A 57,671-nucleotide genomic window follows, 5' to 3' on the forward strand; every position below is an offset into this window, starting at 1 on the left:
GGGTTGAGACTGGCACCACACGCCAGTTCGGGAGAGACGTGAAATACCTAGCATGTTTTATGCCGAGACTGATAGCTTGTAAACACTGGAAATAAACTGGATGGAGGGACGGAGGTCAAGTGAGGAAGATTCTAGGGCGTTCAAAGGAGGGGAAAGCCTCGGTAAAATGACCAAAAAGCCCCTTCCGCCGGGGCGGCAATTCTAGCCCCCTTTTTGACCTCCTGATGGCCTCCCCACGTGACATTCATACCAAAAGCCATCACCTCCCAGCCTTGATTCCCCATCCCGAACCCGCTCCAATGCCTGCATGAAACCTTTCGATCTCCAGGTCAATGGCTACGCCGGCACCGACTTCAACGGCGACAACCTCACCGCCGAATCCCTCCACCACGCCTGTGAAGCCCTCGCCGAGGACGGATGCGATGCCATCCTGGCCACCTTCATCACGGATGAAATCCCCACCCTGGAGCGCCGCATCGGCAAACTGGTCGAATTGCGCGAAAAGGACGCGCTCGCCCGCCGCATCATCACCGGCATCCATATTGAGGGGCCGTTCATCAATCCGATCAAAGGCTACGTGGGCGCCCACCCACCCCAGGCAGTGAAGCCTGCCAATGTGGACGACGCCAAGCGCCTCCTGGGCGCTGCCTGTGGACTGGCCAAGCTCGTGACCCTTGCCCCGGAGCACGACGAAGGCAGCAAGACCACCGCCTTCCTGGCCTCCCAAGGCGTCACTATTTCTGCCGGTCATTGTGATCCCTCACTCGATCAGCTCAACGCCGCCTGCGATGCCGGTCTGACGATGTTCACCCACCTCGGCAACGGCTGCCCCATCCAGATGCACCGCCATGACAACATCATTCAGCGCGCCCTCAGCCTGCATGACCGCCTCTGGCTGTGCTTCATCCCAGACGGCGTGCACGTGCCCTTCTTTGTGCTGAAAAACTGGCTCGCTGGCATCGGCCTGGAGCGCACCATTTTCGTCACCGATGCCATCTCCGCCGCCCGTCTCGGCCCCGGCCGCTACACCCTTGCCGGATGGGACATCCTCATCGGCGAAGACCTCGTCGCCCGCTCACCGGATGGCACTCACTTTGTCGGCAGCACGGTCACGGTGCCGAGGATCAAAGCCAATGCGTTCGCAGAACTGGGGATGAGTGATGCGGATTTGAAGCAGGTGCTGGATGTGAATCCGAGATTGGCGGTCAAGGGATAGCCATCAATCCGTTTCATGGGCAAACGCGTGATTGCCAGTTTGGATTTCGTGACCAGTATCCACGCATGTTCGCCCGCAAGTTCGCCATCAAACGAGTCACCTTCGTGCTACTGGGAGTCTTGCCAATCATTGCCGTCTTCTACTTTCTTTTCGGTGATGCCATAACCAACGATGCGCGTCTCCGGCAGATCACGAGTCAGTTGGGCACGCTGACACAACCACCCAACACAGTCCAAATCTCATCTAGATCAGCCGTGGGCTTGCTGAGTGGCAACGGCAACCATTGTGACTTTTTCGCCGGAGCCGTTTATCGCAGCCAAAGCACTGCGGAGGCAATCCAGCAACACTACAAGGGCTGTCAGTTTCAAAACCCAGTCACAGGCAGGAATGAAGACTGGAACCTCATCATTCTGACGGATGACCACTCTTTCGACTCAGTCTGGCTGCCCGATTACTTCGATCATCCAGAAGCGTGGCAGCTGACACCCGAGTCCTATGCCACTGGAACACATTTCCTCGTCTATGCCATGCGCTCATACGACGCAAACAGTGACTCCAGGTGTAACTGAGGCTCGCAACGACTTTTGCCATTGTAGTGCTTCTTGTGAATCCCCTCCCCTGGCTCGACTCCCATCGCGGACGCTACACGGTCGTCCGCTGGGTGTTTCCCCGCCTGCTCGCAGGCATTTACCTCATTGCCTTCATCTCCTGGGGAGTGCAGTATGACGGACTCGTCGGTGAGAACGGCATCCTGCCGGTGAAGAACCTGCTAGAAAACGTCCACGCTTTTGAAGCGCGCGAGCAGCAGACGCTGTTCTGGCAGCTTCCGAGTGTGTTTCATTGGCACTACAGCGATGCCTTTGCGCAGGGCTGCCTGATCACCTGCTGCGTGCTGGCCGTGCTCGTAATGTCCGGAGTGGCTCAGGGGCCGCTGCTGGCGCTGCTGTGGTTTGGGTATCTCTCCTTCGCCACCACGGGAGACATCTTCATGGGCTACCAGTGGGATGCACTGCTGCTGGAGGCAGGCTTTCTCGCGCTGTTCCTCGCGCCATGGCGTTTGTGGGCGTGGCGCGGGCCGACCGAACCGCCACGCGGCTCTATCTTCCTCCTTCACTGGCTGCTCTTCCGCCTGATGTTTCTCTCCGGTTATGTGAAGATCGGCGGTGGCGATCTGCCTTGGCAGGACATGACGGCGCTGCTCTACCATTACGAGACGCAGCCACTGCCGAATGGTTTGTCCTGGTTCGCGCACCATGCCCCGCGCTGGGTCCACGTGGCGAGCTGTTGGATCATGTATGGCATCGAGCTCGGGCTGCCCTTCGCGATTTTCCTTGGCCGCTGGGGTCGTCTCGCTGCCGCACTGGGTTTTCTCATCCTCATGGCCATGATCTCCGCCACGGGGAACTACAATTTCTTTGATCTGCTAACCGCTGCACTCGCCATCGCACTGCTGGATGACCGCTGGTTCCCCAAGCGCCTGCGCCACTGGCTGCGCATCGATCCCGAAGCCCCGCGCCCGTCCTTTACCCGCTGGACGCAATGGCCTGCGCTGGCGGCGGTTCTTCCTGTGATGTTTGTCACCCTGCTGGCAGCGGATTCCTTTCTGGCCGGGCGTATTCCCCACTTCAAGCCGATGCTCCCCACCGTGCTGCATGAGAAACTCGACGCTCCCGTCGCCCACACGCGCTCATTCAATGCCTATGGTCTGTTTCAGGACATGACCGAGGAGCGGCCCGAGATCATCCTCGAAGCCAGCGATGACGGCGCGCTTTTCCTGCCACTGGAATTTAAATACAAGCCCGGAGATCCCAAGCGCAGCCCGCCTTTCATCGCCCCGCATCAGCCGCGGCTGGACTGGCAGATGTGGTTCGCTGCGCTGTATCCCGGCTACGACCCGCAGCGGGATGCGAACCCAAACTCCCCCATGCACTGGTTTGGCCAGTTCTGCACCGCCCTGCTACAGCACAAGCAGCCGGTGTGGGACCTGCTGGAGCAACCACCCTTCCCCATCGAAAAAATCACCCACATCCGTGCCAAACTCTATCGCTACCATTTCACCAGCCCGGAGGTTCGGGAAGCATCCGGGGAGTGGTGGGAGCGCGAATTCCGCGGCAATTTTAGCGGAACGATGTCCCTAAAAGCCTCTGGAAGATGATTCATTCGACATTCCTCTTGCGTCTGTTCCATCCTGCGGCACTATCGCGACCCCTCGTTCGGTTTCGAATAAGGGAAACAACCTTCGGGGCGTAGCTCAGCCTGGTAGAGCGCTTGCTTTGGGAGCAAGAAGTCGTCAGTTCGAATCTGGCCGCCCCGACCATCTAAGATTTAAAATCTCAGATCTCACTCCCGCCGCATGTCCGCCCTTTACGCCACCGCCCTGAACACCTTCAAGGAAATGGGCTGGCTCTACCGAGAAGTGCCAGAGCATTCCGTCATCGAGGCTGATTTTGAAGCGCACCACACCAAGATCCCTCTGCATGTGCAGGTTTTTGGCGAGACGCACATCATCACCGTCGTCTCAAACTCCACTCAGCAGGTTCCATCCTCCCACCGCCTGCCGGTGTGCGAGCTGCTCATGCGCACGAACAAGGATCTGAACCTCGGCAATTTCGAGCTCGAATGGGAGAGCGGCCAGGTGATGTTCCGTGTCACGAATGTCTTTCCGCCGAACCGTCATGATGCGCGCATCATTGCCAGCCTTGTGCATTCCGCCGTGGCGGAGATGGACCGCCTCACACCGTTTCTTGGCGAAATCATCCAGACGCCCAAAGGTGAACTGCTGCTGCTCAAGGTCGCGGACCTGATGAAACGCGAAGATTTGCTCCCGCCCGTGCCCGAGGCCGAGTGATTGGACGTGACACGGGCAGTCCGCCTGTGCTTTTGTGGCCGCGAACAGGCTTTCCCAATGTCCGCCCGCTACACACTCCCGCAGCACCCGGCTTTCAGCGACCCGCTGTCCAAGGAGGATCTGTACACGCTCGTGGCCCGCGGCTCCCTGGCCCGGGGTGAGATGTGCATGGATGAGGACACCGGCCATATGCACACCGTAGGGGAGCTGGTCAGCGGCATGCGCCGTCCCAGCGCCAGCAGCGGCCAGGCGCGGATCGCGCGCCCCATGTATCGCGAGATCAGTCCTGACACGGAACTTCCGGATGAACCGGAGGCCGAGATGGAAGAAGAAGAGGAGGAGGCAGCCGACGAAGCAGCCCCCGAGGAAGACAAGGATGACGATTTCGACTATTCCCCCAGCGGTGAAATCATCCTGCACCATGCGCATCCATCCTGGCTGGGCTACACCAAGGCGCTGATCCTCTGCCTGCTGCTCACCGTTGCCGGCGGACTGCTGTGCGTGATCCAGCTCGAATATGGCATCATCGCCCTGCTGTGCGCGTCATCCACGCTCATCGCGGTCGGCATCGCGCGTTACTCGCACGACTACATTGTCACACGCGAACGTGTGGAGCTGATCTGGGGCATCATTGGCCGCAGTTCCAAAGAAGCGCGCATCTGCGACATCCGCAGCATCGACGTTTATGAAGCCGGCCTCAAAGGCTTGCTCGGTCTGGGCACCATCGACTTCTCCACCGCCGCCAATGCCGGCATCGAAGTACAGTTCAAGGACATGCGCAGCGCCCACGTCGTGAAGGATCTCGTGCGCAAACTGCAGCGAGGTGTGGACCCTACGGATGACTGAAATGAGGAATGACGCATGCAAAATGAAGAATGACGGACCTCACGGCCCCGCATCTCTCATTTGGCGAGTCGTGCTGTTTTCCGCATTCGTCATCTCACTTTCGTCATTCGCCGCAGGCGCGCCTCTCTCCCGCGCCATCGACATCCGCATGCTGCCGTATGAGCGCAGTTTGGAAAAACTGCCGGTCGATCTCACCGCCACGATCGGTTTCGTGGAAAGCGGTGGCACCGCTTTTGTACAGGACGACACCGCAGGCACACATCTGCACTTCAAACCCACGCGCAATGATCTGCGTGTGGGTGACCACGTGCGCATTCAGGGCACCACCACCGCCGGCCTTTATTTTCCAGGAGTCGATGTGGCTCAGTTGCAAATCCTCGGTCATGGCGCACCGCCCGCTGCGGCCCCCGCCAGCTATGATGACCTGGCCACAGGACGTTTCCATTACCAGCGTGTGATCGTTGAAGGGCTTGGCCGCACCCTGACGCCGCTAGACGAAAAACGCTCACTGCTGCGCCTTGCCATTGGCAGTCGCGTCCTGGAGGTGCGCGTGGATGCGCCGCTGGAAACGGCTCCGTCGCTTATCGATGCCCGCCTCCGCATCACTGCCCTCGCAGCCGGCGGCATCAATGACCGCCGCCAGCTCGTCTTTCCCTACATCCGCGTCACGGATTGGAATGATGTGGTGATTACCAAAGCCGCGCTGCCTCTCGATGCCTTGCCCATCACCTCCGTGGTCACTTTGCTGCAGTTCGGTGCTGCCGACGAGCCCCACCACCGCGCCCGCATTCGCGGCACCGTGCTGGCGGCCTTTTCCGATGGCCGTGTCTTTTTGCGCGATGCCACTCCTCCGCCCCCACCGCGTGAAACGCCCAAGGATGCACAACCCAAGCCGCCGCAATCGCCCTCAATCGCGATTCGCCTCATGTCCGCAGTCAATCTCACGCCCGGGCATCGTGCTGAGATCACCGGCTTTCCCATCATGGCCGGATTCAGTGCCTCGCTCGCCGATGCACTCGTGCTTGCCACGGAGCCGGATGCTTCACCTGCCCCAGCAGTTGTTTCGCTCAAAGAATTCCAAGATGGCTCGCATGACGCCGATCTCGTTCACCTGACCACGCCAGCAGTGCTCAATGATTTCTTCCGCAGCGCAGACGGCTTCGAGCTCCGCCTAACCTCCAACGGCACGCCGCTGCGCGCCTTTCTGCTGCAATCCAGCGCACCCGAGCTCGAAATCGGCACGTCCGTTGAACTTACCGGCATCTGCCTCGTCGAGTCATCGACGGACAAAGGGTTTCGCTCTCAGGCCGAGCGCGCTTCACTCCTGCTGCGTTCGGCAGATGACATTCAAGTGGTTCATTCAGCCCCATTTTGGACGGCGGGTCGCCTTGTCATCGCCAGCAGCATTCTGGCAGGCCTTGTCCTGCTGGCCTTCATTTGGATCGCCGCGCAACGGCGGCAGATCGGAGTCCTGAGCAGCCGCATTGTACAGCAGGCCACGCTGGATGAACGCCAGCGCATCGCACGAGAGTTTCATGACACGCTGGAGCAGGAGCTTACGGGGCTCTCCCTGCGACTGGATGCCGCCACGACGCGACCACTTGAGGACAAAGCTCGCACGCTCGTCGAAACCTCCCGCAGTCTTGTCTCCCGCATTCAAAGCGAGGCGCGCAACCTCGTGGCCGATCTGCGGGACACCGCCCAGCTGCATGATCTCTTCAGTGCGCTGCGGGAAATCCAAACGCGCATGCCGCCGAATGCACCGGCATTAAGACTCGACCTGCATCCCATTCCGCCCATCACCGGCCCCGTGTCCCATCACCTGCGCATGATCGCCCAGGAGGCCATCACCAATGCGCTCAAGCACGCGCAGGCCACGGAGATCACGCTGCATCTTTCCTCCACCGCTGACATGCTCACGCTGAGCATCGCTGACAATGGCCAGGGCCTTACCGCCAGCGCAGTGACCACCGGCCAGCCCGGCCACTTCGGCTGCATGGGCATCCGCGAGCGCTGCCGCAAAATAAACGCCAACGTTGATTGGCAAAGCCAGCCCAAACAAGGCACCATCGTCACCGTTCGCCTCCCGCTTGACGCCTTGACCACTTGACCCACACCGCCGTGTCCGCCGCCCCTATCTCACTCTTGCTTGTCGACGACCACTTCGTCGTCCGCAGCGGCCTCGTGGCCTCGCTGGAGCTTGAGGACGACTTCAAGGTCGTGGGTGAAACCGATCGCGGTGAAGAGGCCTCGGCGCTGTTTGCTAAAAAGAGGCCGGACGTCGTTCTCATGGATCTGCAACTGCCGGGCATCAGCGGCATCGAGGCCACAGCAGCGCTGCTGCGCGATCACGCGAACGCCCGCGTCCTCATCTTCTCCACCTTTGCCCGCGACGATGAAATCCAGGCGGCGCTCAAGGCGGGAGCCCTCGGTTACTTGCAAAAATCTTCCTCTCGGGACAATCTCCTCGCCGCCATCCGCACCGTGGCCAAAGGCGAACGCAGCCTGCCTGAGGATATCGCCCAGCGGCTCAAGGACCGCCTCGCGGAGCCGGAGATAACACCACGTGAACGCGAGATCCTAACCCTCGTGACCCGGGGCAACGCCAACAAAGAAATCGCCGCCACCCTTGGCATTGGCGAAGACACCGTGAAGCAGCACGTCAGCCGCATTCTCATGAAACTCAAAGTCAACGACCGTGCCCAGGCCACCGCCGAAGCGATCCGCCGTGGACTGGTGCAGGTGTGAAATATCCCCAATAAGTGGCCGGGGCGATCCGCCCCCTCACGAAAGTGGGGTGCCCGAAATGCTGAAAGCGGCCGCAATCCGGCGTTGGTAGGTGCATGACGCGTTCAGTCTCTATTTTTGCTACACTTCTGCTTACCTCCCTCGCTTCCGCTCAAAATGACAGCGGCGGCAATGACACCACGGACAAACCGCTGGCGAAGCCGGTCATGCAGTGGCGGTTTGATGCCGCGAAAGATCCCGGCCCGCGTGCACCGACTTTCCCTGGCTTTGCGAAGGATAACACCGCACAACGCTTCACTGGCGACGGGAAAAAATCCGCCCTCACCATCAAGGACAGCGAAGAACTGCGCTTTGGTCTGAACGAAACCATCACGCTGGAGGCCTGGGTCAAAGCGGCGGATCTCAGCGGCAGTCCCTACATCCTGGGCAAAGGCCGCCTTGGCACCAAGGAATTTGGCACGGAGAATCAAAACTACGCGCTGCGTCTGCAAACGGCGAAAGGCGGCGCGCAGATCGGTTTCCTGTTTCACAGCGCCGATGTCCCCGGCAAGAAGGGCGCATGGCACCGCTGGTGGTCCAAAGATATGCTGCCGACCTCCGGCTGGCACCACGTCGCGGTCACTTATACTTTTGGCAAACTCAAGAGCATCAAAGGCTACATCGACGGACGCGAAACCGACGGCGTGTGGGACATGGGTGGCGAGACGGATCGTGCACCCGTCACTGACGGAGACTCGCTCATGGTCGGCAGTGGCTCCACGCTGGCAGCCTCCCACTCGCTGAATGGTTGGCTGGATGAGGTGGCGATCTATCGTGGTCCTGTGGATGTCGCTGCACTCAAGGCGAAGTATCTGTTTGTTCCACCGCCACCGCCCGTGGCGAAGAAGCAAGTTCCTGCCGGGCGCGTGCTGGTGCAACTGGCCGAGGAAGGCATGCCCGAAGCCAATGCATGGCCGAGTGAGCACCCCAAAGTGGGCGAAACCTACACGGAGGATGTGTTCGGCTTCTTCGATGTGCCGCAAAAGTATGTGGACACCGGAGTGCGTGGCGAGCGCCACGTCCCCTTTCTGCTGCGCGCTGCCGCCAGTGTGACTTTCCCCAAAGGCAAACACCGCCTGCTGCTGCGCGCACGTGGTGCCACGAATCTCTACATTGAGAACAAGACCATTCTCACCACACCCTTTCCTCCCAATGACAGCGATGGTCACCACCTGGTGACCGATCAACAAGGCTATCTCGACCTGGGTCCCGACTTCCGCTTTGTGCCGCCGGGCAATCGTGAATCATGGTGCGAGTTTGAAGGCACGGGCAAGCCGCAGTTCATCGTGCTGGAGACCCTGGTGGGCAGCTATGCCGGCAAGGCTGCGCGCCGTCCAGAACTCGGCGAAACCGTCGTCGCATGGTCTCAGCAAGGCACTGAAACCTGGAAACTGATCACCCCCGGCAAACGCGAAGTCGCTTACAACGATGCTGGCTGGACCGCTTACGAACAGGAGCGCAACGCCCACTACGCTGATATCAACGCCAAGAAACGCGCCGAGCTGCGCGCACAGTCCGCGTCCTACTGGGCCACGCGCCGTAAAGCAGCAGAAGCATGGCTGGCCAAGAACCCAGCGGGTGAAGGCAGCATTGATTCCTTCATCGCAGCGAAGATCGACAGCGTGAAATCACAGGACGCCCACAAAGGCAGCATCGATTATTTCAAGCACATCCAGCCCATCCTCGAAGCCAAATGCACCGAGTGCCATCGCGGCGCGAAGGCCAAAGGCGGATTGCATCTCGACTCGCTCGCAGATGCGATGAAAGGCGGCAAGTCTGACGGTGCCGCAGTCGATCCCGGCAAGCCGGATCACAGTTCCATCATCGCCCGCATCACTTCTTCTGATGAAGACGAGATCATGCCGCCCAAGGGCAAGCCCTTGACCAAGGATGAGATCGCGCTGCTGACCACTTGGATCAAGGAAGGCGCGCACTGGCCGGAGATTCGTGCCGATCATCTCACGCTCACACCACTGACGGATGACCTCACTTTCCTGCGCCGCGTCTACATCGACACTGTGGGTGTGCCGCCATCGCTGGAGGAGATTGCCGCATTTGAGAAGAACCCCGACCGCAAGGCGGCCATCGACAAACTCCTCGCTGACCCACGCTGGGCAGACAACTGGATGGGCTACTGGCAGGATGTGCTGGCGGAGAACCCAAACATCCTCAACCCCACGCTAAACAACACCGGTCCCTTCCGCTGGTGGTTGTATGAGTCTTTGCAGGACAACAAGCCGATGGATTTCTTTGTCACCGAACTCCTGCGCATGCGCGGCAGCGAGCGTCTCGGCGGCCCCGCCGGATTTGGTACGGCCTCGCAGAATGATGTGCCGATGGCTGCCAAGGGCACCATCGTCAGCACCGCTTTCCTCGGGGTGGAAATGAAGTGCGCACGCTGCCATGATTCACCCACGGGCAAGTCATTGCAGCAGGATCTCTTCGAACTCGCCGCCATGCTGGGCACCAAGGAAATCGAAGTGCCGAAGACGAGCAGTGTGCCGATGGACAAGATCCACGCCGGTGGCCGCAAGCCGCTGATTCAAGTGACGCTGCAGCCCGGCACCAAAGTGCAGCCCAAGTGGCCGTTTGCCGAGTTCTGCGATGAAGCCGCAGCGAAACTCGCCGAAGATCCCAAAGACAGCCGCGATGTGCTGGCCGCCATGATCACCGCCCCGCAGAACGAGCGCTTTGCCCAGGTCATCGCCAATCGTGTGTGGGCACGCTTCATGGGCCGCGGCATCGTGGAACCCATCGAAGACTGGGAGAAGGGCAAGCCCACGCATCCCGAGCTGCTCAAGTGGCTGGGTCGTGAATTCGTCAGCGGCGGCTACGACATGAAACACTTGGCGCGTCTCATCCTGAACAGTCAAGCCTACCAGCGCGCCACCGATCCAGCCTTGAAGCAGACCAGCCCGCTCTTCACCAGCCCAGCGCCACGGCGCCTGCAGGCCGAGCAGATTGTGGACTCGCTCTTCGCCGCCACCGGCAAGCCCTTCCACACCGAAGAAGTCTGCCTCGACATCGACAACACCCGCGATCTCAAAAACGCCATCCACCTCGGCAAGCCGCACCGCAGTTGGATGCTCACCAGCACCAGCAACGAACGCGACCGCCCCAGCCTCGCCCTGCCCCGCATCCAGGCTGTCACGGACGTGCTCAGCGCCTTTGGCTGGCGTGGTTCACGCCAGGATCCCATCAGCAAACGCGACGCCGATCCGAACGTGTTGCAGCCCGCCATCCTCAGCAACGGCACGCTTGGCATCTGGCTTACACGTTTGAGCAATGACCACGGCGTCACCACCCTAGCGTTGCAAAACGAAACCCTCGACCAGTTCATCGATCAGCTTTTCCTCAAACTCCTCACCCGCCATCCCTCGGCTGAAGAACGTGCTCTTTACACAAAGCACCTGAGTGCTGGCTTTGATGCTCGAGTTCGGTCCGCACCCAGCCAGCCACCAGCCACCACACGCACCCGCGAAAAATACGTGAGCTGGTCCAATCACCTCGACGGCGAAGCCACCACGGTGCGCATGGCCCAGGAAACCGCCGCCCGTGCAGGTGACCCGCCGACGGAGAAACTCGATCCTGCATGGCGCAGCCGCATGGAGGATGTGCTGTGGGCACTGCTGAACGCGCCTGAGTGGGAATTTAGCCCTTAAAGAATGACACCACCGGCCACCGCCACCCCACGAAAGTGAGGGGCCAGAAAGAATGAAACCGACCCTTTGCTAACGTTTGATATCACATCATGAAACGCCGCTCCTTCCTCACCTCCGCCGCCGCCTTTGGCGCGGCACCGTTGTTTGCGAACAACACCCCCGTCCACATGCCGAAGGGCAAGGCGGAGCACTGCATCTTTATCTGGCTGGGCGGTGGCATGGCGCAGATCGACACCTTTGACCCGAAGAAGCTTGGCAATAACACGGACAAAACCAAGGTGGCCGGTTCGCTCTACAAGGCCATCGACACGACCGTTCCCGGTGTGCAGGTGACGGAGCACCTCAGCCAGACGGCCAAAGTCATGGAGCACGTAACGGTGATGCGCACGGTGAACCATCACGTCATCGACGAGCACGCCTTCGCCACGAACATCGTCCACACCGGCCGCATGATCTCCGGCAATGTGGTGTATCCCAGCATCGGCTCCATCATCGCGCATGAGCGCGGTGCCGTGGGTGGCGAGGTGCCGCCGTACATCCTCATCGGTTATCCGAATGTCAGCCGCGGCCCGGGCTTCCTTGGTGCGAAGGCCGGTTACGTCTATCTCACCGACACCAACACCGGCCCTGCCGGCTTTTCGCGTCCAGATTTCGTCGACGAAAAGCGCGCACTGACCCGTGAGCAATTGCTCGCGCCTCTCATGGCCCGTGCACCGAAGGAATCCGCCATCGCCGACTACAAGACGGCCCAGGAGCAGGCGCTCAGCCTCTCCGGCCCGCAGTTCATGCGGCATTTCAATCTCAAGGAAGAACCCGCCGCACTGCGCAATGCCTACGGCGGTGAATTCGGCCAGCGCTGCCTGCTCTCCCGCCGCCTTGTTCAGGCGGGAGTGCGTTTCATCGAGGTTTCACACAACCTGAACTTCATGAACGGCACCGGCTGGGACATTCACAACGAAGGCTACAAAAATCAGCACCTGCTCATTCAGGAACTCGACACCGCCCTCGCCGCGCTGATCCGCGATCTGAAGGACAAGAAGCTCCTCGACAAGACCCTCATCGTCGTCGGCACCGAATTCGGTCGGCCACCGGAGTTTGATGGTCGTGGCGGTCGCGGCCACCAAGGCACCACCTTCTCCATGGTTCTCGCCGGTGGCGGATTGAACCACTGCGGCGCATACGGAGTCAGCGATGAACTGTCCAAAAAGCCCGTCGAGAACCCCGTTCCGCTCGTTGATTTCCACGCAACGATCCATGCCGCGATGGGCATTGATCCGAGCAAGGAACTGATGGATGGCACGCGTCCCGTGCCGATCACCGATGGTGGCAAACCTGTGGCGGCCTTGTTTGGCTGAGCCGAGGAATCAAGGGACTCCCGCCCCCAAGTTTCGGCTTTCCCTTGCGAAGCTTCGCCATCCATCGGCGTACTCTTTGCACATGAAATCCGCCTTACTGCTCTGCGCCCTCGCCCTCACCACCGCGCTCCTTTCCCACGCTGCCGATGACGACGGCTTCGTGCCGATGTTCAATGGCAAAGACCTCAGCGGCTGGGTGAATGCGAACTGCGCGCCTGAGACATGGAGCATCAAAGACGGCGTCATTCGCTGCACCGGTATTCCCACCGGAGCCATGCGCACCGAGAAGCAGTACGAGAACTTTATCCTGGAGTGCGAGTGGAGGCACCTCACCAGCGGTGGCAACTCTGGCGTCTTCATCTGGGGCAGCCCCATCTCCGCGCCGGGCGTTCCATTCCTACGCGGCATCGAGGTTCAGGTGCTGGACCAAGGCTACATGAAGCACGCCGATCCCACAAAGCCGCGCTGGTTCACCACGCATGGTGATGTCTTCCCCATCCACGGCGCCACCATGGAGCCGCATGGCGACCACAGCGGCCAGCGCAGCTTTCCTAGCGAGGAACGAAGCAAGCCCTCGCCGGAATGGAACCACTACCGCATCACCGGCAACAACGGCACCCTCACCCTCGCCGTGAATGGCAAGGTCGTCAGCGGCGGTGACAAATGCTTCTGGCGCAAAGGCTACCTCGCTCTCGAATCCGAAGGCGCACCCGTCGAATTTCGCAATGTGCGCATCAAAGAACTGCCCTCCACCGGTGCCACCGCCGCCGATTCCGCCCCGCAGGATCAAGGCTGGAAGCATCTCTACAACGGCCTCGATCTCCGTGGCTGGAAAGTGGCCGCAGGAACTGAATCACGCTGGAAGCCCTCGAACTGGAACCTTAAACTCGAAGCCACCGACGGCCAGGAATCCACGCCTCTGTGGAGCGAGGCTGAAATCACCAACGGCGAATTCATCGCCGACTTCCAGCTCCTCAAATCTGCCAACCTCAACACTCCCTGCACCGGCTTCTGCGTCCGGGGTCAAACCAGCCCCGCTGTCCTCATCGGCACCGGCAAGGCCCCCATCGTCTTCGGCCCGGATCAAGTGAAGCTCGGCAAATGGTACCGCCTGCGCCTCAAACTCGACGGCACGAAAGCCACCGCCACGCTGACTGAAACGCAGGAGGCCAATCCGCAAACGAAGGAGGCGAGCCTAGAGGGTCCAGCGAAAGGCCCTGTGGGCATTGCTGATTTCGGCACCCCGATGACGTTCGCGAATTTCTTTGTGCGGGAATGATTGAAAGTACGATGAACACTCCTGTCCGTCGATCAGCGTGCCCGCCACACCCGACGGCCAAGGATTATCCACCCCACCTCGTCGGAGTGCAGAAAGCGCCTCCACTCACATCCCCAGCGCCTTCACCAAAAACGCCCACTCATCGGCCGTCTTCTCAATCGTCTTGTTGAGTGCCGTGCCAGCTCCATGCCCCGCGCTGGTTTCAATACGGATCAGCGTAGGCGGACCATCCTTCGCCTGACACTCCTGCAAACGAGCACCAAACTTGAAACTGTGCGCAGGGACCACGCGGTCATCATGATCGCTCGTTAGCACGAGCGTAGCCGGATATCGCGTGCCGGGCATGAGGTTGTGATAAGGCGAATATTTCAGCAGCGCTCCGAACTCCGCAGGATTTTCCACGCTGCCGTAATCGCTCTTCCAGCCCCAGCCTATGGTGAATTTCTCAAAGCGCAGCATATCGAGCACGCCCACAGCCGGCAGTGCAGCAGCGTAGAGTTCAGGCCGCTGCGTCATGCACGCACCGACGAGCAGTCCACCGTTGCTGCCGCCCTGGATCGCGAGCTTGGCGCTGGTGGTGTATTTGTGCGCGATGAGCCATTCAGCGGCTGCGATGAAATCGTCAAAGACGTTCTGTTTGCCAAGCTTGATGCCGGACTGATGCCACTGGCGGCCATACTCTCCACCACCGCGCAGATTCGGCATGGCAAACACGCCGCCCATTTCCAGCCACACAGCGCGTGAAACGGAGAAGCCGGGCGTGAGGTTGATGTTGAAGCCGCCATAGCCGTAAAGCAGTGTCGGATTTGTGCCATCGAGCTTTAGTCCCTTTTTGTGGACGATGAACATCGGCACCTTGGTGCCGTCCTTGCTGTGGAAAAACACCTGCTGCGTCTCAAACGCGGCGCCGTCGAAGTCCACCTGCGGTTTCCGCCACAGCTTGCTCTCGCCGGTTTTCAAATCCATGCGGTAGATGGCGCCCGGCTCGGTGAATCCGGTGAAAGTATAAAATGTAGTGGTGTCATGACGATGCCCGCCAAAGCCCCCCGCACTGCCGATACCGGGCAGTTTCACGTCGCGAATGAGCTTGCCGTCGAGGTCGAAGCACTTCACTTCGGTCTTCGCATCGCGCAGATATTCGCAGAACATCTGCCCGCCCACCGTGCTGACGCCTTCCAGCAGCACCTTGGGAACCTCGGGCACCACGATGCGCCAGTTGCCACGTTCCGGCTTGCGCACATCGATGGCGATGACCTGGAAGCACGGCGCATTCAGATCTGTGCGGAAGTAAAAGACCGGTCCTTCATTGTCGATGAAGTCATAGCGTGCATCGTTGTCCTTGAGCAGCTCCACCACAGGACCACCACCGGAGATCTTTTGGTAGAACACTCGGTTCTTCGGCTCCGTGCCAAGCCAGACCTGAATGACGAGATACTCGCCATCCTCAGTGACGCCGCCACCAAAACCCCATTTCGGTTCGTCCTTGCGTTCGTAGATGAGCTGGTCCTCGCTCTGGGGTTTGCCCAGAGGGTGGAAGTAGAGCTTGTGAAATTCGTTCTTCGCCGTGAGCGCCGCACCTGCCTTCGGCTCATCATAGCGTGAGTAGTAGAAACCGCTGCCGTCCTTCCGCCAGGATACGCCGCTGAACTTCACCCACTTCACCACATGGTCCAGATCTCGCCCGGTGGCGATGTCACGCACGCGGAGGGTGGTCCAGTCGCTCCCGGCTTCCGAGACACCGTAAGCGAAGAGCTTGCCATCTTCCGTCGGCGCATAATCAGACAGCGACGTCGTGCCATCCCTGGACATCGCATTCGGATCCAGCAGCACTTTCGACTCCCCTTCCAGCGACTCCGCCGTCATCAGCACCGCCTGATTCTGCAGGCCCGTATTGTGTGTGAAAAACCACCTCCCACCGTGTTCAAACGGCTGCCCCATGCGCTCGTAGTTCCACAGCTTTTGTAGCCTCGTCTTGATCTCCTCGCGTCGCGGCAGTTTTTCCAGATACGAAAACGTCACCTGATTCTGCGCTTTCACCCAGGCTTTGGTTTCCTCCGAGTTGTCATCTTCCAGCCAGCGATACGGGTCGGCAGTCTTCACGCCATGATGCGTGTCCACCACGTTCTCCTTGCGTGTCTGGGGATAGGTCAAAACTTCGGCGGTGAGAGTGGCGGTGGGCATGAGAAGCAGATATGCGGCACGCATGGTGGCATCCTGCCTGTCATTTCAAACTTTGCATTTTCCAATTCTCATTTTGCAATCCCACCCGCCCCCGCCACGATCATTGCACATCTTTCCAGCCACCATGCCCATCTCTCCTGACCAATACGAAAAGCTCGGCACTTTCTACCTCGGTCGTGAATACGATCTCGCCTCAAAGCAGGTCAAAGACGACCTCATCCTCTATGATTCGAAGGATCTTGTGACGCACGGCGTCGTGCTCGGCATGACCGGCAGCGGCAAGACCGGCCTGTGCCTCTCCCTGCTCGAAGAAGCGGCGATGGATGGAGTGCCTGTTATCGCGATCGATCCAAAAGGTGACATCGGCAATGCGTTGCTCACCTTCCCCAATCTTACGCCCGAGGAGTTTCGCCCGTGGATCAATGAAGATGAGGCACGACGCAAAGGACAATCGCCCGACGACTATGCAGCGGCACAATCCGCGCTATGGCAAAAGGGTCTAGGTGACTGGGGCCAGAGCGCGGACCGCATCAAAAAACTGCGCTCCACCGTGGACATGGCGATCTATACACCTGGCAGCAATGCAGGGCTGCCCGTATCCATTCTCAGCTCGCTGAACTGCCCGCCTGCCGAAGTGATGGACGACGCCGAAGCTCTCGGCGACCGCATCGAAAGCACCGTATCTTCCATGCTGGGCCTGTTGAACATTAATGCCGATCCCATCCAGTCGCCAGAGCACATCCTGCTGAGCAACATCGTCGCCTTCTGCTGGAAGAAGGGGCAGAACATCACGCTGGAAAATCTGGTGCGCCAGATCCAGCAGCCGCCGATTCGCAAAGTCGGAGTGGTGGATCTCGACAGTTTCATGCCTGAGGCCAAGCGCGCCGCACTGGCAATGAAGCTGAACAACCTGCTCGCCTCTCCCGGCTTCAGCACCTGGCTGGAAGGCGAGGCGCTCGACATCCAGCGCATGTACTACACGCCCGAGGGCAAGCCGCGCATCACCATCTTCTGCATTGCACATCTGAGCGACACAGAGCGCATGTTTTTCGTCTCGCTGCTGATGAACCAGCTTCTTGGCTGGATGCGCACGCAGCAGGGCACCACTTCCCTGCGCGCCATCTTCTACATGGATGAGATCTACGGCTACCTGCCACCGACGGCCATGCCGCCTTCAAAGAAGCCGCTCATGATTCTGCTCAAACAGGCACGTGCCTTTGGTCTCGGCATCCTGCTGGCCACGCAAAACCCCGCTGACCTCGACTACAAGGCGCTGGCGAACATCGGCACATGGTGGCTCGGACGTCTGCAAACGGAGCGCGACAAAATGCGCGTGCTCGAAGGCCTGGAAGGTGCTGCCAACACGGCGGGCGGCAAGTTTGACCGCCAGCTCATGGAGCAGACGCTCGCCGGACTTGGCAACCGCGTCTTCCTCATGAACAACGTGCATGAAGATCATCCCGTCGTCTTCAACGTGCGCTGGCTGATGAGCTACCTGAGCGGCCCGCTTTCACGTCCACAGATCAAAGCGCTCATGGACCCGATCCGCCCGCAGGCTGGAGCCAAGACTGCCGCAGCCGAAGATGACGGCTTCGCGCCTCCCGGCGGCAGCAGTCCCGCTGCCACCGACCGCAACACCCTGCGCCCAAAACTGCCGGACGGCGCAACCGAACTCTTCCAGCCGAGCGACGACGACGGCGAACGCATCACCTACACTCCTGCCATCCTGCGCAGCGCGACAGTCATGTTTGATGATGCAAAGCGGAAGATCAGCGGCCGCAGCATCATCACGCTTGTGAATGAAATCGACATCGAGAAGCAGAAGGTGCTGTGGGACAAGTTTGTCGATGTGCCGAAGGACGACGATCTCTCCAAGTATGAAAGCGAACCGAAGGAGAACGCCGCCTATGCCGACCTGCCCGGACCAGCTCTGAAGACAACGACCTACACCAGCATCAAGAAAGACTTCACCGAGTGGGTGTTTGCCAATCACAGTCTCGAACTCTTCTTCTCACCGCTGCTGGAAGTCTATTCTAACCCAGGCGAGAAGCAGGACGAGTTCAAGGTGCGCATCACGCAAACGACCCGTGAGCAACGTGACGCCGCCATCGAGGAACTGCGCGCAAAAACCGCGAAGACGATGAAGTCGCTGCAGGACAAGGCCGAGAAAGCCGCCAACAAGGTGGATGTGCAGCAGGCCCAATCCAGCGGTGCCAAACTGAGCGCTGCCGTTGAGATTGGCAGCAGCATTCTCGGTGCCATCTTCGGCCGCAAGACCAGCCTCGTGAAAGCCAGCACCATCGGCAGCGCCTCCCGCGCCTGGAAGGAAGGCGCGGATGTCAAAGCCGCCCAGAGTGAGTTGGATTCTCTCAAAGCCGACATGGCGGAACTGGAAAAGCAGATCGCCGATGACACTCAGAAAATCCGCGATCAATATGATCCAGCCACACTGGTGTTTGAAACCTTCAAGCTCAGCCCGATGAAGAAGAACATCCAGGTGACAGCGACGGGGATTCTGTGGCTGGTAAAATAGCGATATGTTGCCCGAAACTTTAAAGGCAATCGAAGGTCTTTATACGGCCTTCGGTGATGCCAAGCGGCCCAGTTTCATTAATATGTCTCCGGTGAAGGATCCGGCCAATTTTGCAGAGCTGCTGACAACCCCTTTGCAGCAGCTCACCGCAGAGCATCTCTGGCAGTATTCGTTTTCTGTCTTCTTTACGGTGGGCGACGTCTCGGATTTCGAATACTTCTTCCCGAGAATCATCGAGTTGGCCTCCGCTCCATACCCGGATTTGCAAATCGAGGTCGTATTTCAAAAACCTGCCATGGCAGGATGGCCAAACGAATGGCGAAAAGATCGTCGAAAGTCATTCCAGTCTTACCTTGAGGCGATGATCGCATCTTGGACTTCCACCGTTTGTGATATCAACAACTGGGTTTGCGCCTTGTCATTCTGCCTCCCGGACATTGATGCGCATCTGGATGTGCTGATCTCAGGCTCTGATGCCGCCAATGAAAACCTCCTCGCCTTTCACGAAGCAAACCGCGTGTCATTGATTAAAAACAAACTCTCCACTTCGTTCTGGGACCACTCCTCAGACACGCATGCGCGTATCGTTGCCTGGCTGGAACGAGCGGACGTTCAGCAAAGAGTCCACCACTTGAAAGAGGCAGGCTTGGGCAGCAGCGATACGTGACATGCTTGATGCGCAGAGAGAAATCTCCTCAATACACATCCCTCCGGTACCTCTTCCCCTCCTTCATCGCATGCACATAAGCAGCGGCTTCCTCAGCAGTCTTGCCACCCTCTTTTTCAATGATCGTGTGCAGCGCCTTGTCCACATCGCTGGCCATGCGTGATGCATCTCCACAGACATAGAAGATGGCACCTTGCTCCAGCCAGGCCCAAAGTTCGGCGCTGTTTTCCAGCATCTTGTGCTGCACGTAGATTTTTTCTGCTTGGTCACGGCTCCAGGCGGTGCTGAACTTGGTCAGCGTGCCGTCGGTGAGATAGCCTTCAAACTCCTCCTTGTAGAAGAAGCAGGACTTGGAGCTAACTTCTCCAAAGAAGAGCCAGGCTTTGCCCTGGGCGTTCGTCGCATTGCGTTCTTCCAAAAAAGCACGAAACGGCGCGATGCCCGTGCCCGGCCCGCACATGATGATGGGTGTCTGCTCCTGCGGCTCCGGCAGGCGGAAGCCTTTGCCGTGATTCACGAAGCACGGGATGAGCGTTTCATTCGGCGTCACGCGTTCAGCGAGGAAGGTGGAGGCCACACCACCACGCGCACGGTTGTGACTGGTATAGCGCACCGTAGCGACAGTGAGATGAACCTCCGTCGGATGCGCCTTCTGGCTGCTGCTGATGGAGTAGAGGCGGATGTTCAGCTTCTTCTGCGTGGCCATGAACTCCTCAGGCGTGAACTTCGCGATGGGATTTTCCAGAAGCAGGTCCACGACAAAGCGGCCCCAGAGGTACTCTTTGAGCGCATCTTTCTTCTCCGGCACGCTGAGATCAGCCAGCAAGGTGTCACCTTCCGTCTTTTCGATGATGGCCTTGATGAGCTTGTTGTCGATCTCGGTGATGAGAGTGCCTTCGATCAAGGCCTGCCGAATCGACACCTCGGCCGCAGTCTTCGGGTGCTTGACGATTTCCGTGCCGGAGAAGCCGAGCGCGGCAAGCGTGTCATCCACCAGCGCAGGATCATTCGTGGGCTGCACAGCAAGCGAGTCGCCAGGCGTGTACTCCAAACCTGAAGCACCGAGGTCGATTTCATAATGCGCTGTGTGCTTGGGCGCATCCGGTCCGGAGAGGTTGAACATCCGCTTCACCTTGGCGATGCAGGGGTTCTTGACGTTGTAAACGGGCTTGCCGACTTCTGGTGTACTCATGGGCGGAGACTAGAAGGCCGACCGAAGTTGTCAAACCAGCCCTCCCTCAGCCAGGGAGAATCAACATGGCCTTGGCTCCCGCCGTGCCCTCACGATTCGTCAGTTCCACGCTGCCGCCGTGCAGTTGCGCGACTTCTTTGACAAAGCAGAGGCCGAGGCCGGTGCTCTTCTTTCCACTGTCGGGACGAGGCAGTGAGTAGAAGCGCTCAAAGACGCGGGTGCGGGCATAATCCGGGATGCCTGGGCCTGAATCTTCAATCTCGATCACCACCTGCGAGTCAAAGCGATAGCCGCGAACGGTGATGACACTCCCCTTCGGAGCGAAGTCGATGGCATTCTGCAGCAGATTTCCCACGGCGATTTCGAGCAGCCAGTGATCTCCTCTGACCACGAGTTCACTGCTGATATCACGCTCCAGTTGCACCTCTTTGGCCAGAGCGATGAGCGCCAGATGATCCCATGCACCATCAAGCACTTTCACAAGATCGACGCGCTCGCTGGTCTCAAGCTTCTTCTGCTTTTCGATGGCCGCGAGGTGCAGCAGACGCTCCAGCAGATCGCGCAGTCTGCCAGCTTCGGCGTGGATGTTTTGCAGAAAGCGTGCGCGCTTTGGTTCCGGCACATCGCCCTGGAGGATTTCACCTGCACCGAGGATCGCGGCTACGGGGCTCTTCAATTCATGCGTGAGGCTCTGCACGTAATGCTCCACGTATTCACGTCCTTCTAGTGCATCCCGCATGTCTTCGAGCGCCTTGGCGAGAGTCTTCATCTGATGCCCCGGCATGCGAGGCGAGGTGGAGCGCTCCCCACGGCTCACGGCCAGCGCATGCTGGGTCAGCACCTCCAGCGGGCGCGTGGCCCAGCGCGCTGCGAGATAGATGCCCAGCAGCATGAGCAGCACGGTGGTGATGATGGACCACTTCAGCCAGCGCTCCGTCTCCCACACAAAAGCCAGCACTCCACGCTGGGGCTTGGCCACGCTGAGCATGCCGATGGTCCTGCCCTCATGCAAGATGGGCGCCCCCACATACATCACGATGGAAAGCGGATCGTATTCATTCATGCGGGAGGAGCGTGCGCCATACTGCCCCATGAGGGTCAGATTCACATCACGGTGATTGGAGATCGTGCCCGGCTTCTCAATGCCAGCGGAGTCAAAAATCACACGCCCCTGCGCATCGGTCACATAGACCTGCATGTCCACCCTCGTCTTGCTGAGGTTGTAGATCTGCGCCTTGAGCTGGCGCTGCTGAGCAGCGTGCACCGCTTGCTCGACAGCCTGCGGTTTGAGCACACCGTTGTCCGCATCCGCGCCGATGACTTCGGCGAGAATGTTCGCTACATCGACCATCGGCTCTTCGATGGCTTCAAAGTACTGCCGCTCCACGCGATGGATGAGCTGCGTAAACAGCACAAACAAACCCACCGTCGCCACCACGGCGAAGCCCAGCAGAAAGCGCGCGGTGAGACTCATGCGTCGGGCCAGGTTTCGAGCAGTGAGTAGCCCATGCCGCGATGCGTGACGATGGGGTCGAGCCCCTCACGCACGCCGCGCATGCGGGCGCGCAACGTTTTGACGTGTGTATCCACCGTGCGCTCCATGGAGGCGTCAGGCTCTTCGGAGGCGTGATCCATAAGCTGCTCGCGGCTAAACACACGCCCCGGATGCGCCGCGAAGGCTTTCAGCATGCGGAATTCGTAGCGCGACAGATTCAGCGCAGTGCCGAAGTAAATGGCCTGGCAGCGGGTGTCGTCAATCACCAGCGGGATGGAGGTGTCCGAGCCATGCGCAGGCAGCGGAATGGCGGAGACCCGCCGTAGGATGGCGCGCACACGGGCCACGAGCTCACGCGGACTGAAGGGCTTTACGACGTAATCGTCCCCGCCGATTTCCAGCCCCACCACCCGGTCCACTTCGCTGGAACGCGCGGTGAGGAATAGAATCGGCAGCGACTGCGTCTTGCGGATCGTTTTGCAGACCTCAAAGCCTGTCATGTCGGGCAGTCCGACATCGAGTATGACGAGGCTGAAATCCTGCGATTTCATCTGCTCCAGAGCAGCATTGCCCGTGGCGGCACTCGTGACGGCAAAGCCGTCGGCTTCGAGCGCATACACGACATTTTCGCAGATGGATGGCTCGTCTTCGACAATGAGGATTTTGGCAGGCATTTCGGCTGGGGTGAATGTTTGAACCGCTGACGGGACGCTGACAAGACGCTTGTTCAGAATCTATCAGCGGCTCGAATCATGGGGTTCAAGCAAGACGAGGCGAAACGGCGCCAAGTTTTTGACTCCAGTCCACCTTCGCAGTCAACGCCATCAGCACGCCAAGCGTGACAATGCCACCCACGGTGAGGGTGAGACCGGTGAGCCCCTTGAAAAAGAAGCTGTAACTGAAGAGCACCATGTAGGCGGTCTGTGCCACGACCGCGACGCGGAAGGTAAAGCCTCCAGCGGCGGCACGAAGGTAACCGCAAACAAGCAGCAATGACGACGCTGCGGCGATAACGAAGCTGAGGTGCACGGGCACCACATCCAGCATGTAGGAAAACAGCAAAGGAAAGGCAAAGAAACCGGCGGCGAGAAAAAAGTAATTCACCGGATGCAGCGACACACCACGCGAAGTGGCGGTGATGATGATCACCACAAAGAACAGCAGCAGCGAGAGCGGCGCATAGAAGGAGATCTGCGCAGCCACAGGTCCAGCATTGAGCTCGCGTGGCATTTCCAAGCTGATGCCTGGAGCGGAAATGGCGTCTTCATATTTCCAGACGAGTTCCATCCCCTTGTCAGTCGGCTTGCGGTCGGTGGGTGAACTGACCGGGAAATTCACATCCGTAAAATCGGTGTTCATGGCGAGGTTAAAATCTCGAATGCGGCTGGCATCGGCAAAGGTGTAGCCCCAGAAATTCATACCCCGGCATTCATAGCTGACTGTGACCGGGATGCTCTCACCCGGAGCCAGCTGCACATTGTCAGAGATCATGCCATCCTGCGGTGCCGCCACTGAACGGCGAGCTGTGGCCCCTTCCCCGAGCGTGAAACGGATTTTATCGAGCAGTGTCTTTCCGGCAGGAAGATCAAAGCCCACGTTGAGCGTCTGCGTGATAGCCGTTGTGTTGGTGAAGGTGTAGGCACCTTCAAACTTCACACTGTAGGTGCGGTGCCAGAGCAGTCCCATTTTGACGGGTTGATAGGCAAGCTGGACTTTCACGTCACTCTTCGCGGGCTGGAGCACCAAAGTGGAACCGCTGGAAGAAGTGTAGCGTGCAGCCGGATGTTTTTGCATCAGCTGCGGCCCCCAGCGCCCACTGACATCGTCTCCTGTTTGATAGCCCACATGGGCGGTGCGTTGGGTGATGATTCCACCCAGCAGCCACCAGGCAATGGTGGTGCAGATGAAGATGACGGCGATGGTGATCAGATGGGTGAGTTTCATGACGATGATGAGATGAGGTTGAGGTATGGGGAATCAGTTGGTGGTGAGTTTGCGGTAGGTGATGCGCGCCTGCGGTTGTTGATCACGGCAGAGAGATTTTCGAAGGTGAAGGCCGGGAGGGGTGGTCTTTTCGGTGATTGGATCCACGTTGCCGCTGAAGCTGAGGTCGTAAGCGGCAGGCAGCTGCACATTCCAGTCGATCTGCTTCACAAAGAACGGCGTCTGCGGCAGGGCGAGAGCAAGCTCCCCCTCGGCAGCTTGCAAAGGCTCCAACACGGCTGTGAAAGAGAGCTTCACCACCGACTCCGCACCATCGGTGGTGGGATCATCGAGCGGAATCTCCACGCGGTTGACTTCCCCCAAGGCAGCACGCACGGGATCGCCATTCACATGGCACTGTAGCAGCTTGGATGCCTCAGGCAGCTGCATGACAAGTTTGGTCGGCTGGTCATGGCGGACAGTGATCGCGCCTTCGGTCAGCACGGACCCATCGCGCACGACCTGCGTGGTGTATACAGCCGTGGAGACAATGGCATCATCCGTGAGGCTGGCGATTACTGGCTGCGTAGCCTTGCGCGCATCCTCAAAGGAGAAAGTGACATCGGCCTCAGTGGCCGGAAGCGCGGCAAGTCCAGCGCTGGTGAGGGTTTGACTCGTGTCTCCGTGCTGCAGGCGCAGGACTCTGCCCTCGGGAAGTTCTTTGACCGCAAGTGAGGCGATGGGAGAGGCGGCGAGATGCAGCGTGGTCCCCTGCCCAGCTTTGGCGAGCGCAAAGGTAAGCTTCACACTCTGCGCGCCGGCTTTGTCGGTGATGAGACAGAGGTGATCGCCAGTGACGACAAGGCGAGCATCCTTGGGCTCCACAGTGAGCACGCCCGTGGCTGCTCCCGCGAGTGGCACAGCATGCCATTCGCCGTCGAAGTTTTCCACCTGCATCTCGGCGGTGATTGTGGATGCCTGGGGATCGAGTTGGTACAACGCTGAAAGCAGCGCCGCAGCGACAGGAAGCGGCGGCTTGGCCATGGGTGGTGACGGTTCCTTTGGCAGCGTGGCAGCGACGAGGCGCTTGAGCTCGCCGTAGGTGATTCGCACCTCGCTCTCATCAAGCGTGGCACTGGTGATGGGCTGGGGCGATTGAGCCAGGAGGGAGGTGGCGGACAGCAGGAGGACGAGGTGTGCTTTCATCGACGTCCATGCTCAAAAGGGGCGTGAAACCTTGATGAAGCCGGGATGAAATGGACGTGAAAACACACTCCACAAATTCGAGTTCGCCCAAAGGAAAGCGGCGGGCAGCAGCGTTGGTTTATACTCCGCCCACCGTCATGCCAAGACTCATTCTCTCTTTCCTGATTTGCTGCAGCATTCTCAATGCCGTCGAGGTGCCGCCTGCCCTGCGCGACTATGCGCTGCCAGACGCCGCCAAGCTGCAGGACGAGCAAGGCCGCGACAACGGCGTGCGGTTTGTAGACCTGAACGGCGACGGCCATGAGGACATCGTGCTCTCCAATGCACGTGAATACGGCGTGTTTCTTTTCGTGCCGAAGGAGCGTGCCAAGAAGGGCCTGCAATGGGACGAAGGCTGGTCACAGGTCATGCGCGAAGGCAAGACGGGCGACGCGAACAGCCTGCCACCGATCGTTCGCGCGGATGGCAGCGACACGGGCGTCTCCTTTCACGATGGCGCGATGTGGAGTGGAACCAAGCAGCTCATTCCGTATGCCGAACTGCTCAAGGTGCCCGGCCCAGCGCCAAAATCACCACAGGATTCTCTGAAGGCGCTGCATGTGAAGCCGGGATTTGAGGCCATGCTGGTGGCCGCTGAGCCGCTGGTGCAGGATCCCGTCTTCATCGACTGGGATGCGAAAGGCCGCATGTGGGTGGTGGAGATGGGGGACTACCCCTTTGCCCCTGGCGAAAAAACCAAGGATGGCAGCGTGGGGCAGGAAAAGGTTTCAGACCTCCAAACGGGGCGGGTCAAAATCCTCGAAGACACGAATGCCGACGGTGTGTACGACAAGTCCACCCTCTTCCTCGACGGGCTGAAGCATCCCACGGGTCTCGCCCCATGGAAGAACGGCGTCTTCATCGCCAACATCCCGGACATCTTCTTTGCCGAAGACACGGATGGCGATGGCAAGTGCGACAAACGCGAGACTTGGTACACCGGCTTCACCGCAGGCAATCCGCAGCATTTGGTGAACGGCTTTTGCTGGGGGCTGGATGGCTGGTTCTACGGTGCGAATGGCGACAGCGGCGGCGACATCACCTGTGTGAAGGCGGGCAAGAAAATTGCCCTTGGCACCAACGATTTCCGCTTTGATCCACGCACCGGCGAATTCGCCCTCGAAGGCGGACGCAGCCAGTATGGCAAGTGGCGTGATGATTTTGGCAACTGGTTCGGCAACAACAACAGCACCATCGGCTGGCACTACTGGCTGCCCTTTCGCTATCTCGAACGTCATACTGAAGTGGTGGTGAAGTCCATCCGCAGCGACATGAATGATGAAAAGCGCCTCTACCCAGCAAGCCCGCCTGTGCGACGCTTCAATCAGGGCAGTGCGGTCAACACGCGGACCTCCGGCTGCTCGCCGATGCCGTTTCGGGACAACACCTTCGGCACCGATGGCGAGCAGGTGATGTTCATCTGCGAACCGGCCAACAATCTGGTGCATCGTGAAGTGCTGAATTACGACGGCGGCACCATCACCTGCAGGCGCCATCCAGACGATGTGAAAAGCGAGTTCATCGCCAGTGAAGACAACTGGTTCCGCCCCAGCATGGCACGCACAGGGCCGGATGGCGCGCTGTATGTGGTGGACATGTACCGGCTCGTTCTGGAGCACCCGGAATGGATACCGGCTGAGATCGCACGCGGTCTGGATCTGCGCGGCGGGGAGGATCGCGGACGAATTTACCGCATTAGTAAAAGCGGTGCGGCAGCCGGATCGCCTAAAGGCGGGACGGCAATACACGATCCCATTGCTGCGATGGGTTCTGCAAATGGGTGGATGCGTGACACGGCACAGCGCTTGTTGATTGAGCGGAATGAGACCTCTGCGATGGCTGCGCTGAAGCCATTGCTCGGCGCCGCTCCGGCAGTACGAATCCAGGCGGCGTTCACGCTGATGCAGCTTGGTGGCATGACTGCGGATGAAGTGTTTGCCTTGATCCATCCGCTGACGCCTCAGGTGCGTGCAGGAGCCTTGACGGCCACGGGCACGCAGTCGGATGCAGTGTTCAGTGAATTTGAGAAGGTGTTGTTGAAGCAGGTGCCGCAGAAAGCCCCCAGCAAAGTCGTGATGCCAGTGATTACCAACCAGAATCCGAACCGACAGAAGGTCGTGACCAAATACGTGACGGAGGCAGCCAGCCTCAGTGGCGATGCAAAGCGCGGAGCGGCGGTGTTTCAGAAGGTCTGCATGGTGTGCCACAAGGTGCGTGAACTCGGTGTGGAAGTGGGACCCGATCTGACCACGGTGGCCACCAAACCGCGTGAGCAGCTCATCGAGGCCATCTTCGATCCGAACCGCGCCGTGGAGCAGCGCAATGCCGCCACGCAGGTGACGAAAAAGGATCAGTCGCTGCTCGTGGGCCAGCTGGCCTCCGAAACACCGGGCAACATTACCCTTCGACTCCCCGGCGGTGCTGATATCGTGGTGCTGCGCAGCGACATCCGCGAACTCAAAACGCTGACAACTTCGATCATGCCCGAAGGACTGGAGAGCGTGCTCACTGCGCAGGATGTGGCGGATGTGCTGACGTATATTGGCAGCAAGCCATGAGACTGTGGCAACCGGAGTCAGGAGATCCCTGCTCCTTCGTGAAATGTGCATGTCATTGTGGCGGGTGACGCTGGAAAAGCACCTCATCACCACGCGGTGAGCGGAGGTTACTTCACATCACGCCACAGCCAGCGCAGAGCCTCGGGCAGGCTGGGGGCCATGCCTTTGCTGCCATGGAAGCATTGCGTCCAGTCGATGCGAAAGTCGTAGTTCATGTACTTCAGCGCCGCAGCCATCTGCTTGTTGGCGATGGGCCAGTTGCCGAATTTGTTGTCGAGATCGTTTTCGCCATCGAGCAGGTAGATGCGGATGGGTTTGCGCTCAGAGGCACGAATCAGCGAGGGATAAACATCGCCGCCTTTCAGATCCACGAAGGAGCCGACCCAGGAGAGTACTTTGCGAAATTTGTCAGGCCGCTCCCACGCAACGGTGAAGGAGCAGATGCCGCCGGAGGAACCGCCTGCGATGGCCCAGGCTTCAGGCTGCGGTCGAAACTTGGTTTGATAGCGCTTCTGAACCTCGGGCAGGATTTCATCGATCAAGAAACTCGCATAAGCAGGCCCAAGCGAGTCGTACTCAAAGCCACGATTGGCAGCCTTCTCACCGGGCTTTTGCTTCGTCATGCGCCCCGGATCAATGAAGACGCCCACCGTGCGAGGCATCTCTTTTTTATGAATGAGATTGTCAAAGACCACCGAGGCACGCATGGAGCCATTGGGATCGACATGGCGCGAGCCATCCTGCCAGACCATGAGGCAGGTTTCCTCGCCGGGCTTGAATCCTGCTGGCAGGAAGACGGTCACAGTGCGCACAGTGTCGGGAAAGACCTCGCTGGTGTTCCACTCAAACTTCTCCAGCCTGCCCTGAGGCACATCTTTGTGCGGCAGGCTGTCGGCAGTGTACTCGAAATGTTCGACGTGTACCGTGCCTGCGAGGTGGGGCATTCCCTCAGACTCCACGCGGTAACCGGTTTCGGTGAAGTTGGGCATGTCAGTCACGAGCACCTGCAGGCCGTCCTCTCCCAATGCTGTCATGTCGCCGATCAAGGTGCCATCCTGCTGCACGACTCGTGCGGGCTTGGGATCAATGATGGCCCAGGCGACAGTGGTCGCTTCAATCTTTGCAGCCGCTCTGCCTTGCGTCAGGTTTTGCCGACCAAAGAGGCGCACGACCTGATCATGCAGCATCTGCTGCGCTTCGGAAGTTGATGTCTTTCCCAAAGCCGCCGCAATCTGCCGCGGTGTGATGGAGGGCAGTCCACCCGGTTTGTTTTGAGCAGAACTGAAAGTGACTGCGAAGAGGAACAACGAAAGGAGGGCGAGACGCATGTGTGTGGTTTCTAACGCCACATACAGCGGTGGAATATCGCTGATTTCCCTGGATGCAGTTTTAGCGATCAGAGTAATGACTCATCACGAGGAGCGGGAGCCTCAAGTCTCTGATTTAAAGCGCTGCCGTGAACGGCGTCTTCCCATGTGGCAGTGCCGCCGTGCGCAGACGCGCCTCAATGCCTTCCATCATGGCGCGCACGTGGCGCCATTTGGTGCGGTCGCGCATGAGGTCCATGCTCTTTTCATACGATCCCCACTGAATGACTTCGATGTCTACATGGCGCACGCCCCAGTTGTCCATCATGGAGCGGTTCGGTTTGTACAAATCGATGGTGCCGGTGCCGACGAGCGCGCTGCCGTAATCATCCACCACATAGGTGACGCCAGGCTGGCCGGCGATGCGGAACAGCGTGCCGACTGGAAAACGCGACCAGTCTGCAGCCGCGCTGCGCACGTTGCCAAATCTCAAATTGGTGCCGATCGCATTCTTCACCCCATAGATGATGTGATCGCTTTCATCGTGCGTGTAGGCGGTCGTACGCACTCGCATCTGAGAATTGCGATACAAATTTGAAGCTGCCAGCAGCGGCGGCTTCGGATCATCAAGCACAAAGGTATAGCGCTTGATCGTGCTGGGTCGGAACGGAACATTGTTCGCCAAGGCCTTGCGCACCTCGTATTTGACGCCTGTTTGCAGAGGAGCGGACGATTTGTGCCGCATTTCTTTCCAGGTGGAGAGCAGCGATTGCTTAGGCAGAGCGCAGCTAGAAAGCGTGGCCATCAAGACACCACAGAGGCCAGAGGTCATCAAACGTGAGTTGTACATGGCTGGAAAGTTTTGGAATTACGAAAAAGATACCGTAATTTTCATATACCTTCAATATAAAAAGGATAGTTTTCATATTGTTGAAGTTTGAATAAACTTAACTTCCATAGCCTCTGGATAATTGGACTTCTCGCATTTTAAGCCAGCCGAGCCGAATGTTTTACTTTCCCTTCCCCTCTTATTCTGCCTGCTCTTCCCAGAGCTTTCGCCAGTGATCGAGGCGCTCTTTGATACGGGCTTCCAGGCCGTTGGCAGTGGGGTCGTAGTACTGCTTCCCGCCTTCGAGGCAGCGTTGAGGGACGAAGCCGCCCTCATAGTTGTGCGGGTACAAGTAGCCTTCCCCGTGGCCAAACTCTTTGGCAGCCTTTTTGTGATGAGCATCCCGCAGATGCTTGGGCACCGGCAGAGTACGTCCGTTTTTCACATCCTCCAAAGCGGCATCGATGGCGGTGTAGGAGCGGTTGCTCTTCGGCGCGGTGGCATTGTAAATGGTGGCATGTGCCAGAATGATCCGAGCCTCCGGCATGCCGATGAATTCGACGGCCTGCTGCGCAGCCACTGCAACGCGCAGAGCGTTACTATCAGCCATGCCAATGTCCTCGCTGGCGGCAATGACAATTCGCCTGGCGATGAAGCGGATGTCCTCTCCGGCGTAGAGCATCTTGGCCAGCCAGTACAGCGCCGCGTCGGGATCTGACGCGCGCATGCTTTTGATGAAGGCGCTGATGGTGTCGTAGTGCGCATCGCCGTCCCCGTCATACACCACGGTCTTTTGCTGCACGGACTCCTCCGCAGCCGCGAGCGTGATCACAATCTCGCCCGCGGCATTCGGCTGCGTGGAGAGCACGGCAAGCTCCAGCGCATTGAGGCAGCGGCGCGCATCCCCATCCGCCACGGTGGCGAGGTGCAGACGCGCGTCCGGCTCGACGCGGGCGTGCATGCCACCCAGACCGCGTTCCTCATCGCTCAAGGCGCGGTCCATCAGCGCTTCGAGGTCGGGAATGCCCAGCGGCTCCAGCGTGAAAACTTGGGAGCGGCTGACCAGCGGGCTGTTCACATAGAAGAAAGGATTGTGCGTGGTCGCGCCGATGAAGCGCAGCGTCCCGCGCTCCAGATGCGGCAGCAGCACATCTTGCTGCGCTTTGTTAAAACGGTGAATCTCATCCACAAAGAGGATGGTCGTCTTGTTATAGAGCCGGATGTGATGCCCGGCATTCTCCGCCTCCTTGCGGATGTCTGCCACGCTGCTCTCCACGCCGCTGAGCGTCACGAAGCGCGATTTCGTCTCCTGAGAGATGATGTGAGCCAGCGTCGTCTTGCCCACACCGGGCGGTCCATACAGGATGATCGAAGAAAAGCGGTCTGCCTGCACGGCACGGCGCAGCAGCTTGCCCTCGGCCAGAATATGCTGCTGGCCGGCATATTCCTCCAACGTACGCGGCCGCATGCGGGAGGCCAGCGGCGCGCCTGCATGGTGCACCGCTGCACCCGCTCGTGGCGGTTCAGGGGGCGGAGAGGCAAAAAAATCGTCGTTCATGCAGTGGAAGGGACGATGAATGACGCGGAAACGCGCCGGCAGCAAATCGCAGTTTGCACAGGCGGTCGTTTGATGTTCGATAACACCCCCTGATGAAGCTCTCCAAAAAAGCCGAATACGCCCTCCGCGCCCTCGTGGCGATGGGGCGTGAGCGCGAGGGCACGAATTTCTCCATCCAGGATCTGGCCAGCAAGGAACACATCCCGCTGAAGTTTCTGGAGCAGATCCTTCTGGCTCTGAAAAACGGCGGTCTCCTGCGCAGCAAGCGCGGCGTGGGTGGCGGCTACCAGCTTGTGACCCATCCGGCGCGAATCACGATTGGAGAAGTGGTGACGCTGTTCGACGGCCCGTTTGATCCCATCCCGGGAGCGGACCAAGATGCTCTGGGGCAGGTCTTCAGCGGACTGCGCGACCAAGTGGCACAATGGTTTGCGGAGCATACCGTGGCGCAGATCATCGCCCAGGAACGCTCACGTGAGACGGTGTCGTTTGATATTTGATCATTTGCCAAACAGCCACATGGCCAGAATCAACGTCCATGCGATGTTGAACACCTGACCACCGAGGAAGGCCAGCGCAGGCTTGCCACCTCCGAGATTGAAAAGCTCGCCCAGTCGTGTTTCCAGACCGATGCAGACGAACGCTGCGGCAAACCACACTTCACGCAGTCCTTTGAGCGGCTTGCTTGCGGCTTCTGCCACGCCAGTAGGCACAAAGTATGAAAATACCACGGAGGCGATCACGAAACCGATCACGAACTTGGGAAAGCGTTCCCAGATGATCCTGATGGAGGGCTTTTCTTTTTTGGACGCGCCATCCTTACCGCCACGCATCGTCCACCAGATGGACAAAACAAAGGCCGCTACGCCAATGAGCACATTCTGCGAAAGTTTGACGATGACTCCCACCTTGGTGGCGTCCTTGCCCACCTGTTCGGTCGCCGCCGCCACCGAGCCGCTGGTATCCAGGGTCCCGCCAATCCAGGCACCGCCCACGGCCTCAGACAAGCCCATGGATTTGACCGCCCAAGGCATCATGATCATCATCGGAACGGCGCAGAGCAGGACAATGGAGGTGACATAGGAGAGCTTTTTGCGGTCCCCCTGAATCGCGCCGCAGGCGGCAATGGCGGCGGACACCCCGCAGATGGAAACCGCAGTAGAGAGCATGACGCCAAACTCATCATCCACCTTGAGTTTCCGGGAGATGAAGTAGCACACATACCACACCACCGGAATGACCAATGCTGCCTGCACCAGACCCGGGAGACCCGCCTTCATCATTTCCGGCAGCAGGATCGTCGCGCCGAGGAGCACGATGCCCACCTTGATGAAGAATTCCGTGCGCACGGCCTCGCGCAGCCACTCGGGCACGGGCAGCGTGTGACTCCAGAGCATGCCCAGACCGAGCGCGAACACCACGTATTCGAGCCCCCAGGCCTTGATGCCCGCATGGGCCGCGATCCACTGCGCCAGCCAGCCCAGTACAAAAACCACCACGGCACCGCACAGAAATGACCCAACTTTTTTGCCAAGTGAAGCAGCCAGAGCGAGCGCCGAGATGCCGAGAAACAAGGCCAGCAAGACACCGCTGACGGCGAAATTGTCCGCAGAGAAGGCTTTGGCCGCATCTGCCGCACCGCTCCAGCCCAGAGCAGGCGTTTTGGGGCTCCACCCTTTCGCCACCGCGATCAAGATGGGCAGTGCGGCCAGAACAGCGAGCCAGTCTTCATTTTGCCACCAGCGTGCGGTGGAGGGTCCAGGAGTGGGATAAGCAGAGTCGGAGGCAGCGGAGTTGGCGGGCATGTTAAATGGGTAAAAAAAATCGCGGTGGAAAAACCACCGCGATTCAAACGCCCGCTGGGAGGGAGATTTTACTGCCAGTTGCCAAAGGCATAGGGATTGTTGCCGGGTTGCTGGCCATAGCCATTGCCGGGGTAATAACTGGACTGCTGGCCGTAGCCGTAGTTTGGCCGCTGGCCATAACCATAGCCATTCTGTGGCGGGCAGCTCTGCTGGCCATAAGGCTGGTTGTAATTCGGCTGGCCGTAGCCCTGCTGGGGATACTGACGCTGGCTATTGCTCAGCATGCTGCCAGCCAGAGCACCGAGGACGCCGCCAATGGCGGCTCCTTCAAGCCCCCGATGGCGCTGATTGCCGATGATGCCGCCCGCGCCAGCACCGATGAGAGCGCCTGCGACGGTGCCGCCTGCCGAGGAGCGGCCATAGCCGCCGCCACCGCCATAGCCTTGATTGTATCCACCGTAGCCGCCACCGCCGTAACCATAACCGTAGGGATCAGCGCAGGAGGTCAGGGCGAATGTCAGCAGCAGGGTTCCAAAGGTCAGCGTGCGAACGAGGGAAGTCTTCATGAGGTGATGATGTAAATCTTGTCCTGCACTCTGACGCGTCCTTTAACGAACTATTCGATTATATTTCCGCTACATCTCCGAATGCATCCCGGCAGTTGCAAAAAACCCATGCTGCGGCTCGTTGCCAGCCCACCATGAAGCTCTTCCCTGCCCTTCTGCTTGCCACGCTCGCCGCCGTTTCCCCGCTCGGGGCGGCAGACTCCTATGACATCGTCGTCTATGGCGGCTCCTCCGGAGGAATCACGGCGGCCATCCAGGCGGCACGCATGGGCAAAACGGTGGTGCTCATCGAACCCACAAAGTTTCTCGGCGGCCTGACCACCGGCGGGCTGGGTGCCACAGACATCGGCAACAAGAAGGCCATCGGCGGCATGTCGCGTGAGTTTTACGCCAACGTCTTCAAATATTACAACGACCCGGCCAAGTGGCAGCACCAGACCCGTGAGGAATACTTTGCCAAAAAGCAGCACGGCAACACCGGCAGCGAAGACACCATGTGGACCTTCGAGCCCCATGTGGCCACGGAGATCTACGACGCCATGCTGGCCACAGTGAAGGACAAGGTCACCGTGGTTTTCAGCGAGCGCCTGGATCTGAAAAAGGGCGTGCTCAAAGAGGGCGCACGCATCACCAAGATCATCATGGAGAGCGGCCGTGCCTTTGAGGGCAAGATGTTCATCGACGCCACCTATGAGGGCGATCTGATGGCCAAAGCCGGCGTGAGCTACGCCGTGGGCCGCGAGCCAAATGCGCAGTTTGGCGAAACCATCAACGGGGTGCAGAAGGTCAAAACGATCCATCATCAGTTCATCAAGAACGTCGATCCCTATGTGAAGCCCGGCGATCCGAAGAGCGGCGTGCTGCCCGGCATTGATCCCGGCGACATCGGCGAAGATGAAAGCGGCGACCGCAAGCTGCAGGCCTACAACTTCCGCATGTGCACCACCGACGTGCCGGAAAACCGCCGTGACTGGGAGAAGCCCGCCAACTACGACGAGAAGTGGTTCGAGCTTGCCCTGCGCAATGTCGAGGCCGGTGACGAGCGCATCTCCTGGGCCCCCACCTGGATGCCCAACCGCAAGACCGACACGAACAACAACTTCGCCATCAGCACCGACTTCATTGGCCAGAATTTTGATTACCCGGACGCCGACTACGAAACCCGCGCGAAGATTTGGAAAGCCCACGAAGAATGGCAGAAGGGCCTCATGTGGACCTATGCACACCACCCCCGCGTGCCTGAAAAAATGCGCGCCGCCTTCCAAAAGCTGGGTCTGGCCAAGGATGAATTCAAGGACAACGGCAACTGGCCGCGCCAGCTCTACGTTCGCGAAGCACGCCGCATGATCGGTGGCTACGTCATGAGCGAGAAGAACTGCAAGCGCCGCGAGATCGTGGAAGACAGTGTGGGCATGGGTGCCTACAACATGGACTCGCACAACGTGCAGCGTTACATCACCAAGGAAGGTTTTGTACGCAATGAAGGCGATATCCAGATCGGCACCCGCCCCTACCCCATCAGCTACCGCAGCATCACTCCGAAGGCGGAGGAGTGTACGAACCTGCTCGTCCCCGTGTGCCTGAGCGCCACGCACATCGCCTACGGCAGCATCCGCATGGAGCCCGTCTTCATGGTCATGGGCCAGAGCTCCGCCACTGCCGCCGTGATTGCCATCGACTCCGGCAAGGACCTGCAGCAGATCGACATGGCCAAGCTCAAGGAAAAGCTCCTCGCCGACGGCCAGATGCTCGACTTTGAATCACCGCCGATGCCGGAACATGTCTCGATCAGCAAAGAAAAGCTCGGCGGCATCGTCGTCGATGACAGCGAGGCCGAACTCACCGGTTTCACGTCCGAAGGCCACACCACACCGGGCTTTGTCGGAGAAGGCTATCGTCACGATGGCGACACCGCCAAAGGCGAGCAGAAAGCCCGCTTCACCCCCAATCTGCCTGCCGCAGGTCAGTATCGCGTCGCCATCACCTACACCGCGCTTGCCAATCGTGCGGACAACGTTCCTGTCATCATCCACCATGCCGATGGCGAAGCCACAGTGGTCGTGAACCAAAAGAAGAAAGCCCCTGACAAAGACGTTCTGCTTCCCTTGGGCACCTACCGTTTTGAAAAAGGTAAAACCAGCTGGCTCGAAATCCGTAACGAAGGCACCAAGGGCCACGTCATCATTGACGCGGCGCAGTGGATGCCGGCGAAGTGAGTGGATCGATTTTATAAGGAAGGCAGGAACCAGCTTGGTTTCCTGCTTTCCTCATTCCTGGCTCTTACATGCGGCGGCGATGCAGAACTATCGCGAGGGTGGCGAAGAGAAGCAGCAATGCACGGGAGGGTTCGGGGACGGCAACGATGAGGACACCAGTGGTGAAGAGTTCGGACGTATCCCAGATCAGCCCTGCTGTCAGCGTGGGCAGATCATACTGAATGGTGGTGACGGACACAGGGCCGGTCAGGTCAGACCAGTCGAAGAGCCGCCATTGATCGCCTTCTGCCCAGCCGGTCATGTCGTTGGGATTCGAAACTCGCAGCAGTGTGTCCGCATCCAGACTCACGGCACCGGAAATGATGGCGCGGTCGGCCGCAGCGGCGTTGCCGGTGTTGTCCCCCTGCCCGGCTCCGGAGAAGAGATCAAAGTTCAGGACAGAGGCTGCTGAAAAACTAAGAACACCTGTGCCGGAGGTTTTAATGGTGAGCGTGCTGACCGCCGACGGAATTCCCCCAGGCAGCTCCGTGCCGATCTGCAAGGTGCCGCCTGTCAGAGTCACGCTTTGATCCGCGCCCGGGGCAACGCGCCCGCTGCCGCCAAATACCGCGCCGGACTGGACTGAGACCGCCCCCTGCCCGGTGCCTGAGCCAGTGGCAGTGGTCACAAGCAGGGTGCCTTGAGTCACCGTCGTACCGCCGCTGTAAGTGCTGTTCCCGGTGATGATCCAGGTGCCCGTTCCAACTTTTTCGATCTTACTGGTGATGCTGACGTTGACGTCCGGCAGACTGACGATCTCATTGGCTCCGGTGTTGGTGCCCCCAAGGCGCAGCACGCGCTGCACAGGGTTGCTGCCTGCGGCGGTGAAGGGAGAGGTGAATTTGACCGTGCCTGTTCCGGTGTTTTCCAGAACTGCGGTCACTGAGATCACATCGGTGGCCACGTCGGCGTTGCTGATGTTGATCGGGCGGTTGGTCACGGAGTCGGTGTCTCCAATATAGCGCAGTGTGGCCAGCACATTGTAATTCTGTGCGGAGGTGGTGGCCGTGGCCATGTCGATGATGCTGGTGGCGCTGTTGTAGTCGCCAGTGCCTAGCGAACTGGCCTGCCCCCGGTCCGCGAGCGAGGTGACTTCGATGGTGTTCTGCAGCAGGGTGGTCTTGCCCCTGTAGGTGTTCGCCGCGCCCAGCTGCAGGGTGCCAAGCGAGATGGTCAAATTGAGGTTGTTTTCGTTCGTGCCTGAGCCGCCGATGAAGCCACTGCGAAAATCGAAAGTACCTGAGACGTAGTGCAGGAAGGTGCTGAGGCCGGTGGTTCCGCCCACGACCGCATTGTTCGAGCCTGTGCCTTCCGTGCGCAGCCCGCCATACTGGGTGACGGCGTAGCCGGTCGAGGTGCTGCCGAGGATCAGCTTTCCGCTGGTGCTGCCGCTGCCCAACGTGAAGGTGGTGCCGTAGTAAATGGCATAGCTGATGGAGGAACTGGTGGTTTTGACGAGTTGCAGCGCGCCATCCTGAATCCGCGTGGCGCCGGAATAATCTCCGGTGGTGTAGCTGGTATCGTACTCGTAAATGACCGTGCCTGCGCCGGTCTTGGTCAGGGCTGTACCTACAACGGTGCCGCCTGAGTTGGTGGTGTTTAAAATGCGGCTGCGGATGGTCAGGGGGGCGTCCAGGTTGTTCTGAAAGATGGTCAGCTCTGTGGAGCCCACCGCCGCGCGTATGCCACCACCGGTGATCGTCGTGAGATTCGCGCCGACATTGGGCGTGACCAAAATGCCCCCGAGGGTGAGGACGACAGAGCTGGCGTCCTGCGTGAGGGTCGTGGCCTGGGATTGATTGAAACGCAGACTGCCGATGCTGGTGCTCGCGCTCAGTGTCGTGGCGGTAATGCCCGAGGCTATGTCCGCATTGTCAGCCAGAGTGGTGGCGGTGCTCAGCGTATAACCGCTGATGCTGGAGAGCCCCACAAAAAAGCGCAGTCCGGAAACCGCCGCCGTGGTGGCCGCCCAGTCATCCAGCCCAACCGTGGCAAACGCGACGCCACCGGCGCCGGTGACCAGGGCATTGTCTGCGCCGCTTGTTGTTTTGATGGAGCCAAGAGTCGGCAGATCCAGACGCAGCGTGCCTCCCACCACCGTGCGGGAGATGGCGCCAAAGGTGATGTCCATGCTGCCAGTGCCAGATGATACCGCCGTGATGCGCGAAGAACCGCTGGCGATTGTCAGCGTGCCGAGAGCCTGACTGCTGGCACCGTCCACCTTGCCCGTGGTCTTGAACGTGCCACCGCCCAAAGTCAGAGTACCTACGGTGCTGCTGAGGGTGACATTGGTGTAGAGCATGTTAGCCGCTGGTGCGTCCGCTGCGCTGAAGTCCAGATGCAGCACCCCGTTGTTCACGGTGGTGATGCCGGTGGCCGTGCTGGTGCCCATCAGTGTCAGTGTACCGCTGCCTTCCTTGGTGAGAATGCCCGAGGTGGCTGTGATGGCCCCATGCACCTCAAAGTTGCCGCTGCCTGAGAAGGTGTAACTGGTGGCACCGATCTGCGCGGTGATGCCGCCCGCAAGAATGAGCGTACCGCTGTCGGAGCCAAACCGTGTGGTGGACTGGATGCGCACCGTGGGCGTGATCGTATTGATGCCGCTGAGATTGCGGATGGCTCCGTCCAAGGCGATGCCATGGCCGTTGGCCTGGATCGTTTCGTTCAAGGTGATGCCACCAGAGAGGTTCAACGACGCGCCGGTCATGGTTTTGGTAATGCCGGTCGAGCCCGTGGTGCCGAGAGCATTGCTGTCACGCACTTCCAACACGCCGCTGTCCACCGTCACCACACCGCTGAAGGTGTTCGCTGCGGCAAGCACCGTGCGTCCGACGCCATTGATCTGGAGGCTGACACTGCCGCTGCCATTGTTGGCGATGGAGGCATTGATGGTCAGTGCGTTCGAGGTGGACATGTTGGTCAGCAGCAGCTGCCCGGCGGCATTGTCCACGCCACCGGCTATGAGAAAACTGCCGTCTCCGAGCGATCCAACCGCCAGCGCCTGGGCACCCTGAATGATCTGCACGCCGCCACTGTCGGCGAGCCGCAGTGTTTTGCCCGCCAGATCAAGCTGACGCACGTTGCCGGTGTCGGTCATGGAAAGTGTGGCCAGATCCGTCACCCCGGCGGTGAACGATACGGCACCGGTGGAGGAACCTGAAATTTGCAGGTTGGCAGTTGTCGTGTAGCCCGGCAGCACGCTGACGTTTGCACCTGTCTGATAGACAAGATCTCCGGCAAACACGCCGACCACCCCGTCGGTCAGACCTGCCCATCCTCCGACACGACCATCCCCACTGCGATAGGTGGCCCAGGCGCCCACCAGACCCTGGGTGGCACCGCCGACGCTGCCGGTGATCTGCCCTGTCACTGGAGCCGTGATGGCAAGCACGGCACTACCCGTGCGGGTGATGTCGCCCAGGTCAACGCTCATGCTGCCGCCAAAGCCCGACACGAGCGTGATCGCTGTGGCGCTCTGCTGCACGCTGAGGCTGCCGAACGTCTGGCTGTTTGCCTTGCCTGCGGCACCGACGAGCTGCAGCTCCGTGCGTGTGGTCAGGCCTCCCAGAAGCTGCAGCGCTCCTGCCGTTGTGCCATGATACAGCATGTCTTGAGTCGATGCCGTCGCGGCGGTGAAGTCCAGAATGTTCACCCCGCCTTCGGTGCCTGCGTTTTCGGAAGTACTGACGTAGCTGAGAGCACGCCCCAAGACGGTGGCTCCCGTGTAGGTGCTGGGAGCAGCGTAGGTCAGAGTCAGCGGCTGCAGTGTGTTGACGGGTGCATAGGCGGTGCGGCTGAAACTCCAGCTGCCGCCCGTCTCGCCGATGCCGCCGCTAATCGTGGTGTTGACCGTGTTGATGTGCGTATGAAAACGGGCGTCACCGCTGAGAGTGATGGCCCCGCTGAAGGTGGAGTTGGAGGCGTCCACGCGAACCGCGCCGTAATTGGCGGCCCCCACGCCGGCAATGGTGAGCGCCGTGGTGTAAGTGCCGGTGCCTGTGGGATTGAAGATGGAGTAGGTCTTCACATCAATGCTGCTGAGGCTGCTGATGTAGGTGGGGAGGCCAACGCTGAGATAGATGCCGCCGGTGGCTCCGGCTGCGCTGCTCAATGTGAGCGTGCCAGTGAGATCAGGATTCACCGAACTGATGCGCACAAAAGCGGTGGTGGAACCACCCGATTTCTGAAAGGTGAGATTGCTGCCTTTGAGCAGTGACGTGAAGGTGATCCACTGGCCGCCCGTGCTGCCGCCAGAGGCTGCATTGGCAATGCTCACCATCCCCCCCTCACCGAAATTGAGCGTGCCCCCTGTAAACGCATGAGCAGTGGTCCCAAGTGGAGTCCCCAGTGGATCGAAGATCATTCCTGCCAGCTTGATCTCACCGTCTAGAGTGAGTGTACCGCCCGAGGTGCTGGAGGTGTAGCCAAACTCGGCGATGGCCAGCCCGCTGTTGTCCCAGGCGCTGTAGGTGCTCGTGCTGCTTTTGTACCAGCGCAAATTGGTGCTGACACTTCCGTCCGTGCTCCAGTTGCCGCCGCCATTTTGAAGGCCCGCCGTGGCAAGGTCGCCGTCGAACTGATAGGTCTGCGCTCCAGCCAAAGACGTCATCAACAACAGGCTCAGGAATACTGGGAGTCGTTTCATGTGAGTGTGTGTGTGATCCCCCTCCCGACACTTGGCCGTGGACTTCCATGACCAGCATGGAGCTGTTCTTCGATTCAAGTTTCAGGGGGGACTTTATGCCTGAGCATCAGCCGTGCCCAGCACGTACCCCCTCCGCAATCTCGGCACAATAGTACCACCTTATGCGTCTGCTGTTTTGGTTATGGGTGAATGAATTTTTCACCCGCTAAAGGAGCGGCTTACCTCTGAGAAAAACAGTCCCCAAAATCACCTCTGCCACGATGCTTGCGTGCGAAAAAAGTCACTCGGCTGTTTCATTTCAAACAGGGCCTTACTTCGGCCTCTTCAGCTCAAACATATCCTGTGTCCGGCAGTACCAGTTGGGACTCTGCATGCGACCGATGGGATGATAGTTCCCGGGCTTCACCAGCCACGTTTCAGGATCCAGAATACCATCGCGCACATGCACGCGCAGCACTTCGCCAATGATCAGTCGGTTGTCGCCGATCTCGATGATGCTGTGGCTGCGGCATTCAAAGCTGGCGGGCGCTTCCGCAATTCGTGGCGGCTTCACCACGCTGCTCGGCAGGGCCGTGAGTCCGGCATGCAGCAATTCATTCTCACCCGGTGGCAGCGTGGCCGCACAGAGATTCATTTTCTCGGCGAGCGCTTCATCGACGAGGTTCACGACAAACTCGTGCGTCAGGCGGATGTTACGCGCGGTGTCCTTCGGCACGCCCGCAGAGCGATCTCCCGGACAAAAGCCGACGATCGGCGGAGAATCCCCCAGCACGTTGAAGAAACTGAACGGTGCCGCATTCACACGCCCTTCGAGATCAACAGTGGTCGTCAAGGCAATCGGACGCGGAGTGACAAGTCCGGCGAGAATCATGTAAGCGTCTTCGCTCAGGGGGCCAGTAAGATCGAGTTCCATGGGGATTGGGATTATCAAGGTGCCGGGGTCTCCTGACCCCGGTGGGAATCAAGAGCTTCCCATACCTTGTTACGAAGCAGATTCAGCAGCGGACTCGGCACGATACGCTTTCGCCAGCAAAGTCACCGGCTGCGTCACTTCGTGGCAGGGATGACTGCCACAAGCGCGCAGCCCATTGGCGATCTGCAAATGACATCCAGGATTGCTCGTGGCAACCACAGGCGCCCCAGCCTGGCGCAGGTTCGCGACTTTGCGGTCCAGCAGCTTCTGGCTCTGCTCAGGCTGGGTGATGTTGTAGATGCCCGCGCTGCCGCAGCACCAGTTCGACTCCGGCAGCTCCTTGAACACAAGCCCCGGAATGCTGTTCAGAATCTGCCGTGGCTGTGACACGACCTTTTGACCATGGCACAGGTGGCAGCTTTCATGATACGTCACCTCCCCCACACCGGCACCTGCGGTGGGTTTGCGGAAGCGAATCTGCACGAGCCATTCGTGGATGTCCTTCACCTTCTTGTCCCACTGCTTGGCTTTTTCCGCATAGAAAGGATCATCATGCAGCAGATGACCATAAGTCTTCAAATGCGATCCGCAGCCGCCAGCATTGGTGATGATGGCATCGATATGATCGAGATCAAAGCTGTCGATCTGCCTGCGGGCCAGCTCGCGCGCGAGTTCAAGCTCGCCATTGTGCGCGTGCAATGATCCGCAGCAGCTTTGCGAACGCGGAGTGATGACTTCGCAGCCATTCGCCAGCAGGACATCCGCAGTGTCGCGATTGATGTTCGAAAACGCCAGATCCTGGATGCAACCCGTGAGCAAACCCACACGGTAGCCTTTGCTCTGCTGCGGCACTTCCTCCGGCCAGATCAGGTCATCGGAGAACTTCTCCGCGATCTTCGGCGTCTGCGGCTCCAGCTTTTTCAGCGAGGACGGCATGAGCCCGAAGAAGCGCACCTTTCGCATCAGCTTTTCCAAACCGGTGCTTTGGTAGATGCGAAGCACGCGTCCGATCAGACGCAGCAACCAGGGACGCATGAAGATGACATTCAGCGAGAGCCAGCGCCAGAAGTCGCGCTGCATGCCGTCATTCACCTGCGCCTGCTCGACTTCAGCGCGCGCCGTTTCAAACAGCTCCGCATAGTTCACTCCCGCCGGACACGCCGTCTGGCAGGCGAGACATCCCAGGCAGTAGTACATTTCATCGGAGAGCGCCCTGGTAACCTCCAGGTTGCCGTCCGCCACCGCACGCATGAGCGAGATGCGTCCCCGCGGGCTGTTGCGCTCCATTTTTGTCTCCACATAGGTGGGACACGTCGGCAGGCACATGCCGCAGTGCATGCACTGCTGCAGCACGGAATAGTCGATGGATTTGAGGAGATTGGCAGATGGCATGATCAGTTCCTCAATCAAAAATCTTCCCGGGGTTCAGCAGGCCCTGGGGATCGAGGGCTTGTTTGATGCTGCGCATGAGTTCGTAGCTGCCTTCACCGAGCTGGCGTCTGAGGAAGCCTTTTTTGGCGAGGCCGACACCGTGCTCACCAGTAACAGTGCCGCCGAGGCGGATGGTTTCATCCACAATTTCTTCGAGCGCGATTTCAATGCGGTGCATCTCCTCATGATCGCGTTCATTGGTGAGGAAGGTGGGATGCAGGTTGCCATCGCCCAGATGGCCGAAAGTGCCGATCTGCAGCTTGTGCTTCTTCGCCACGCTGTCGATGAAGGCGACCATCGTGGCGAGTTCGCTACGCGGCACGGTCACGTCTTCGAGGATCGTCGTGGGCCGCACACGGGCAAGCGCAGAGAATGCATTGCGGCGCGCGGCGGCGAGCTTGGCGCCTTCCGCCTCATCCGCAGCAGCGCGAACATCGCGAGCGCCGTTGGCTGTGGCGAGCGCCATCATCTGCGCAGCTTCTTCTTCGACAACGACGGGATGCCCGTCGGTCTCCATCAGCACCAGCGCCTCCACATCCGTGGGAAGGCCGATCTTGGCATAATCTTCGACGCACTGCACCGTGACGCGATCAAGGAACTCCAGCGTGCAGGGGATGATCTTGGCGGCGATAATGGCCGAGATCGTCTTGGCAGCAGCGTCCATCGAATCATACAGCGCCAGCATCGTTTTGCGCGCCTTGGGCCGAGGCAACACTTTCAGGATGACTTCCGTGATGATGCCGAGGGAGCCTTCGCTGCCGATGAAGAGGTCCTTCATGGAGTAACCCGCCACGTCTTTGACGCACTTGTTGCCAAGGAAGGTCAGCGTGCCGTCGGGCAGCACGACTTCCATGCCCATGACGTAATCACGCGTGACGCCATACTTCAGCCCGCGCAGGCCGCCCGAGTTTTCGGCCACATTGCCACCAATGGTGGAGATCTTCATCGAGCCAGGGTCTGGCGGATAAAACAGGCCCACCTTCGCTGCGGCGTCGTCGATCTCCTTGGTGATGACACCGCTCTGCGCCCGCACCGTGAGGTTTTTTTCATCAACCTCGATGAGTTTGTCCATCTTCACGAGGCAGATCACCAGACAGCCTGCCAGCGGCACGCTGCCACCGCTCAATCCGGTGCCTGAGCCACGGGTGACCACGGGGACGTCGTTTCTGCGAGCGAGTTTGACGCATTCGGACACTTCCTCGGCGGTCAGCGGAAAAACGACCGCACCGGGACGCTGCTTGAGGGCGGCGGTTCCATCGAAACTGTAAGGCACAATGTCCTCCGCTGAGGTAAGTACTCTATCCGGAGCTAGGATTTCCTTCAGAGAGTGAATAAAGGGGGCTTCAATTTGGTTCACGGCGGGCATTCTGGCGAGTTCGAGGTAGAGCGTCAACGCGGGCTGTGGTTGATTATGATCACATGAAATTCAATCACCTCATTCGTTTCACACCCATTTATCAAAGCCGCGTCTGGGGTGGCCGCCGCATGGAGACCCTCCTGGGGGCCGCACTGCCGGATGCCACCACTCCCTTTGGTGAAGCCTGGACGGTGTGCGACCGCCCTGAGGCCCCGAGTGTGACGGCGGATGGCGTGACTCTGCATGAGCTGTGGACGAACCACCGCGAGGCTGTGTTTGGCAAAACCCTCCTAAAATCCACCAGCCCCGCCTTCCCGCTGCTGATGAAGATTCTCGATGCCTGCGATGATCTCTCGATCCAGGTGCATCCGCCCGCAAGCATGGCCGAGGAACTGAAAGGCGAGCCGAAAACGGAGATGTGGTACATCGCCCATGCAGATCCGGGTGCGAAGATCTACGCCGGTCTGAAACCGGGAGCGACGCGCGCGGATTTCGAAACCGCGCTGAAAAACGGCACGGTGTCTGATGTCGTGCATGTGATCGAGGCACGCACGGGCGACTGCCTTTTCATCCCAAGCGGCCGCGTCCATGCCATCGGCGCAGGATTGCTGATCTATGAAATCCAGCAGAACAGCGACACAACGTATCGCGTCTTCGACTGGAACCGCGTCGGGCTGGATGGCAAACCGCGCGCGCTGCATGTGCAGGAGTCCATGCAGAGCATCGACTTCACGGATTTCGAGCCCGGCGTGCAGCAGGTCCAGTCCAACGGCACGCTTGTGAACTGCGAGTATTTCAACGTCAAAGTGCTCAGCGGCTCAAAGCAGGCAGGTATCCCAGGCGAAAGCCTCACCATCGCCGTTGTCAGCGGCAAGATCACCGTCGGCGGCACGACTCTCAAAGCAGGAGACTTCGCCCTCGTTCCCGCCACCCTCGCCTCCCCCTCACGTTTGGTGAAGCCCGCAGACGCGGAAAGTCAGTGGCTGGAGATCCGCGTGCCTGTGTGATTCAGCCGGGCATTCCCGCCCTACTGTTTGACCGCCGGCACTTCGGCTTTCTTGACCTCAGGCACAGGCTGCTCGGCGGGCTTGGTCGCAGCAGGTGCGGCCACCTTCTTCGTTTCTGCCGCAGGCTTTTCGACCTTCTCGCTCTTTTTGACCTCAGGGTCTGTTGGTGTACTGGGCACGGCGATGAATTTGGCCTTCTCCGGATCCATCTTCGGCAGCTTCCCCTGCGGCACAGGCGGCAGTTTTTTCTCCGGAGCTGGCTTGGGAGCGGCCGCAGCAGACTTAGCCTTGGGCTCAGGTTGAGGAGCCTCCTTGCCACAGGCAACGAGCAGCAGAGCGATCAGGCACAAGCGGTGGTTCATGAGGCACGAATGGACACCGAACGCGCGTGCGCATCAAGCCCCTCAACTGCGCTGATCGCGCTGACGATGGGGTCGGACTTGGCACAGCTCTCGCGATCCAGCCGGATGATGCTGGTGCGGCGCTGAAACATGTCCGCCGTGATGCCCGGGAAGGATTTGCCAGAGCCGCCGGTGGGCAGCGTGTGGCTGGGACCAGCGAGGAAATCGCCGACGGCGACCGGCGAATGATTGCCCAGGAAGATGGCACCCGCCGTGCGAATGAGCGGCAGGATGGCATCTTCACGCGTGGAGATGAGCGTGAGATGCTCTGGGGCAAAGTCGTTCGCTAGACGCGCTCCGTCCTCCAAACTGGGGATGAGCATGAGAAAGACACCTTTCTCCAGCACCGGCAAGAGCTGGGCCTGACGGCTGAGCGTTTGAGACTGCTCCCCGACCTGCGCAACCACCGCATCAAGCAGTGCGGCATCATCCGTGAGGAAACCCGCCATGCTGTCCTTGCCATGCTCAGCCTGCGCGAGGATGTCCGCAGCGATGAAGGCAGGGTTGCCTGACTTGTCGGCGAGGATGAGCACTTCGCTGGGGCCAGGCAGTAGATCAATGGAGACGACGCCAAAAGACTGGCGCTTGGCCTCGACCACGTAGCTGTTTCCGGGACCAAAGATTTTGACCACCGGACGAATCGTGGCGGTGCCAAAAGCAAGCGCCGCAATGGCCTGCGACCCGCCGATTTTATAGACCTCGGTGGCTCCCGCGAGCTTCAGCGCAGCCAGCAACCCCGGATTCACCGTGCCGTCGCGTCCGCAGGGTGTGCAGACGACGATCTCCGGCACGCCAGCCGCAGCGGCAATGGCGACGGTCATGATGGAGGTGGAGACCAGTGGCGCAGTGCCTCCCGGCACGTAGCAGCCCACGCGCTCAAAGGGATGAAAGACTTCACCCACCGTAGCGCCCTGCTCATTGGTGAATTCCCAGCCCTGGCGCATGCTGCGCTGGGCAAAGGCCGACACATTGCGGTGGGAGGATTCGAGGGCGCGCTTGAAGGTGGGATCGGCGGCCTCCCAGGCAGCATCCAGTTCTGCCTGCGGAACGCGCATTTGCTCAGCGGTGAGCTTGGCTCCGTCAAATTTCTCCGTGAGTTCCAGCACGGCGGCATCACCTCGCTCGCGCACGGCCTTGATGACACCAGCGACGACCTCACGTACGGCATCGCTGGCCTCAGCACGGCGGTTGAGGGCGGCGGCGGCGGTGGCGTAGTCGGGATCGGTGTGGCGGATGATCTTCATCGGGTAAGTTTACGTGCCAAGAGAGGAGGCAGAGTCAAGGATTCAAGAGAGCCAGGGGGGGACCTAGCGCCAAACAACATGCATGACATCAGGCCACCTCAAGGCGGGACTGCGAAATAATCGGGAGGCTTCGGTCAGTCCCCATCAGCTTCTGCGCCAAAGTCGTCTGGAGCCTCACCGGCACCAGCATCATCCCAGTGCTCGTTCGGATAGTTGCTGCGGCTTGCCCGCGAAGTCCTATGCCGTTTCTCATGGAAATACGATGCGAGAGCAATGCCCGCCATGAGGCCGATGATGACAAGAAAAATCACCATCGGATCTGTCCTCCACAGGTTTACGGCACCACTTCACCGGAGCCGGTGTACACCCATTTCTCCACACGGCCGTTTTTAATGCGGGCCTGGGCTTCGGTCTCAAACTTGCCAAACATGGTCTGCGTTTCGTATTTCACGTTCACAGTCCAGTATTCGGCGCCGTCGATTTTTTCCTGCGTGGGATCGCTCCAGGACTTGATGTTGTCGGGCTTGATTTCGGTGACCTCGCCGGCCTTCATGCTGGCAAGGAGCAGCGGGTAGGAGCCGTCGGCATCTTTGGTAGGCTTGTCATTGCTGCTGCTTCCGCCACCTGTGGAGGCGGCAGGGGCGTTTTTGGCGCGCTCAGCAGCGGCAAGGCGGTAGGCGTGGGCTTTGCGGGCGTTCTCGGTCTGGACGACCTTCACCTGCTCATAGGCGGCAGTGAACACCTCCTTGAAGTCGGTTTCATCCATGGCGACGAGGCCGCGCATCGGAGAACCTGCGGAGGCTCCCACCACGAGGTTGGTGCCTTCCTGGCCCATCACGAAGATTTTGGTGCCCGCCTTGAAGGTGGTGGCTGCAGTGGCCTTGCCCATCTGCATCTTCAGTTCCAGATCCTTCTTCATGGTCACCTGCTTGGGCGTGTTGAAGAAGCCCTTCGGCACCACGGCCCAGTTCTGGGTCAGCTCATCCACAGGTGGAAACACGGGAGCGACGAAGGCATTCGGGTCCACCGGCGGCGGCTCGGGGACCTTGGGCATCTCAGGTTTCGGCTCCTCGGGCTTCATCTCCGGCTTCGGTGCAGGCGCCTCCATGACGATCTTTGGCTCCTTTTTGACCGGCTTCGGCGCGGGAGCCACGGCCACCTCTTTCTTGGGCTCCTCCTTTTTAGGAACGTGCTTGGTGAACTTCATGGCATCAGCAAAAGGCGGATACACATACTCGTAGGAGACGTAACCGACGGCGATGGCCAGGGCGATGACAATAAGAGGTTTCATGACAGTGGAGGAGTCTAGGAGAGAGGCCGGAAATAATCAACCGCCCTCATGCACCATTCTGGAAACGGGCCAGCCGGGGTTTTCTTGGGCTTGATCTCCCCTGCCCCACGCGGCTTGTGTAGGCCCATGCCTAAAGACGTGATCCGCGTGCGAGGTGCACGGCAGCACAACCTCCAAAACATCGACGTGGACATCCCGCGGCACCAGCTCGTGGTCCTGACCGGCGTCAGCGGCAGCGGGAAGTCATCGCTGGCGTTCGACACCCTCTTTGCCGAAGGCCAGCGCCGCTACGTGCAGAGCCTCTCCGCCTACGCCCGGCAGTTCCTAGGCCAGATGCAGAAGCCGGACGTGGATTTCATCGAGGGTCTGTCCCCGGCGGTGGCCATCGAGCAGGTGCATTCCAATCCGAACCCGCGCAGCACCATCGCTACGGTCACGGAAATCTACGACTACCTCCGCGTCCTCTACGCCGTGGCAGGCCAGCCCTACGACCCCAGCACGGGTGAAAAGCTGCACCGCAGCACCCCGCCGGAGATCGCCGACAAAGTGCTGGCTCTGGGTGAAGGCACCCGCGTCATGGCCCTCTCCCCCCAGCCACCGGCCAGCGGCGCGGACACCCGCACCTTGTTTGAAAAGCTCAAGCGTCAGGGCTTCGTCCGCGTGCGACTGAACGGCACGGTGGTGGAGCTGGAGGATTCCCTCAAGCTGGAGGACGCCGAAACGCAGCAGGTGCAGATCGTCATCGACCGCCTCGTGGTGCGCGCCGACTCCCGCCAGCGCCTCATGGAGGCCATCGAAAGCTCACTCCACTGGAACGAGCGCGAGGTGCAGTTCCTCGTGAACCTCGATGGCAGCGAGGAAATCCTCAGCTACACCACCGCCTTTGCCAATCCCCGCACCGGCTATGTGATCGAGCGCCTGACTCCGCAGCATTTTTCCTTCAATACCCACCTCGGCGCCTGCCCCGTCTGCGAAGGCACCGGCACCACGCCCACACCAGATCCCACCCTGCTGGTGCCGGACGAGTCTAAATCGCTGAACGATGGCGCGATCAAAGCCTGGTGGGCGCGCCACCCGAAGGTGAAGCAGATTTTCAATCAAAGTATCGAGGCCCTGGCCAAGCACTTCGGCGCCGCGATGGACGTTCCCTTTCAAGACCTCCCGCAGGACTTCAAACACGCGCTGTTCCATGGCACCGGCGCTGCGCCCATCAGCACCGGCTGGAAGAAGACGGATAACAAACGCAGCGTCGCCAAGCCCTTCGAAGGCTTGCTGCCCGAAATCGCCCGCATGTATCAGAACGCCGAAAGCGATGTGCTGCGCGCCGCCCTCACGCGCCTGATGAATCCACAGTCCTGCACGACCTGCGGGGGCATGCGCTTGAAGCCGGAATCGCTGGCGGTCAAGCTGCGTGCTCAGGACAAAGAGCTGAATATCCATGACTTCACCGCCCTGCAAACCCGCGATGCCCTGCAATGGATGCGTGAGCTGGAAGTGACCGAGCAGCAGAAAGCCTATGTAGGCGAGCTCCAACGCGAAATCTCCAAACGCATCGAGTTCCTGGAGCAGGTCGGCCTCGGCTACCTCGCTCTGAACCGCGAGAGCGGCACTCTGTCCGGCGGCGAGATGCAGCGCATCCGCCTCGCCTCGCAGATCGGAGCCGGACTTGCGGGTGTGCTCTATGTGCTGGATGAGCCCAGCATCGGCCTGCATCCCAGCGACAACGAGCGCCTCATCCAGACCCTGCTGCGCCTGCGTGATCTCGGCAACACCGTGCTCGTCGTGGAGCATGACGAGGCCACCATGCGCGCCGCCGATTACATCATCGAACTCGGCCAAGGAGCCGGACAGCTCGGCGGCAAAATCACCGCTCTGGGCACGCCCGCGGAGATCGCCGCGAATCCAAATTCCATCAGCGGCGGCTACTTGAGCGGCAGAGTTCGCATCGAGGCCAAGGCACTGCCCCAGACCCTGCTCACAGAGTCTTTGGGACCGCGCTCCAAGCACTCTCTCACCATCCACGGCGCCACCGAGCACAACCTGCGCAACGTCACCGCCGCCTTCCCCCTCGGCAGCTTCACCTGCGTCACCGGCCCCTCCGGCAGCGGCAAATCTACCCTTGTCGATGACATCCTCATGCGCGCCCTGCGCCGCCACTTTTACGATGCCAAGGACATCCCCGGCACTCACGAAAAAATCACCGGCCTGGAACACCTCGACAAAGTCGTCGTCATCGATCAGTCGCCCATCGGCCGCAGCCCGCGCTCCAATCCCGCCACCTACACCGGTGCCTTTGGCCCCATCCGCGAACTCTTCGCCCAACTGCCGCTGGCCCGCATGCGCGGCTACGACGCCGGGCGCTTCAGCTTCAACACCCCCGGCGGCCGCTGTGAAAAATGCGAAGGCGATGGCGTCATCAAAATCGACATGCACTTCCTCGCCGATGTCTATGTCACCTGCGAATCCTGCAAAGGCCGCCGCTACGGCGCGGAGACGCTGGAGATCACCTTCAAAGGCAAGAACATCGCTGATGTACTCGACATGACCGTCAGCGAAGCCGTCCGCTTCTTTGATCGCAGCACCAGCATCGGCCCCAAGCTGCGCACGCTGGAGGAAACCGGCCTCGGCTACATCCGTCTCGGACAAAGCGGAGCCTCCCTCTCCGGTGGTGAAGCCCAGCGCATCAAGCTCAGTGCCGAACTCGCCAAACGCAGCACCGGCCGCACCCTCTACGTCCTCGACGAACCCACCACAGGCCTCCACAGCGCCGACATTCAAACGCTCCTCGGCGTCCTCCTCCGCCTGCGCGATGCCGGCAACACTCTCATCGTCATCGAACACCACATCGACGTCATCCGCTGCGCCGACTGGATCATCGACCTCGGCCCCGGCGGCGGCACCGAAGGCGGGTACATTTTGGCCACCGGCACTCCCAAGCAGGTGGCCGCGAATGAGAAGAGCGTGACGGGTCGGTTTTTGCAGCAGTGAGGAGTGTCGCACGCCCTAATCTCTCCCTTGCCATGATTGCCGCTGAAAGGCATAATGCAGGCATGTCTTCCGCCCAACTTGCCCAAGCCGTGCGATTGCTGCCACCTGCGGAGCATCATGCCTTCCTTGACGCCCTGCTGGCCTTCGACGCTGACGCTATTCGCGAACGTTTGGAGGATCTGGATGACATCCGCGATGCGCGCAACGTGCTCCAGGAAGAAACGGCATGGACCCCTTGGGAGAAAGTGAAGGAGGAACTGCGTGACGTGGCAGGTTAGACTGAGCAATCAGGCGCGGAAATTTCTGCGCGATCTACGCGACGCTCGACTGCGTGAACGCCTTGAAAGGGAGATCGACGCCCTCGCAATCAATCCACGCCCACCGGGCATGAAGCAGCTCACCGCCAGCGACGGCATCCATCGTGTGCGAGTCGGTGACCACCGCATTCTTTACGCGGTGAAAGATGCCGAACTGCTGGTGCTTGTGGTGAAGATCGCACATCGGCGTGAGGTGTACCGATGAAGCACATGCGCTCACTGCGTCCTATATGAATGATCCTTGATAACCTATGGCTGAATTAAGCCACATTTCCCTCACTTCAGCGCCCGGACCAGCGGCTTCCCCATGCACACTGGCGGCTCCTGAATCCCCAGCCCCGCTGAAAGCGTCGGCGCAAGGTCCGTGATGCTGAACTCATCCGCATAGCGCCCCGCCTTGAACGGCGCACCGTAGAAGATGATGGGAATGTGCGTGTCATACGAAAAAGGCGAACCATGCGTCGTCCCCGTCGCAGCCTTCCCTGTGCCCGCAATCAGCCAGGGCTTGAGAATCAGCACCGCATCACCGCTGCGCTCGCCATTGAACCCGTTGGCAATGCGCTGGCCGATCACGCCCGGGGCGCGACCTTCCAGCAATTGCTCACGGCCATAAACGGCATGAAACACGCCGGTGGAAAGCGCCCACTCACGAATGAAAGCGGTAAGCGTCTCTGGCAGGAGCTTTTTCTCCTCCAAAACAGCGTGGTCATAATACAAGTTTCCGTCCACCAAGCGTGGCTTCAGACTGCCCTTGGCAGACAAAAAGTAACGTCCCGCTCCGAAGTGTTCCACCACCTTGGTCTGCAACTCTCCGAGCATGTCAGCGACGGGCGGGCGGCCGCCATCCAGCCCCAGCTCCTTCGCATTTTCAGGATTCGGTGCCACGCCGTGGTCGGCGGTCAGCACCATCACCACGTTGGCCAGCCCGACCTTTTTGTCGAGGTAGGCAAAGAGCTCCTTCAACTGCCGGTCCAGCCTCAAAGTGATGTCCTGCACCTCCTGTGAATAGGGTCCAAACTTGTGGCCGCAGTAGTCGATGGAGGAAAACGAAACACAAAGCAAATCGGGCTGGGTCCCCTGCCCCAGTTTCTCACCTTCAATGGCCGCTTTCGCGAACTCGGCCAAAAGCTGATTGCCAAACGGAGTGGAGAGGATCGGCTCATAACCTTCCGCCTCTTCCTTGATCACCTTGTGCGGAAAGGTGCTGGTCGCTTCACCGGCCAGATGGGATTCGCCCGCGGCCGCATCCGGCATGGGATACTGCTTCTCATCCAGCAGCCGGTCCCAGGTCTGTCCCACAAAGGCATCCGGCCTCTTGCTGTCGTTAAAAGCCTTCACCCAGGCCGGCAGCTCCTTCTCATAGTAGCTGCTGGTGATGAAATTTCCCGTGGCCGACTCAAACCAATACGCCCCCGTGGGCTTTTTCCCGGCTGGCAGGATGGCCCCGCGATCCTTCACGGACATGCTGACCACCTTGGAGCCCCAGTGCAGCCGCATTTGATCCGCCACAGTCGCACCGATGAAATTGCGCGGCGACATCTTCCCCGCCTTCGCGTCTGGCTGAGTGCCCACGCCCGTCACGCTGGAATCCTCCACGCAGTACATCATGGCGCCGCTGCGCTTGTCAAACCAGTCATTGCCGATGACCCCGTGCATCATCGGCGAGCTGCCGCTGAAGAAGCTCGCATGCCCCGGTGCGGTGACAGTGGGATAATAATTGTACTGGGCGAAGGTCATGAAGGCACCTTTGTCCGTGAGCTCGCGGAACCCGCCTTCGACAAACTGATGATGAAAGCGGTCCAGGTAGTCGTAGCGCAACTGATCCACCAGAATCGCGACAACAAGCTTCGGGGCCTTGGGCGGCGCAGCCTGGGCTCCAGCGGAGCAAGCGGCGAGGGCGAGGAGAGAGATCAGGGTGCGATACTTCATAGGTGGAATGGGAGCGCAGTAAACAACCGGAAAGCAGCGAAAGTTTCAAGCGCTTCAGATCATCATGAGCCTTGGTGCACTCCTGACTTGAACTGAAAGGCAACCGCAGGCATCAAGACTGCGTAGAATCCCCACGTAATGACCTCCCCTGAAACCACCCAGCTCGCAGCACATGTGAAGGGCATTTCCAAAAGCTTTGGCGATGGCGGCTCCAGGCTGCAGGTGTTGAAGGAAATTGATCTGGAGGTGCGCCGTGGAGATATCACCATGCTGGTGGGGCCGTCGGGCTGCGGCAAGACAACGCTCATCAGCATCATCGCCGGCACCCTGAAGGCGGATGCAGGGGAGCTGACCGTGTTTGGCCATGATCTGCGCAAGATGTCCACGGCGGCGATCACGCGTTTTCGCTCACGGCACATCGGTTTCATTTTCCAGTCCTTCAATCTCATCCCGACGCTGACCTGCGCGGAAAACGTGAGCGTGCCGCTGCTGATTCAAGGTGTGGGAGCATCCAAGGCGGAAAAGCGGGCGAAGGAAGTCTTGGATCAGGTGGGTCTGGGAGACCGCTTCAAAAACCGCCCCTCACAGCTTTCCGGCGGGCAGCAGCAGCGCGTGGCCATCGCACGTGCGCTGGTGCATGAGCCGCAGCTCATCATCTGCGACGAACCCACCGCCGCATTGGACGCGAAGAACGGCCACGTGGTGATGGAACTCTTCGAACACGTGGCGCGCGGCAAAGATCGCGCCGTCTTGATCGTGACACACGACAACCGCATCTTTCACCACGCCAACCGCATCGCCAACATGGACGACGGCCGCGTGGTGGAAATCCATGATGTGGATGCCAACCATCCACCGCCAGAGCATTTGAAGCAGGTGGAGCGGCTGTGAAAAAGCAGTCCAGTTGCGCCGCAACTGGAATTCTGCTCACTCTGGTTGCGGCGCAACCGGGCTGCTTTCATCGCCTTCTACTTGCGGCAGGGCCTGCGGCTGCATATCCGGCAGTGAATCGATATAAAGAGCCTCCACCTTCTCACGCGCCCACGGCGTGCGGCGGAGGAAAACGAGGCTGGACTTGATGCTGGGCTGCCAGTTGAAGCAGTTGATCGGGATCATCCGGCCGAGCATCTCCCAGCCGTAGTGTTCGACGAGCTGCGTGACGATCATTTGAAGGGTGATGCCATGGAGCGGATTTTTGGGGCCGGCGGCGTGCATGATGAGTTCGTAGTTTGAGTTTATTCTTCCGGCAGGTCGCCTGATTTCGCGGCTTTGACAATCTTCGCCTGCGCCTTGGCGTCCAGTGCTTTCACTTTGACATAGCTGCCATCAAAATAAGCGCGTGCACCATGATAGTAGCCGGTATTCGCACCGATGACTTCGAGCTTCTTGTCACGGAGGATGAAACTGAGATTGGCCTCATCGGTCTTCTCTTTGTCCCGGCCCTTGTCACTGAACCAGCCGATGTTAGGATTCCATGCCGCAATGCCCGAAAGCCCGCCCACATGCGAGGTGGGGCCGCGCACGCATTGGATGATGAAATGCAGATGCCCCTCACGCTCCACGAGCTCAATGCTGCCGCCGTAGCTGTCGGTCCAGTAGCCGGTCAGCGTTTCGTCTTTCCACTCATGAATCAAACCTTTGAGCCACTCCGTGCGCATGTCTTCGAGACCCGCGGCAGCCTCCAGATATTCCGGCGCATCCAAGGCCAGCTCTCCCTGAGCATCCGCGCCGGTATACATGGGCGAGCGCGCGAGATAATCGCGGTATTCCACCCAGGCGCGCTGGTCATCCTTGAGCTTGTTGAACTCCTCTTCCGGCAGCGCCTGCTTGGCCGCAGACCAGGCTGCGTTCAGGGCGCGATCCGCTTTGTCGAACGCCGCTTTCGCCCCCTTGGCATCCAGAGGTTTGTCCTGCGCGCTGACGGTGCAGAGGCAAGCCGTTAGCATCAGAAGTGTGAAGAATGAAATCGCGTTTCGCATGTGGCATCAGATTAGCTCCGGGCACCGTCATGTCCATGCTTTGCCGCCTGTTATTTCGATCCCTTGATCATCAAGTCTTGGCAGGTTTTGAATGCATGTTCACGCCTTGCCAACAAATCTTTTGTCTCTAGCCTCCGCCGTCTCCGCTCCCCTACGTCATCTACATGAATCTCTACGAACAATTCGTCCAATGGGCCGGCAGTTTGAATGCACAGCAGATGGCGGACTGGTTGCGTCATCTGGAATGGAACCGCGTGGTGCCGGAGATCACGGGCAAGTTCATCGGTTTCCTGCTCGGATTTGGCGCCAGCTGGTTCCTGCTCTTCCGCCGCCATTTGAAATCACTCGACCGCCTGCGCCGTGGAGATTCGGACGACGTGCTGTTTCAGGCCCACTTTCTCGCGCCCGTGCCAGGCTCGGACAAATACGTCCTCCTCTTTCGCAATCTGATGCCAAGCACCACGGTGAACGATCTCTACGACAATCCTGCCGCACGCAAAATCGTGCGCGAACTGGCAGACATCACCACCCTGCAAAAGCCGGTGCTGCGCACGGAAGGCGTGCTGGGCTTTGAATTGCTCAACGATGCCTTCAACCACATCGCCGGACATCTGGCCGTCACACCGTTTCCTCGTGATACCTGGCTCTTCGCCATGACCTGCGAAGACCGCCAGGTGGTGCGGCGCAAATGCGTCCGCTGCTTCCTCGTCCGTCCCGCCGAGCTGGAACGCTTCGCCAACTGGCGCTGGTGCCGTGACAACGTGGTCTGCGAACAACCCTGGCACTGGTACCGCATCGTCGCACTGCACCAGTTGGCCACCGTCTGGCAGGAAGAGGAGAAGGCCGCACAAAACCCCTCTCCAAAAACGCAGGGCATGCCGCTCGTGGACAAGCACGCCACCCACCGCCGCATCCGCGCACTGTCCGCCGGCATCTTCGCCAACGAAAAACCCGTGGGCACGCCGGCACAGATCGACTGGCCTGCGCAGGAGTGGGAGCTCAAGAAGCTGGGCCTCGACCTCAACGCGACGAACCCTTGAGCCATCCGAGCACAAGGATCAGCGCCAGCAGCCCAAGACCCATGGCCCAATACAACCGCGAGCGGTCAGGCTCAGTCTGGGGCACAGATGGTTGCCCCTCAATCTTGACCGTCTGCGGCAGCAGATCGGCGATCTGACTTAACTCCGGCAGTTGCTGCCCGGGCTGCGCCTGAGCCTTCACCATCTGCTTCCAGTCCACCGCCATCACGAGATCCACGCCGGGATTTTGCTCCTTCACCTGGCAGGAGCAGGAGCCGATGAGAAACTGCGCCGCACGATCCACCGTTTCCACCTTGATGCCTTTGCCCACCAGCGCATAAAGCACCCGGCCCTGGCCAAAAATCGGAAACGCGATCGGCTCATTGAGGCTGCGCAGGTCCGGCTCACTCGCCAGCAGCATCGCTATGAAGGCACTCTCGGCAGCATCATCGCGTTTCAGCCTCAGCGTCGAAAAAGCCAGGCGCAATCCATCGCCAGGAATCGAAACGAGGCCGTTCTTCACATCCTGCTGGTCCAGCTTCGGCAGTTCCATCACGCTGCTCAAGTATTCGAGGCGTTCATCAAGAAATTTTGCCGCCGCAGCGTCCTTCGTCTTGTCACCACATTCCAGCAGCACCCACACGGCGCTTTCGCCATTGGCGAGTCTCTCCGCGATCTGCTGCCGCGCCGGTGAATCCACCAGCAGCTTGGCATTCGCCTCGGTATAATCCGCGGACCAGATCACCTCATCGTTCCGCATCATAAGCGGCTGCCGCAGTTCAATGCGTTGCGCAGCGCCGAACGTGACCTTGAAGTTGCCCTCCAATTTCACTCCATGCGGCACGCTGACCCGGTAGGGATCTGCAGCCCAATGCTCCAGTGCATAACGAAACACCGGGACGGAGCATGCGAACGCAGTGGTCGCGCACAAGAGGAGGATGAGGACAAGACGACGCAGCATGGGCACCGCACAATACGCAGCACTTTGGATGAATTCGCATCCCATGCGCGTTTTAGTTCGATCATGCGACCGCTCCTGCTCC

Annotated in this window: 45 protein-coding genes and 1 tRNA gene (1 of these 46 running past the window's edge); 23 read left to right on the forward strand and 23 right to left on the reverse strand. The window is 59.7% G+C overall.

Annotated features, from left to right (window positions below; all coding sequences use genetic code 11):
* The first annotated feature begins 307 nt into the window (after window positions 1-307).
* The 11 genes from AC24GY_RS08375 to AC24GY_RS08425 all read left to right on the forward strand — a co-directional run bounded on the left by AC24GY_RS08375 (window position 308) and on the right by AC24GY_RS08425 (window position 13,993).
* The gene (locus tag AC24GY_RS08375) at window positions 308-1,216 is read left to right on the forward strand and encodes an N-acetylglucosamine-6-phosphate deacetylase (protein WP_487681937.1); all 909 of its coding nucleotides are present in this window, start codon (window positions 308-310) and stop codon (window positions 1,214-1,216) included.
* 65 nt (window positions 1,217-1,281) lie between these two features.
* A complete protein-coding gene (locus tag AC24GY_RS08380) occupies window positions 1,282-1,785 on the forward strand; it encodes a hypothetical protein (RefSeq protein ID WP_487681939.1) in 504 nt (167 codons plus the stop codon).
* Between the two features lie 35 nt (window positions 1,786-1,820).
* Window positions 1,821-3,371 (forward strand): lipase maturation factor family protein, encoded by a 1,551-nt coding sequence (locus AC24GY_RS08385; protein ID WP_487681941.1) that lies wholly within the window; start codon window positions 1,821-1,823, stop codon window positions 3,369-3,371.
* Window positions 3,372-3,456: 85 nt separating this feature from the next.
* Window positions 3,457-3,533: transfer RNA gene (locus AC24GY_RS08390), tRNA-Pro, on the forward strand.
* 36 nt (window positions 3,534-3,569) lie between these two features.
* A complete protein-coding gene (locus AC24GY_RS08395; protein ID WP_487681944.1) occupies window positions 3,570-4,064 on the forward strand; it encodes a type III secretion system chaperone family protein in 495 nt (164 codons plus the stop codon).
* A gap of 57 nt (window positions 4,065-4,121) precedes the next feature.
* Window positions 4,122-4,910, forward strand: a complete 789-nt coding sequence (locus AC24GY_RS08400) for a PH domain-containing protein (RefSeq protein WP_487681945.1) — start codon at window positions 4,122-4,124, stop codon at window positions 4,908-4,910.
* A gap of 70 nt (window positions 4,911-4,980) precedes the next feature.
* Window positions 4,981-7,020 carry a sensor histidine kinase gene (locus AC24GY_RS08405; protein ID WP_487681947.1) on the forward strand — a complete coding sequence of 680 codons (2,040 nt, stop codon included), beginning with the start codon at window positions 4,981-4,983 and terminating at the stop codon, window positions 7,018-7,020.
* An 11-nt stretch (window positions 7,021-7,031) separates the two neighbouring features.
* Complete coding sequence (locus tag AC24GY_RS08410; protein WP_487681949.1) at window positions 7,032-7,658, forward strand: response regulator; 627 nt, start codon at window positions 7,032-7,034, stop codon at window positions 7,656-7,658.
* Window positions 7,659-7,753: 95 nt separating this feature from the next.
* The gene (locus tag AC24GY_RS08415; RefSeq protein WP_487681950.1) at window positions 7,754-11,359 is read left to right on the forward strand and encodes a DUF1553 domain-containing protein; all 3,606 of its coding nucleotides are present in this window, start codon (window positions 7,754-7,756) and stop codon (window positions 11,357-11,359) included.
* A gap of 89 nt (window positions 11,360-11,448) precedes the next feature.
* Window positions 11,449-12,714, forward strand: coding sequence for a DUF1501 domain-containing protein (locus AC24GY_RS08420; RefSeq protein ID WP_422321274.1), 1,266 nt, complete (start codon window positions 11,449-11,451; stop codon window positions 12,712-12,714).
* Between the two features lie 82 nt (window positions 12,715-12,796).
* The gene (locus AC24GY_RS08425) at window positions 12,797-13,993 is read left to right on the forward strand and encodes a 3-keto-disaccharide hydrolase (RefSeq protein WP_487681952.1); all 1,197 of its coding nucleotides are present in this window, start codon (window positions 12,797-12,799) and stop codon (window positions 13,991-13,993) included.
* A 105-nt stretch (window positions 13,994-14,098) separates the two neighbouring features.
* Here AC24GY_RS08425 and AC24GY_RS08430 read toward each other — a convergent pair whose 3' ends face one another.
* Entirely contained in the window at window positions 14,099-16,174 is a 2,076-nt protein-coding gene (locus tag AC24GY_RS08430; RefSeq protein WP_487681954.1) for a prolyl oligopeptidase family serine peptidase, read from the reverse strand.
* A gap of 124 nt (window positions 16,175-16,298) precedes the next feature.
* On the opposite strand from AC24GY_RS08430, the gene AC24GY_RS08435 reads away from it, so the two are divergent.
* Both AC24GY_RS08435 and AC24GY_RS08440 read left to right on the forward strand, forming a co-directional pair.
* Window positions 16,299-18,707, forward strand: coding sequence for an ATP-binding protein (locus tag AC24GY_RS08435; RefSeq protein ID WP_422321271.1), 2,409 nt, complete (start codon window positions 16,299-16,301; stop codon window positions 18,705-18,707).
* Between the two features lie 4 nt (window positions 18,708-18,711).
* Window positions 18,712-19,374, forward strand: a complete 663-nt coding sequence (locus tag AC24GY_RS08440) for a hypothetical protein (protein ID WP_487681956.1) — start codon at window positions 18,712-18,714, stop codon at window positions 19,372-19,374.
* A 28-nt stretch (window positions 19,375-19,402) separates the two neighbouring features.
* Here the strand turns inward: AC24GY_RS08440 and AC24GY_RS08445 are convergent, their stop codons facing one another.
* The 5 genes from AC24GY_RS08445 to AC24GY_RS08465 all read right to left on the reverse strand — a co-directional run bounded on the left by AC24GY_RS08445 (window position 19,403) and on the right by AC24GY_RS08465 (window position 25,190).
* On the reverse strand, window positions 19,403-20,566 hold the full coding sequence (locus AC24GY_RS08445; RefSeq protein ID WP_487681958.1) for a diflavin oxidoreductase: 1,164 nt from the start codon (window positions 20,564-20,566) through the stop codon (window positions 19,403-19,405).
* 46 nt (window positions 20,567-20,612) lie between these two features.
* Window positions 20,613-22,040 carry a two-component system sensor histidine kinase CreC gene (gene creC, locus AC24GY_RS08450; protein WP_422321268.1) on the reverse strand — a complete coding sequence of 476 codons (1,428 nt, stop codon included), beginning with the start codon at window positions 22,038-22,040 and terminating at the stop codon, window positions 20,613-20,615.
* Window positions 22,037-22,735 carry a two-component system response regulator CreB gene (gene creB / locus AC24GY_RS08455; protein WP_487681961.1) on the reverse strand — a complete coding sequence of 233 codons (699 nt, stop codon included), beginning with the start codon at window positions 22,733-22,735 and terminating at the stop codon, window positions 22,037-22,039. The genes creC and creB overlap by 4 nt, the downstream gene beginning before the upstream one ends.
* An 85-nt stretch (window positions 22,736-22,820) precedes the next feature.
* Window positions 22,821-24,005: an inner membrane CreD family protein gene (locus tag AC24GY_RS08460; protein WP_487681963.1), complete on the reverse strand. Its 1,185-nt coding sequence runs from the start codon at window positions 24,003-24,005 to the stop codon at window positions 22,821-22,823.
* Window positions 24,006-24,038: 33 nt separating this feature from the next.
* On the reverse strand, window positions 24,039-25,190 hold the full coding sequence (locus AC24GY_RS08465) for a hypothetical protein (RefSeq protein ID WP_487681965.1): 1,152 nt from the start codon (window positions 25,188-25,190) through the stop codon (window positions 24,039-24,041).
* 137 nt (window positions 25,191-25,327) lie between these two features.
* Here AC24GY_RS08465 and AC24GY_RS08470 point away from each other — a divergent pair, with 137 nt between their 5' ends.
* Complete coding sequence (locus tag AC24GY_RS08470) at window positions 25,328-27,787, forward strand: PVC-type heme-binding CxxCH protein (protein ID WP_487681967.1); 2,460 nt, start codon at window positions 25,328-25,330, stop codon at window positions 27,785-27,787.
* 107 nt (window positions 27,788-27,894) lie between these two features.
* On the opposite strand, the gene AC24GY_RS08475 is transcribed toward AC24GY_RS08470, so the two are convergent.
* From AC24GY_RS08475 to AC24GY_RS08485, 3 genes are all read right to left on the reverse strand, one after another.
* Window positions 27,895-29,115: an alpha/beta hydrolase gene (locus AC24GY_RS08475; RefSeq protein WP_487681969.1), complete on the reverse strand. Its 1,221-nt coding sequence runs from the start codon at window positions 29,113-29,115 to the stop codon at window positions 27,895-27,897.
* A gap of 115 nt (window positions 29,116-29,230) precedes the next feature.
* Window positions 29,231-29,944, reverse strand: a complete 714-nt coding sequence (locus AC24GY_RS08480) for a 3D domain-containing protein (RefSeq protein WP_487681970.1) — start codon at window positions 29,942-29,944, stop codon at window positions 29,231-29,233.
* A 178-nt stretch (window positions 29,945-30,122) separates the two neighbouring features.
* Window positions 30,123-31,481: a replication-associated recombination protein A gene (locus AC24GY_RS08485; protein WP_487681972.1), complete on the reverse strand. Its 1,359-nt coding sequence runs from the start codon at window positions 31,479-31,481 to the stop codon at window positions 30,123-30,125.
* A 92-nt stretch (window positions 31,482-31,573) separates the two neighbouring features.
* Here AC24GY_RS08485 and AC24GY_RS08490 point away from each other — a divergent pair, with 92 nt between their 5' ends.
* Window positions 31,574-31,981 (forward strand): RrF2 family transcriptional regulator, encoded by a 408-nt coding sequence (locus tag AC24GY_RS08490; protein ID WP_422321260.1) that lies wholly within the window; start codon window positions 31,574-31,576, stop codon window positions 31,979-31,981.
* Here the strand turns inward: AC24GY_RS08490 and AC24GY_RS08495 are convergent, their stop codons facing one another.
* On the reverse strand, window positions 31,982-33,286 hold the full coding sequence (locus tag AC24GY_RS08495) for a YeiH family protein (RefSeq protein ID WP_487681974.1): 1,305 nt from the start codon (window positions 33,284-33,286) through the stop codon (window positions 31,982-31,984).
* A gap of 68 nt (window positions 33,287-33,354) precedes the next feature.
* Window positions 33,355-33,852 carry a hypothetical protein gene (locus AC24GY_RS08500; protein ID WP_487681976.1) on the reverse strand — a complete coding sequence of 166 codons (498 nt, stop codon included), beginning with the start codon at window positions 33,850-33,852 and terminating at the stop codon, window positions 33,355-33,357.
* Between the two features lie 134 nt (window positions 33,853-33,986).
* On the opposite strand from AC24GY_RS08500, the gene AC24GY_RS08505 reads away from it, so the two are divergent.
* The gene (locus tag AC24GY_RS08505) at window positions 33,987-36,068 is read left to right on the forward strand and encodes an FAD-dependent oxidoreductase (protein ID WP_487681978.1); all 2,082 of its coding nucleotides are present in this window, start codon (window positions 33,987-33,989) and stop codon (window positions 36,066-36,068) included.
* 64 nt (window positions 36,069-36,132) lie between these two features.
* Here the strand turns inward: AC24GY_RS08505 and AC24GY_RS08510 are convergent, their stop codons facing one another.
* The 4 genes from AC24GY_RS08510 to AC24GY_RS08525 all read right to left on the reverse strand — a co-directional run bounded on the left by AC24GY_RS08510 (window position 36,133) and on the right by AC24GY_RS08525 (window position 44,462).
* Window positions 36,133-40,752, reverse strand: a complete 4,620-nt coding sequence (locus AC24GY_RS08510) for a beta strand repeat-containing protein (RefSeq protein ID WP_487681980.1) — start codon at window positions 40,750-40,752, stop codon at window positions 36,133-36,135.
* Window positions 40,753-41,062: 310 nt separating this feature from the next.
* Entirely contained in the window at window positions 41,063-41,665 is a 603-nt protein-coding gene (locus tag AC24GY_RS08515; protein WP_422321255.1) for a flavin reductase family protein, read from the reverse strand.
* Between the two features lie 69 nt (window positions 41,666-41,734).
* A complete protein-coding gene (locus AC24GY_RS08520; protein ID WP_487681982.1) occupies window positions 41,735-43,057 on the reverse strand; it encodes a (Fe-S)-binding protein in 1,323 nt (440 codons plus the stop codon).
* 10 nt (window positions 43,058-43,067) lie between these two features.
* Window positions 43,068-44,462: an FAD-binding oxidoreductase gene (locus tag AC24GY_RS08525; protein WP_487682360.1), complete on the reverse strand. Its 1,395-nt coding sequence runs from the start codon at window positions 44,460-44,462 to the stop codon at window positions 43,068-43,070.
* Between the two features lie 53 nt (window positions 44,463-44,515).
* Between AC24GY_RS08525 and AC24GY_RS08530 the strand changes: the two genes are divergently transcribed.
* On the forward strand, window positions 44,516-45,460 hold the full coding sequence (locus tag AC24GY_RS08530) for a type I phosphomannose isomerase catalytic subunit (RefSeq protein ID WP_487681983.1): 945 nt from the start codon (window positions 44,516-44,518) through the stop codon (window positions 45,458-45,460).
* Window positions 45,461-45,480: 20 nt separating this feature from the next.
* On the opposite strand, the gene AC24GY_RS08535 is transcribed toward AC24GY_RS08530, so the two are convergent.
* The 4 genes from AC24GY_RS08535 to AC24GY_RS08550 all read right to left on the reverse strand — a co-directional run bounded on the left by AC24GY_RS08535 (window position 45,481) and on the right by AC24GY_RS08550 (window position 48,396).
* Window positions 45,481-45,822 carry a hypothetical protein gene (locus AC24GY_RS08535; RefSeq protein ID WP_487681985.1) on the reverse strand — a complete coding sequence of 114 codons (342 nt, stop codon included), beginning with the start codon at window positions 45,820-45,822 and terminating at the stop codon, window positions 45,481-45,483.
* Window positions 45,819-47,105, reverse strand: a complete 1,287-nt coding sequence (gene hisD, locus AC24GY_RS08540; RefSeq protein WP_487681987.1) for a histidinol dehydrogenase — start codon at window positions 47,103-47,105, stop codon at window positions 45,819-45,821. The genes AC24GY_RS08535 and hisD overlap by 4 nt, the downstream gene beginning before the upstream one ends.
* A 134-nt stretch (window positions 47,106-47,239) precedes the next feature.
* Window positions 47,240-47,419, reverse strand: a complete 180-nt coding sequence (locus tag AC24GY_RS08545; RefSeq protein WP_487681989.1) for a hypothetical protein — start codon at window positions 47,417-47,419, stop codon at window positions 47,240-47,242.
* A gap of 20 nt (window positions 47,420-47,439) precedes the next feature.
* Window positions 47,440-48,396, reverse strand: a complete 957-nt coding sequence (locus tag AC24GY_RS08550) for a hypothetical protein (RefSeq protein ID WP_487681991.1) — start codon at window positions 48,394-48,396, stop codon at window positions 47,440-47,442.
* 126 nt (window positions 48,397-48,522) lie between these two features.
* Between AC24GY_RS08550 and uvrA the strand changes: the two genes are divergently transcribed.
* The 3 genes from uvrA (at window position 48,523) to AC24GY_RS08565 (ending at window position 51,906) form a co-directional block, all read left to right on the forward strand.
* Window positions 48,523-51,384, forward strand: coding sequence for an excinuclease ABC subunit UvrA (uvrA, locus tag AC24GY_RS08555; RefSeq protein ID WP_487681993.1), 2,862 nt, complete (start codon window positions 48,523-48,525; stop codon window positions 51,382-51,384).
* Window positions 51,385-51,446: 62 nt separating this feature from the next.
* Complete coding sequence (locus AC24GY_RS08560; protein ID WP_487681995.1) at window positions 51,447-51,662, forward strand: hypothetical protein; 216 nt, start codon at window positions 51,447-51,449, stop codon at window positions 51,660-51,662.
* Window positions 51,646-51,906: a type II toxin-antitoxin system RelE family toxin gene (locus tag AC24GY_RS08565; RefSeq protein WP_487681997.1), complete on the forward strand. Its 261-nt coding sequence runs from the start codon at window positions 51,646-51,648 to the stop codon at window positions 51,904-51,906. Before AC24GY_RS08560 ends, AC24GY_RS08565 begins: the two co-directional genes overlap by 17 nt.
* A 71-nt stretch (window positions 51,907-51,977) precedes the next feature.
* Here AC24GY_RS08565 and AC24GY_RS08570 read toward each other — a convergent pair whose 3' ends face one another.
* Window positions 51,978-53,630: an alkaline phosphatase family protein gene (locus tag AC24GY_RS08570; RefSeq protein ID WP_487681999.1), complete on the reverse strand. Its 1,653-nt coding sequence runs from the start codon at window positions 53,628-53,630 to the stop codon at window positions 51,978-51,980.
* 138 nt (window positions 53,631-53,768) lie between these two features.
* Between AC24GY_RS08570 and AC24GY_RS08575 the strand changes: the two genes are divergently transcribed.
* Complete coding sequence (locus tag AC24GY_RS08575; protein ID WP_487682001.1) at window positions 53,769-54,521, forward strand: ABC transporter ATP-binding protein; 753 nt, start codon at window positions 53,769-53,771, stop codon at window positions 54,519-54,521.
* Window positions 54,522-54,557: 36 nt separating this feature from the next.
* Here AC24GY_RS08575 and AC24GY_RS08580 read toward each other — a convergent pair whose 3' ends face one another.
* The gene (locus AC24GY_RS08580; RefSeq protein ID WP_422321244.1) at window positions 54,558-54,845 is read right to left on the reverse strand and encodes a VF530 family protein; all 288 of its coding nucleotides are present in this window, start codon (window positions 54,843-54,845) and stop codon (window positions 54,558-54,560) included.
* A 20-nt stretch (window positions 54,846-54,865) separates the two neighbouring features.
* Window positions 54,866-55,576, reverse strand: coding sequence for a lysozyme inhibitor LprI family protein (locus AC24GY_RS08585; protein WP_487682003.1), 711 nt, complete (start codon window positions 55,574-55,576; stop codon window positions 54,866-54,868).
* Window positions 55,577-55,773: 197 nt separating this feature from the next.
* On the opposite strand from AC24GY_RS08585, the gene AC24GY_RS08590 reads away from it, so the two are divergent.
* On the forward strand, window positions 55,774-56,649 hold the full coding sequence (locus tag AC24GY_RS08590) for a hypothetical protein (protein ID WP_487682005.1): 876 nt from the start codon (window positions 55,774-55,776) through the stop codon (window positions 56,647-56,649).
* On the opposite strand, the gene AC24GY_RS08595 is transcribed toward AC24GY_RS08590, so the two are convergent.
* Window positions 56,630-57,589, reverse strand: a complete 960-nt coding sequence (locus AC24GY_RS08595) for a hypothetical protein (RefSeq protein WP_487682007.1) — start codon at window positions 57,587-57,589, stop codon at window positions 56,630-56,632. The two genes, AC24GY_RS08590 and AC24GY_RS08595, sit on opposite strands and share 20 nt — an antisense overlap.
* A gap of 63 nt (window positions 57,590-57,652) precedes the next feature.
* Here AC24GY_RS08595 and AC24GY_RS08600 point away from each other — a divergent pair, with 63 nt between their 5' ends.
* Window positions 57,653-57,671, forward strand: partial view of an outer membrane protein assembly factor BamB family protein gene (locus AC24GY_RS08600; RefSeq protein WP_487682009.1) — the 5' portion only. The gene runs 3,971 nt beyond the window's last position; the window shows 19 of its 3,990 coding nt (coding positions 1-19); the start codon lies at window positions 57,653-57,655; its stop codon lies off the right edge, out of view.

It is taken from the genome of Prosthecobacter sp. Pr1, from assembly GCF_057652315.1.

Bases quoted from the DNA above. Each gene is read 5' to 3' on its own strand.
- AC24GY_RS08595 (WP_487682007.1), bottom strand. From the start codon at position 57,589: ATGCTGCGTCGTCTTGTCCTCATCCTCCTCTTGTGCGCGACCACTGCG.
- AC24GY_RS08380 (WP_487681939.1), top strand. From the start codon at position 1,282: ATGTTCGCCCGCAAGTTCGCCATCAAACGAGTCACCTTCGTGCTACTG.
- AC24GY_RS08500 (WP_487681976.1), bottom strand. From the start codon at position 33,852: ATGAAGACTTCCCTCGTTCGCACGCTGACCTTTGGAACCCTGCTGCTG.
- AC24GY_RS08495 (WP_487681974.1), bottom strand. From the start codon at position 33,286: ATGCCCGCCAACTCCGCTGCCTCCGACTCTGCTTATCCCACTCCTGGA.
- AC24GY_RS08465 (WP_487681965.1), bottom strand. From the start codon at position 25,190: ATGAAAGCACACCTCGTCCTCCTGCTGTCCGCCACCTCCCTCCTGGCT.
- AC24GY_RS08585 (WP_487682003.1), bottom strand. From the start codon at position 55,576: ATGCTAACGGCTTGCCTCTGCACCGTCAGCGCGCAGGACAAACCTCTG.
- creB (WP_487681961.1), bottom strand. From the start codon at position 22,735: ATGCCTGCCAAAATCCTCATTGTCGAAGACGAGCCATCCATCTGCGAA.
- AC24GY_RS08395 (WP_487681944.1), top strand. From the start codon at position 3,570: ATGTCCGCCCTTTACGCCACCGCCCTGAACACCTTCAAGGAAATGGGC.
- AC24GY_RS08425 (WP_487681952.1), top strand. From the start codon at position 12,797: ATGAAATCCGCCTTACTGCTCTGCGCCCTCGCCCTCACCACCGCGCTC.
- AC24GY_RS08475 (WP_487681969.1), bottom strand. From the start codon at position 29,115: ATGCGTCTCGCCCTCCTTTCGTTGTTCCTCTTCGCAGTCACTTTCAGT.
- uvrA (WP_487681993.1), top strand. From the start codon at position 48,523: ATGCCTAAAGACGTGATCCGCGTGCGAGGTGCACGGCAGCACAACCTC.
- AC24GY_RS08560 (WP_487681995.1), top strand. From the start codon at position 51,447: ATGTCTTCCGCCCAACTTGCCCAAGCCGTGCGATTGCTGCCACCTGCG.
- AC24GY_RS08375 (WP_487681937.1), top strand. From the start codon at position 308: ATGAAACCTTTCGATCTCCAGGTCAATGGCTACGCCGGCACCGACTTC.
- AC24GY_RS08470 (WP_487681967.1), top strand. From the start codon at position 25,328: ATGCCAAGACTCATTCTCTCTTTCCTGATTTGCTGCAGCATTCTCAAT.
- AC24GY_RS08435 (WP_422321271.1), top strand. From the start codon at position 16,299: ATGCCCATCTCTCCTGACCAATACGAAAAGCTCGGCACTTTCTACCTC.
- AC24GY_RS08415 (WP_487681950.1), top strand. From the start codon at position 7,754: ATGACGCGTTCAGTCTCTATTTTTGCTACACTTCTGCTTACCTCCCTC.
- AC24GY_RS08420 (WP_422321274.1), top strand. From the start codon at position 11,449: ATGAAACGCCGCTCCTTCCTCACCTCCGCCGCCGCCTTTGGCGCGGCA.
- AC24GY_RS08545 (WP_487681989.1), bottom strand. From the start codon at position 47,419: ATGGTGATTTTTCTTGTCATCATCGGCCTCATGGCGGGCATTGCTCTC.
- AC24GY_RS08590 (WP_487682005.1), top strand. From the start codon at position 55,774: ATGAATCTCTACGAACAATTCGTCCAATGGGCCGGCAGTTTGAATGCA.
- AC24GY_RS08520 (WP_487681982.1), bottom strand. From the start codon at position 43,057: ATGCCATCTGCCAATCTCCTCAAATCCATCGACTATTCCGTGCTGCAG.
- AC24GY_RS08440 (WP_487681956.1), top strand. From the start codon at position 18,712: ATGTTGCCCGAAACTTTAAAGGCAATCGAAGGTCTTTATACGGCCTTC.
- AC24GY_RS08570 (WP_487681999.1), bottom strand. From the start codon at position 53,630: ATGAAGTATCGCACCCTGATCTCTCTCCTCGCCCTCGCCGCTTGCTCC.
- AC24GY_RS08400 (WP_487681945.1), top strand. From the start codon at position 4,122: ATGTCCGCCCGCTACACACTCCCGCAGCACCCGGCTTTCAGCGACCCG.
- AC24GY_RS08575 (WP_487682001.1), top strand. From the start codon at position 53,769: ATGACCTCCCCTGAAACCACCCAGCTCGCAGCACATGTGAAGGGCATT.
- creC (WP_422321268.1), bottom strand. From the start codon at position 22,040: ATGAGTCTCACCGCGCGCTTTCTGCTGGGCTTCGCCGTGGTGGCGACG.
- AC24GY_RS08515 (WP_422321255.1), bottom strand. From the start codon at position 41,665: ATGGAACTCGATCTTACTGGCCCCCTGAGCGAAGACGCTTACATGATT.
- AC24GY_RS08485 (WP_487681972.1), bottom strand. From the start codon at position 31,481: ATGAACGACGATTTTTTTGCCTCTCCGCCCCCTGAACCGCCACGAGCG.
- AC24GY_RS08550 (WP_487681991.1), bottom strand. From the start codon at position 48,396: ATGAAACCTCTTATTGTCATCGCCCTGGCCATCGCCGTCGGTTACGTC.
- AC24GY_RS08445 (WP_487681958.1), bottom strand. From the start codon at position 20,566: ATGAGTACACCAGAAGTCGGCAAGCCCGTTTACAACGTCAAGAACCCC.
- AC24GY_RS08530 (WP_487681983.1), top strand. From the start codon at position 44,516: ATGAAATTCAATCACCTCATTCGTTTCACACCCATTTATCAAAGCCGC.
- AC24GY_RS08505 (WP_487681978.1), top strand. From the start codon at position 33,987: ATGAAGCTCTTCCCTGCCCTTCTGCTTGCCACGCTCGCCGCCGTTTCC.
- hisD (WP_487681987.1), bottom strand. From the start codon at position 47,105: ATGAAGATCATCCGCCACACCGATCCCGACTACGCCACCGCCGCCGCC.
- AC24GY_RS08525 (WP_487682360.1), bottom strand. From the start codon at position 44,462: ATGCCCGCCGTGAACCAAATTGAAGCCCCCTTTATTCACTCTCTGAAG.
- AC24GY_RS08510 (WP_487681980.1), bottom strand. From the start codon at position 40,752: ATGAAACGACTCCCAGTATTCCTGAGCCTGTTGTTGATGACGTCTTTG.
- AC24GY_RS08430 (WP_487681954.1), bottom strand. From the start codon at position 16,174: ATGCCCACCGCCACTCTCACCGCCGAAGTTTTGACCTATCCCCAGACA.
- AC24GY_RS08490 (WP_422321260.1), top strand. From the start codon at position 31,574: ATGAAGCTCTCCAAAAAAGCCGAATACGCCCTCCGCGCCCTCGTGGCG.
- AC24GY_RS08460 (WP_487681963.1), bottom strand. From the start codon at position 24,005: ATGAAACTCACCCATCTGATCACCATCGCCGTCATCTTCATCTGCACC.
- AC24GY_RS08480 (WP_487681970.1), bottom strand. From the start codon at position 29,944: ATGTACAACTCACGTTTGATGACCTCTGGCCTCTGTGGTGTCTTGATG.
- AC24GY_RS08580 (WP_422321244.1), bottom strand. From the start codon at position 54,845: ATGCACGCCGCCGGCCCCAAAAATCCGCTCCATGGCATCACCCTTCAA.
- AC24GY_RS08535 (WP_487681985.1), bottom strand. From the start codon at position 45,822: ATGAACCACCGCTTGTGCCTGATCGCTCTGCTGCTCGTTGCCTGTGGC.